Origin of the sequence: Coleofasciculus sp. FACHB-542 (assembly GCF_014695825.1) — a bacterium.
Taxonomy (GTDB): domain Bacteria; phylum Cyanobacteriota; class Cyanobacteriia; order Cyanobacteriales; family FACHB-T130; genus FACHB-T130.
This window is the reverse complement of sequence record NZ_JACJPB010000042.1, coordinates 1-57,671: the sequence shown is the minus strand read 5'-3', so window position 1 is coordinate 57,671 and position 57,671 is coordinate 1. Positions and strand designations below refer to the sequence as shown.

The following is a 57,671-nucleotide window of genomic DNA, read 5'->3' as shown; positions in this document are numbered from 1 at the left end:
GCAACGCGGAACAGATTTTCGGCTATACGGCGTCCGAAGCGATCGCTAAACCCCTGAATTTCTTACATCACCCTGACATTGCAGCAACGATGACCGCCCAAATGATCCAGTCTATTCAGGAAACAGGAGGATTTTGTGGTGAAGTTCCCTGTGTGAGAAAAGATGGGTCGAAAGTGTTGATTGAAACAACATCAAAGCTTGTTTACGACAAGGCTGGCAAGCCGCTCTTTTTTGTGGGCATCAACAAAGATATTAGCGATCGCAAACAGGCTGAAGCGGAACGTGCCCAACTGTACGCAGAGCAAACCGCCCGCCAGGAAGCAGAAGCTGACCGACAGCGAGCCGCGTTTTTGGCTCAAGTCAGTGCCACCCTCGCCTCTTCCCTCGATTACGAAAGCACGCTCTCCAGCGTGGCAAACCTAGTTGTGCCCTACTTCGCAGACTGGTGCGGCGTTGACCTCCTGCAAGACAACCAATCGATTCATCGGGTCGCCGTTGCCCACCGAGATCCGGAGAAAGTGAAACTCGCCTGGGAACTCCATCAGCGTTATCCTAGACCGTTGAATGCACTGGAAGGTGTACCAAAGGTGCTGCGTACTGGGCAAACAGAAATGGTGGCGGAAATTTCAGATGCAGTCCTGGCAGAAGCAGTTAAAGATCCAGAACATCTGCGAATTCTGCGGGAACTGGGTTTAAAGTCCTATATTATCTCACCGTTGATGGCACGGGGGCGGATTCTCGGTGCCATTTCGTTTGTCACGGCTGAATCTGCTCATCGTTTCAACACCGGCGACCTCTCGCTGGCGGAAGATATTGCTCATCGGGCAGCGATCGCTATCGATAATGCCCGCCTCTATCGGGAAGCGCAGCAGGCGCAACAGACGGCGGAGCGGGCAGCAGAGCGAATTGCCCGTCTCCAGTCCATTACCGCTGCCCTTTCAGAATCGCTCACACCCACCCAAGTGTCTGAAGTCATCGTCGAACAGGGCATGGCTGCCTTGGGTGCCAACTATGCTCTAGTGGCATTGCTCAATGAAAGCAGTACTGAACTGGAAATTGTGCGGGCGGTTGGCTATGAAGTGAATCAAATCGATGGCTGGCAACGTTTTTCCATCGACACAGCAGTCCCTCTAGCAGAGGCGGTACGGACTGGACAACCTATTTGGGGTGAAACGTCACAAAAACGAGCTGCTCGTTACCCTCACCTGGCTGAAGCCTATAGTCAATTTAACTTTGGGACGTGGGTTTCGATTCCGCTGATGGTAGAGGGTCGGGCAGTTGGAGGCTTGTCTCTGGGCTTTACTGAGCCACAAGAACTTAACGAGGATGACCAAGCTTTTATCTTGGCACTTGCCCAACAATGCGCCCAAGCGATCGCTCGTTCCCATCTCTACGAAGCAGAACGAACCGCGCGAAGTGCGGCGGAAGCGGCAAACCGCGTCAAAGATGAATTCTTAGCCGTTCTCTCTCACGAACTGAGAACGCCGCTTAACCCGATTCTGGGTTGGGCAAAGCTTCTGCGGAGCCGCAAGTTCGATCCGGCAACCAGCGATCGCGCCTTAGAAACTATTGAGCGCAACGCTAAGTTACAAACCCAATTAATTGAAGATTTGCTTGATGTCTCCCGCATCCTGCAAGGGAAGCTGAGCCTCAACGTCTACCCGGTTGACTTGGTATCGACGATTGAAGCCGCAATCGAGACGGTGCGTTTAGCAGCCGAAGCCAAATCTATCCAGATTCAGACTATCCTCGAACCGGGCGTAGGACAGGTTTCCGGTGATGCCAATCGATTGCAGCAAGTCGTTTGGAATCTCCTTGCCAATGCGGTTAAGTTTACTCCGGCTGGGGGACAGGTCGCGATCGCATTAGAGCAGGTCGAAGCGCAGGCTCAAATCCGCGTAACTGACACAGGCAAGGGGATTGCACCTGAGTTCTTACCCTATGTCTTTGATTATTTCCGTCAGGAAGATGGTACCACCACCCGAACCTTTGGGGGATTGGGTCTAGGGCTGGCAATCGTCCGCCATCTCGTAGAACTTCACGGCGGCACCGTAAGTGTATCAAGTCCGGGTGAAGGACAAGGTGCAACTTTCCTAATTAAGCTTCCCTGTTTGCAGAATGATAGAGAAAGGCAGTCGGATGAAAAAGACAACCTCTCAGTTCTGGCTTTTGACTCCTTACCTTTGTCTGGCTTACAAATTCTCGTGGTGGATGATGATGCAGATATGCGAGAGTTTTTGTGCTTCCTGTTGGAGCAATATGGTGCAACTGTGACCTCCGTAGCCTCAGCCGTTGCAGCGCTGACAACACTAAGCCAATCCCAGCCAAATGTCATCATCAGCGATATTGGAATGCCAGAAATCAATGGCTATATGTTGATGCGACAGGTGAGGAGTCTGAAACCAGACCAAGGAGGAAACATTCCAGCGATCGCGCTGACTGCCTATGCTGCCGAGATGGATTACCAACAAGCGATCGCCGCAGGATTTCAACAGCACATTCCTAAGCCTGTGGAGCCAGAGGCATTGGTGAGGGCGATCGCATCATTACTGTTTCTTCAACCTGAAAGTGAGACTACAAAGGTTTTTTGATTAAGAGCAATTAGACAGGGTTGATACATTTGATCCAACAGATGGTTCCAAAATATCAACTGTCCAGATCCGGGCGAAGGGTAAGCCAGCTTTCCGAAAAGACTTCCGCACAGTCTCAGCATCAGGTGCCTCAAATTCGCAAATTACTTTAGCGCGATCGCGTGCCATCATTGAGCGAATCCAATGAACATTGTGTGCCCTGTGACAAGGTATTCCGATCTCAAGATCGTGGTTCCACTTCTGTTCGGTGATCGGTGGCTCAAATATCTTTTCTACAAGAACACGAACCATATTTTCCTCCTGATTGATTGAGCAATTTAGGTTTTTAAATACAGGACTTACGCACTGAAAACTTGAAGCCTAGATTCCCCTAACCCCCCGATAAATTGGGAGGAACTGGAAAAGTCTCCTTTTTTAAGGGGGACGCAAGGGGGATCTCTGCGTTAGTCCTCAGCTCCTGCGGTAAGCGATTGATGGCAGTTTGGGCACGAACGCTCAAGACGCGAGGGTCAATTTGGTACTGTAAGCTTTGAAATAGCTCTGCTGCACGCTTTTGTTCGCCTAAAGCTAACTTTCCCCGAATGAGTGCAGCCCCAGCTAGGGCAATTTCACTGGGATGATCTACAATTTGCGCGGCATGAAGTGCTTGTTGAGCGCGGGCGATCGCTAATTCAACGCGACCCCTTTCCAAATCCCTTGCCGCTGCAAAGCTCAGGATATAAGCTAGCATTCGGTTCGCATCGATCCGACGCAGGGTGGATAATGCTGGCTCAAGTGCATCTTCAGCGCCCATTTCTCCGATAACATAACGGGCGAGCGAACTCAGGGCAACGGCGAATGGGCCTTCGCTTCCTTCACCACTAATTTTTGTGGCAACTGCTGCCAGTTCTTCGGAGTAAGCGATCGCCTCTGTCGGATTGCCCGCTTCTAACTCGGTCATTGCCAGATAAGTCAAACAAGCAGACTCTCGCCAGCGATCTTGTTCCGCCTGCGCCATTCGCCATGCTTGTTCCAAAAGAGAACGCGCCGCCGGGAAATCCGCTGCATGACGGCGCACGCATCCCAGACCACAGGGAATATCGATAATTTCTAGCCCCACTCTCGCGGCAAGCGGCTGTGCTTCTAGCAACAGCGCCTCAGCACGGGGCATCTCGCGTTCGGTTTCGGCGAGGCACCAACCGCTGTGAGCTAGCATTCGGGCGGTGGTCGCCGGACTTGCCAATCGTCCTCGTTTCACTGCTTGGAGGGAGTGTTCGCGGACGCCCATGAGATTTCCGCGATCGTAGTTCAGCACGATTAAGGCTTCTAGAGCGATCGCTTCTTCATCCTTCAAGCCAAGGGCGCTGGCTTCGGCAATCAGTTGATGCAGGTTATTTTCGAGTTGGGGGATTTGATTTCTGGTAACTCCTGCTAGAACGTAGACTTTTAGCAGCCCGATGTGAAGTCGAACCCGTAAAGTCTTCTCAAGGTTCCGGCAATGCTGAATTCCCCGTTGAGCCAGTTCCGATGCTTCTGAGTAAGCGAACTGGCGCAAGCAACGTTCAGCAGCTGCCTGGAAAGCTGAGGCGGCTAAGGAATCATGACCGCCCAATGATGCATGATGCGCGACATCGCTGGCTAAGGCGTTGTCAGGAACCGAGAGACGATTCAAAGCCTGGGCAATCTGCAAATGCACTAATTTACGGCGGGGTTCTGACAACTGGTGATAAGCGACTTTCCGCACAACATCATGAGCAAAGTCATAGCCAGTTTCGTTATTTAATAAAGCTCCTGGACGGATAATCCCCTGCCGCTCCAGTTCTTCCACGGCTAAAAGTAATTTAGAGAGCGGATAGTCGGCAACCCGTGCCACGATTGTCGGATTGAAACTTCGTCCCAATGCAGCTGCCCAAGGTAAAAGTTCTCGCGCCGGTTCGTCGAGTTGCCGCAATCGGTCTTGAATCAAGGCTTCCAGATTGTCGGAGTAAGCCGTGTCATGTTGGGCTAGGGCACGAGCCACTTCTAGAGCGAATAGGGGATTCCCGCCACTATCCACAAAGACGCGGTTGCCATCAACATCGATATTCACCGAGCGAGTCAGCTGAACCACTTGCGCTTGATTTAATAGTGGCAGTGAGATGGTTTGCACCCGCTCCTCCCGCCGCAGCGCTTGCACCAGCTTACACACCGGCACATTATCTGATAACTCGCGTTGACGAGCCGAGAGGGCAAACCGAACGGATGAATGACCTAGCAGGCGGATTGCATAATGCAGGAGTGCCGTAGATGCCTCGTCTAGCCACTGAATGTCATCTAGGATAATGACGGTTCGTTTGCCATTGCTCGAAAGTTGCGAGAGTAGGTTAACCACCGCATCGAATAGCTGAGAGCGATCGCCCGGATCTCTTCTTCCCTCCACTTCTGGAAACAGGGAACTCAGTTCTGCTGGCAATTGCGATCCTGAATCACGAGCGATCGCCCGCAGTGCATCAATCCAAACTCCATAAGGTCGCAGCATTTCCGCCTCAAACCCGCGTCCCCAGAGTACGCGACCGTTGCTCGTGACAACGGAAGCAAGTTCTTCCAGCAGGCGCGTCTTCCCAATTCCCGATTCGCCAACCAGTAAGAGGATTTCTGAAACGACCATCCGGGTATCGGATGCCATCCAATTACAGATTGTCGCCCATTCCCGCTCTCGCCCGATTAGGGGAGCCAAGAATCGGGGCTGATTCTCTCCCCGGCTCCCAGTTTCCACTGCCCCCAGCGCCTTCAATGCAGCCTTTTGGGCGTCTGTTAATCCGGTGACTCCGGTGATATTCATTCCCTCATAGGGGCGATCGGCCCTCAAGGTTTTTACACACTCACCCGTCTGCACATCCCAAAGCTTAATTGTTTCATCCTGGCTGCCACTCGCGACCCTGCGGCTATCAAGGCTGAAGATTACTGACCAGACTAAATTGGTGTGTCCCTGCAAGGTATGAAGACAAGAAACGTTTTGGACATCCCAAAGCTTTACCGTCTGGTCGCTACTGGCACTGGCAAGGATTTGACCATCTGGACTAAAGGCAACTGACCAAACTCGGCTGGTATGTCCTGCCAAGGTGCGTCGGCACTCTCCTGTCCGCACGTCCCATAACTTAATACTGTGGTCGCCACTTCCACTCGCCAAGGTTTGACCATCTGGGCTAAAGACAACTGACCAAACCCAATTGGTATGTCCCTGGAATGTCTGAGAGCATTGTCCTGTTTGGACATCCCAAAGTTTCACCGTTTGGTCGTAACTGCCACTCGCCAGAGTCTGACCATCCGGACTGAAAGCGATCGCGCAAACCCAACTGGCGTGTCCCTGCAAGGTACGTTGGCATTGTCCCGTCTGCACGTCCCAAAGCTTCACCGTCTGGTCATCGCTGCCACTGGCAAGGGTTCGACCATCGGGGCTGAAGGCAACTGACCAAATCCCGCAAGTATGCTCTTGCAAGGTTTGGCGACAACGTCCGGTGTCAAGATCCCAAAGCTTCACCATTTGGTCGCCGCTCCCACTAGCGAGAGTCTGACCATCTGGGCTAAAAGCAACAGCCGAAACTGAGCTAGTGTGACCTTGCAAGGTTTGAACGCATTTCCCGGTGCCCAGATCCCACAATTTAACGGTGCGATCGTCGTTCCCACTTGCCAAAATGCGACCATCCGGACTTAATGCCAGCGATCGCACTCGGTTCGCATAACCCTGTAGCGTTCTGCGACATTTACCTGTAGGGGCGTGCCACAACTTAACGGTATGATCGCCGCTACCGCTTGCGAGGATTTCTCCATTCGGGCTGAACGCCACCGACCGCACCCAATTTTGGTGCCCCCATAATGTTTGGTAGCATTCCCCAGTCCGAACTCGCCACAGCTTCACACTGCGGTCTTCGCTGCCACTGGCTACCGTTTGACCATCCGGACTGAAAGAAAGCGATCGCACCCAGTTTCCATGCCCTTTGAGAGTTCGGCTGCATTCACCCGTCTTAAAATTCCAAAGTTTAATGGTGCGATCGCTACTACTGCTGGCTAAGGTTTGACCATCCGGGCTAAAGGCGACCGACCAAACTCGCTCGGCGTGTCCTTGCAGGGTTTGGTAGCATTGACTGGTTTTGAGATCCCACAGTTTAATCGTCCGATCGTCGCTGCCAGTCGCTAAGGTTTTTCCGTCAGGACTGAACGCTACCGATCGCACCCAATTTTCGTGACCCTGAAGCGTTTTACAGCACTGTCCTGACTTGACATCCCACAACTTGACCGTTCGATCCTCACTCCCACTGGCTAAGGTTTGACCGTCCGGACTAAAGGCGACCGACCAGACTTGGTGGGCGTGTTCTTGCAAAGTCTGGAGACATTTCCCTGTCTTGAGATCCCACAATTTAATAGTCTTATCATCGCTGCCACTCGCCAGGATATTACCTTGAGGACTAAAAGCAACCGACCAAACCCAATTGGTATGTCCCTGGCAGGTCAGTAAATTTTTCCCATCTGCTACTCTCCACACCCGCACCTCGCGGTTAGTATCCCCAGTCGCTAGAAGTTGTCCGTCGGGGCTAAAAGCAACGGCAAGGGCAAAGCTCAAGGGTTCTGTAAACACCGTTTTTGACAGGTCGGCATCAGCAAGATTGACCTGATGTAAATTCACTTCTCGTAAATCAGCCTGCCAGAGGGTGAGATGGGAGAAGTCATAACCTGTTAAGTCTTTTTGCAATTGAACCAGCAGATTGAGGATATTGCCACCTGCATATCCGGGTTTTCGCGACCTTTCATTTCGCAGTTTTGAAAGCAGTTGAGTCAGCTGCCGCTCAACGTTGTACTGCCCATACAATCGGGTAATTAAAGTGTTTAAAACGGGTTTAACAATTTGTTGACTCTGAATCTCTCTGATGTAATCTTTGCCCTGAGGCTTGAGCAAGGCGTGGCTGTGCAAAATGGAAATTAGGGGTGTCTGGTTTTCGGCTAGCAATTCCCCATTTCCGACTTCTAAATGTTGAATTTCTTCACAGACTTGGGCAATCAATCGCTCAGTGATGTACTCCATCACCACAGGTTGCTGGGTATAGCTGCCTGACTGCTTTTCGATCAGCGATCGCCAACTGAGAGAACCCAATGCTTCTAGTAGGTCTGCACGAGAAACGGTGGGAACGATATCCTCTGCCAATTCCGAGAAGGTTGTCCATTCTCGATTAATGGCAAGCCAAAACATAATTGTTTTTTCTAGGGGAGAGCAACGCTGACACTGCTGGTCTAGTAGTCTGTGAATCCCATTAAAAATCGTGGTATTTTGAGCGAGAAAATCTTGGATCTTGCCATCAAAAACATCTTGAATGGAAGTGGCAACAATCTTCAATGCCAAAGGATTACAGCCGTAGAACTGACACAAATGCTGTTGCTGTGCTTCAGTTCCTATCAATCCTTTTGCTTGAATGAGTGCTTGCGCTGCCTCTGGCGAGCCGCTCAGTTGCAAGGTTCGCACAGGTAAAGCTGAATTCCCATCAACTACACCTTCTAAGATGCCCACCTCAGCAGGCTTCTCCCGACTGGTCAGCACTAGGCAACTTTGATGGGCGGTTTCTGCGATCGCTCGCAGCAGTTCCCCGTAGCCTTCATATCCCGGACGATACTGCCCCGGACAACTGACCTGAAAAAGGGTTTCTGCATTGTCTAGAACGATTAGGCAGCGAGAATTTCGCAGCCAATATATCAGTCGTTCAAGCTCACTGCCTGTCTCTTGTTGTTCCGACAGAAAAGAGATCGAGTCGTGCAAAAGAGTTTCTAGGGTGGGAGCATTTCGTAGCGATCTCCAAATTACAAAATCAAATTCTCCCTGGATTTCCTGCGATAGTTTGGCGGACAAGGCAGTTTTTCCAATTCCACCCATGCCTAATAAGACAACTAGCCGACAGCGATACTGTAAAATGCACTGCTTGAGCGTGTTTAGCTCTTCTGTCCGTCCGTAAAATAGGCTTACATCGATGATTTCGCCCCAATCGCAACGAGGTTGCCTGTCGTTTTGAGGGGGTGTATTTAATTCAGAATTTGTATTGAGTAATTCAAAGCTTTTTTCTCGACTGCTTATCCCTTCAGAATCTTCATTCAGCAGGCGATCGTAGAGGTCGCGGGTAATCGGGCTGGGATCGATACCCAATTCTTCCCGTAAAAGAGTCATGCAACGGTGGTAGATTCGCAAGGCACTCGCGCGATCGCCATTAAGCGCGTGCAGTTGCATCAAGTCACCATAAGTTGCTTCGTTGAGCGAGTCAACTTCTAACAACTGCTGGGCATAGCGCATCGCCGTCCGGATATCCCGTTGCTCCTTTAACAGGCGAACCAACCATTCCAATCCTTGGATAAAAATTTGTCGCAGTCGTTCCTGTTCTGGAAAAATCCATTCGTCGTAACAGTTGGGCAGTAAATCCCCCTGATAGAGGGCTACCGCCTGCTCTAACAGGGTTCGGACGGTTTTCCGGTCAGCCGCTCGTTCTGCCTCCTCCGCTTGAGCCACTGTCCGCTCAAACTCTGCAACATCTAACGTAAAAGGTGCATCTGAGCGCCACTGTAGCGTTTTTGTATCTACTTCAATGAATCGATCCGCGTCCGGCAAAACCCGCCGTAAGTGGTGCAGTTCTCTTCTTAGGTTCGTTCGGGCTTGCTCGTCTGTTGAGTCAGCCCAAAACAGGGAAGCCAGCCGCTGACGAGGCTGAGGCGTGCCTCTGTGCAGCACCAGATATGCCAGCAACGATTGCGATCTCTCCCCGCTCACGTCTGTCACCGGCTTTTCGTCATAAGTTAGGCGAAAGCCACCTAGCAATACGATCTCTAAAGTAGGCAGCATCATATTTTTACTCTGCCCGTCCATTTGGTACTCAGTCTATAACTTTTCGCAGTTTACTGACAGCTGCTTGCGATCGCGGTTAATACTCATCAACTTATAACTGCTATTTGTCAGTGTTGTTAGAAATAAATTATTAAATTCCGAGAAAAAGCCGTTTGGGGCATTCTTGCCTTAAACCTCAACTTTCCAGTAAGTAAGGGTTGCTATTTTTATAAAAATATTTTCCCGCCCCCTTCATTGATTATTGTTGCCATATCCTCTTCTGATAGTTTTTTGTTTATACATAATATAATACTTAAAAAAATAACTTATATTTTAGCTAGGTTTATTTTTTCTGCATTAAAATAGTTAGCTTACGCTGATTATCTATAGAATGTTTATCGGTAAATATTTTTAGATATTGAAATTAAAATAATTAACGAATAACTTTATTTTCACTTTACAGATTCGGAGATTTTAGTAACTAACTCCGAGGCTCGATCTATTAAAGATTCTTCAACATCAACGCTATAATTTGGATGATTGATAATTGCCTTTATGACTTCTCCCAAGTCAGCATTCCCTTTCCTTGCTCCCAGTCCGTTAATCGAGCATTCAATTTGCCTGACACCCCAACTGAGAGCTGCGATTGAGTTTTCTACTGCTAATCCCATATCATCATGACAGTGGACAGAAATCGTAGCCCGATCGATATTTGACACCCGATTAAAGAGCATATTCAGCAACCCTGAGAATTCTATTGGCGATGATAAACCAAGGCTGTCAGGGATACTGATTGTTCTGGCACCGCTTTTGATGGCTGTTTCAATTGCTTTGCAAAGAAAATCCGGCTGGCTTCGAGGAGCGTCAAAGGCACTCCACTCTACATCCGCGCAGTAATTTCTGGCAAGTCCAATAGAATCGTGTATCGCTTCTAAAGTTTGTTCTTCAGCCCAAGTTGATTGATGCTTCAAATTAACTTGGGTGTAAATGTGAATTCTGCCTCGTACCGCTAGTTTAATTGCTAAGGCAACGTCCATCACTTCATTCGGTTTAGAGTTTGCTAATCCGCAAATTGTAGACTGTTTAATTTGCTGGGAAACCAGAAAAATTTCATCAAAGTCTTTCTGGATAGCCCCTGGATATCCCACTTCAATTACATCAACCCGCATCTCCTCTAGAAGCTTGGCAAGCTGGACTTTTTGATGAATATCCATTTTGATACCGGGCGCAAGTTCTCCATCCCGCATGGTGGTGTCGAAGATGATAATTTTTGGTAAAGATGGTTGTGCCATAGCCGGTTTTTTTCTGCATTTTTAGGTAAGCAGTTAGTAATTTTGACCAATCATTTGCTGCCAATCACTTTTCAAGATGCCGTATTGTTCGATATCTTCAAAGGTTTCTCCTTTTCGTAAATGTTGACGGCGACATCCCTCATACTGCATCCCAAGTTTTTGCATGACTCGTCCCGAACCTGGATTTCGCGAAAAGTGAGACGCATGAATGCGGTGCAATTTAAGCTCCTCGAAGCCGTATTGCAGTAGAGCTTTTGCTGCTTCAGTACAGTAGCCTTGTCCCCAGTAGGGCTTGCCAATCCAGTAACCGATCTCCGCATTGTTCTGTTTGGCATCAATCATCAGATTAACCGTCCCACAGAGTTCTCCAGTTTCCCGCAACGCGATCGCTTGCGTGATGGCTTTCTTTTCCTTAAATGCTGCCGAATGAGCCTTAATCCACGCTTGAGCCATCCCATCTTCGTAAGGATGAGGAATTAGTGTTGTATCAGCAATTTCGCGGGCGCTGGCGAAGCGTTGCACATCAGGAGCATCTGGCAAGGTGAAAGGACGGAGGGTTAACCGTTGTGTTTGAATGGTGGGTGGTTGTATCTCTGGCTCCGACTCAGCAGAACGAGATCCACCAAACACGGCAAAGCTGTAATGCTTATACCAGCAGTCTACGTTCTGAAAACCGGCTGCTTCCAACCATTGGATTTGAGCGTCGAGAGGTGCTAGACGATCGTAGGTCATCCGATGTTGAGCGGCTCGGAGATGCTCCTCGGAGATCCCGCGATCGCGCACGGTATTCAGCCATTGTTGTTGATAAAATTGCTCCAGTTGGGGTGTTCTGCCTAAAACTTGATCGGCGTTGACAAACATCCCTCCAGGTTTGAGCGCATCGTAAATTCGTTGATAAAGATGCTGCTTCTCTGAATCAGACAGATGATGAATCGATAAGCCGGAGATAATCAGGTCATAGGAATCGCTCAAATCTGTCTTAACGTAGTCTCCAATCCATATTTTGGGAGATTTGCCCATCTGCTGGAATCGAGCCTTTGCTTGCTCTAACATCTCAGTCGCGAGATCCAGCAGTGTAAATTCAGCATTCGGAAACACTGCCTGAACCATGCCTGAGTAAAGTCCGGTCCCTGCACCTAAATCGAGAACGTTTAGGGCTGCTGTGCGGTCAAATGGGATAACCTGAATGGCTGTTTGGTAAAAGTCATCAAAACAGGGAATCAGGGTGCGTCGGAGCTTGTCGTACTCAGTTGCTGCTGTGTTAAATGCCTGTTGAATACTCATATCCTTGACGTTTACTTGGTTGTTACTGATACCATTTCACTTGATATCTGCAATAGATCCGTCTGTTGCCCGCCTCAAAAGCCAGTCCTAGCCAAGGATACAAGCCAATGAGCCAAGCACAATGGTAGCCAGCCGATTAAGCTAATTTTATGGGTCTTAAAACATTTGCAATTTTGATTGTGGCAACGCTGGGAATCTGGGAAACAAAAGGAGCGATCGCATCCTCCCCACCCCCTGCCCAGACGACTTCGGGCGATATGGCGACATCGGCACCCATTGAGGATGCTGCGACTCCAGCCGTAACCCAGGTGACGCCAGGATTGGCTCAGACAGCAAATCCCATTCCTGTTGTTGAATATGATGCCAAATACGGTGATTATCTGCCACAAACGATACCGCCAGTGTCCAGTGGGGAGGGCGTCCAGACTGCTGAGGTTGCCTCCAGAATTGTCAAAGATGTGCAGATCCGCTTTGTTAATAACAAAGGGGAGTCAGTCGATAACCAGAATCGACCGATACCCAGTCGCACCAAAAAAGATTTTATTATTGGCGAACTGAAACTCAAGCCGGGTGAGGTATTTCGTGAGGATTTGCTTCAGGAAGACTTGCAGCGATTGAGGCGATTAGAGTCTTTTGAGGATGTCAATGTTGTTGTGGAGGAAGCCACCGACGGGGTTAACATCATCTATGACATCCAGGAGAATCGCTTTCCTTCTATCACATTAGGGGGTGGCAATAGCGGCGACATCGGGCTTTACGGTTCGGTAAGCTATCGAGACGCCAATATCAACGGTGTCAACGATCGCTTAGCTGCCAAACTTCAGGTGAGTGGTAAGGATGTCCAGTTTAATACCCAGTTTACCAGCCCTTATCGGGCTGGGGAGCCAAACCGCTTGGGATATAGCGTTAGAGCGTTTCGCAATCGGGATTATTCCCGCACCTTCACCGATGAAATCGAGTTGCCCAATGGCGATAGTACACGGGAAGGACGATTTGGCGGCGGTGTGGCGGTGTTGCGTTCTTTCAATGGCTGGGATGGATCGTTGGGTTTGAACTACACCCGGATTAGTACCCGCGATGCTGATTTCAATATTGCACGGGTGGATGAATTGGGAACTCCCTTATCTGTCAGCAAAACTGGCATTGATGACTTGGTAACGGTGTCGTTCGGCGTGGCGAGAGATCGGCGCGATCGCCGTTCCAATCCGACTCAGGGTTCGCTGCTAACCCTGACCACGGAACAGTCGATTCCGATTGGGTTGGGCAGTATTTTGAGTAACCGAGTGCGAGCGAATTATATTCAATATGTCCCAGTCAGCTGGATTGGCAAGGGTAGGGAAACCGAAAATCCAGAAATGGTGGCTTTAAATTTGCAAACTGGGACGATACTTGGCGAATTTCCTCCGACTGAGGCGTTTAATCTTGGCGGATTCAATTCTGTGCGCGGCTATGGTTCTGGTAAAGTCGCTAGCGGTCGCAGTTATGCCTTAGCTTCAATAGAATATCGCTTCCCGATTTTGCAGTGGCTGGGAGGGGTTGTCTTTGCTGACTACGGCTCAGATTTGGGGTCTGGTGACACGGTGCTTGGGCAACCGGGTTTGCTGCGCGGCAAACCGGGGAGTGGTTTTGGTTACGGGTTAGGATTGCGGATCAAGTCCCCGTTTGGTTTAATTCGCAGCGATTTAGGCATTAGCGACCAGGGAGAAGTCCGACTTGAAGTAACCACGGGTCAGCGCTTTTGATGGAAAGGGGATATTTGGGCGATCGCGTTTTAGTCACCCTAAAAGAGCGATCGCTTTGTACGCTGCTACCAAAGGCTTGCGATCATCATTCAGAGGATTTTGCCAAGGGTTTTCTAGCGACAAACAAGTAGTTTTGACAGACTACAGAGAAAGGATATGCCAAAATGTCATCTAAAAAATCCCAGCTCCATGCCAGCAGTGGGAAATTTCCGATTGCTTTGGGAAATACGCCCCACATATTTCTGGGTAGAAAACCATAACGCTGGACTTCTAGAACCTCAAATCCGGTTTCTTGGCAAAGCGTTTTGATTGACTGGCGAGTATGACGATATTGATGATGATATTTGTTAGGCAACCGGGAAGCGATCGCTTCAATCAGACTAAACTGATTCGGAAAATGGTAACAGATAAAAACGCCACCTGGTTGGAGCAAACGGAAGATTTCCCGTAAGCTGGTAATTTCATTTCCTCCAGTCTCTCTGACATGCTCTAAAACCCCTACAGATACGATTGCATTGAATTTATTATCTGGATAGGGAATGGCTGTTGGATCTTCAGCACTCCCTTTTCTAAATTCATAAGTTGAGCTGTTTGGAGTTTCCCGAACACAAAAGTCCTCAAAAGCAAATCCAGAGGTTTTATAGCCAGCCTTTACTAAGAAATAAGAAAAATGACCGTTCCCACAACCCCAATCTAATACTTCACTTTCTTTAGGAACATATTTTAAAAAAATTTTATATAGCCGAAGATATTGATTAGCGCTGACTAAGCTTCTAAATTGCCATAAACTACAATTACTATTTTGCTCTTGAATCTTTATTAGCTCATGGGTGATGCCATTAATGTTTAAGTTACTCACAGTTGCTATTTTATTAGACATTTTATATAAAATACTTCGCCATTTTAAGCTACATTTTCCTTGAGAGTTTTAGCCAAAACAACCTTATAAAAAAATCCCCTACCAGAAGGCAGGGGATTTTGTTTTAATTACCTAAAATGCATTGATCCAGCGAACTACAGGAGATCAACCAAATTTACCAGCAGTAGAGGCAATCAGGAACGCGGCGTAGGTCAAGACATAGCCAACTGCAAAGTGAGCTAGACCAACCACGCGACCTTGGACGATGGACATAGCAACCGGCTTGTCCTTCCAACGAACTAAGTTCGCCAGAGGAGTGCGCTCGTGTGCCCAGACAAGGGTTTCGATCAACTCTTGCCAGTAACCACGCCAAGAGATCAGGAACATGAAACCAGTAGCCCAAACTAGGTGTCCGAACAGGAACATCCAGTCCCAAACCGCCAGGTTATTCATGCCGTAGGGGTTATACCCGTTGATCAACTGAGCGGAGTACAGCCAGAGGTAGTCGCGCAGCCAGCCCATGAGGTAAGTAGAAGACTCATTGAACTGAGCCACGTTGCCTTGCCAGATGCCCAGATGCTTCCAGTGCCAGTAGAAGGTTACCCAACCAATGGTGTTCAGCATCCAGAACGCAGCGAGGTAGAAGGAATCCCACGCGGAGAGTTCGCAAGTACCGCCACGACCGGGGCCGTCGCAAGGGAAGGCGTAGCCGAAGTCCTTTTTATCGGGCATCAGCTTGGAGCCACGAGCATCCAACGCACCCTTGACCAAAACCAGGGTGGTGGTGTGGATGGCGAGGGCGAATGCGTGGTGAACCAAGAAATCGCCAGGGCCAATTGTCAAGAACAGAGAGTTCGTACCGTTGTTGATAGCATCGAGCCAACCGGGAAGCCAAGGCCCACCAGCCATTGAGGCAACGCTATCAGGATTAGACAGGAGAGTATCCAAGCCGTAGAGGACTTTTCCGTGAGAAGCCTGAATGAACTGGGCAAATACCGGCTCAATCAGAATCTGCTTTTCGGGAGTCCCGAAGGCAACCACAACATCGTTGTGGACGTACAGACCTAGGGTGTGGAAGCCTAGGAATAGGGAGACCCAGCTCAGGTGCGAGATGATCGCTTCTTTGTGCTGGAGTACTCGATCGAGGACGTTACCTCTATTTTGTTCTGGGTCGTAGTCACGTACCCAGAAGATACCTGCGTGGGCAAATGCTCCCAGCATCAGGAAACCAGCAATGTACTGGTGGTGTGTGTAGAGCGCTGCTTGAGTTGTGAAGTCTTTCCCGATGAATGCATAGGGAGGCATCGCATACATGTGCTGCGCTACCAGGGAAGTAGCAGTTCCCAGCGCTGCCAGGTGTATAGACAACTGGAAGTGCAAAGAGTTGTTGTAGGTGTCGTACAACCCTTGGTGAGGTAGGTTGAATTGACCTTCAGTCTTGGTGCCAAAGAAGTTTTTGGCGTTCAGCATATCTCTGATGCTGTGACCAATCCCAAAGTTAGTCCGGTACATATGACCGGCGATGATGAAGATGACTGCGATCGCCAAGTGGTGATGAGCCATATCCGTCAGCCACAGCGATTGTGTCTGGGGATGGAAGCCACCCAAGAACGTCAGAATCGCTGTTCCTGCACCTTGAGAGGTACCGAACACATGACCAGCAGCCTCTGGGTTCTCAGCGTAGACGCCCCAGTTGCCGGTGAAGAACGGTCCCAAGCCTGCGGGGTGAGGCAGCGTTGTCAGGAAGTTATCCCAACCTACGTGCTGACCGCGAGATTCGGGAATCGCAACGTGAATCAAGTGACCTGCCCAAGCCAAGGAGCTAACGCCAAACAGACCTGCCAGGTGGTGGTTCAGCCGAGGCTCGGCACTCTTGAACCAAGAAAGGCTAGGACTGAACTTGGGCTGTAGGTGCAGCCAGCCTGCAAACAAGAAGACTGCAGACAGGACAATTAGGAACACTGCACCTTGGTACAGATCATTATTTGACCGCATACCGATGGTGTACCACCAGTGGTAAACACCTGAGTAGGCAATATTCACTGGAAAAGTCGCACCACCTTGAGTAAAGGCATCTACTGCCGGTTGACCAAAGTGGGGGTCCCAAATCGCGTGAGCGATAGGACGCACATTCAACGGATCTTTAATCCACTGTTCAAAATTACCTTGCCAGGCGACGTGGAACAGGAGGCTAGAGGCCCACAGGAAGATAATTGCCACATGACCGAAGTGAGTAGCGAAAATCTTTTGATAAAGATTTTCTTCCGTCATGCCATCATGGCTTTCAAAGTCGTGAGCCGTTGCAATCCCGTACCAGATCCGACGTGTAGTCGGGTCCTGAGCGAGGTCTTGGCTAAATTTGGGGAATTTTGTCGCCATAGTCTCCTCAATTATCAGTGCTGAGTGCTGAGGACTCAGAGCATCATACTCTTTACTCAGCACTCGTTACTCAGGCTTAAATCATCCTATTGAAAGGATTCGCGCCTCGAAGAACGCCCATATCGTGACGATCGCGCCCAGGAGGAAGTGAGCTACCCCAACGGCCCGACCCTGAATGATGCTCAGAGCGCGAGGCTGAATAGAAGGGGCAACCTTCAACTTATTGTGAGCCCAAACAATCGACTCAATCAACTCCTGCCAGTAGCCACGACCGCTGAATAGGAACATCAGGCTGAATGCCCACACAAAGTGAGCGCCCAGGAACAGCAGACCGTAGGCTGAGAGGGCTGTACCGTAAGACTGAATTACTTGAGCAGCTTGTGCCCATTGAAAATCACGCAACCAGCCATTGATAGTGATGGCACTCATCGCAAAGTTGCCTGCGGTGATATGATCCACCGTTCCATCAGCATTGACTGTGCCCCACACATCGGATTGCATTTTCCAGCTGAAGTGGTAAACCGCGATCGCAATGGTGTTGAACATCCAGAACAGACCCAGGAATACATGGTCCCAACCAGAGACCTGGCAGGTACCACCACGACCGGGACCGTCGCAAGGGAAGCGGAAGCCCAAATTCATCTTGTCTGGAATCAGACGAGAGCTACGGGCAAACAAGAAGCCTTTCAGCAGAATTAGAACAGTGACGTGAATTTGGAAAGCGTGAATATGGTGGATCATGAAGTCCGCCGTACCCAGCGCGATTGGCATCATCGCCACCTTACCGCCTACAGCAACGATCCCGCCGCCGAAGGCATAACTTACTGGTTCTAGCTGGTTAGGAGCTGTGCCACCAGGAGCCAGAGTGTGCAGGTTTTGCACCCACTGAGCAAACACCGGCTGCAACTGAATCGCCGTATCCGAGAACATATCTTGGGGGCGACCCAAAGCACTCATCGTGTCGTTGTGGATGTACAAGCCAAAGCTGTGGAAGCCTAGGAAGATACAAACCCAGTTGAGGTGGGAAATAATTGCATCCCGGTGACGAATCACCCGATCCAGCACGTTGTTCTGGTTCACTACCGGATCGTAATCCCGCACCATAAAGATGGTAGCGTGAGCCGCTCCGCCAACGATCAAGAATGCCCCAATCCACATGTGGTGAGTGAATATGGACAACTGAGTAGCGTAGTCAGTGGCAAGGTACGGATACGGAGGCATCGCGTACATATGGTGAGCCACGATGATGGTCACAGAACCCAGCATGGCAAGGTTGGTTCCCAACTGCGCGTGCCAGGATGTGGTCATGTTTTCATAGAGACCCTTATGACCGTCGCCTGTGAAGGGACCTTTGTGGTTCTCTAGAATTTCCTTAATGCTGTGACCAATCCCCCAGTTCGTCCGATACATATGACCGGCGATCAGGAAGAGTACTGCCAAGGCTAGGTGATGGTGTGCCGTATCTGACAGCCACAATCCACCTGTCTGGGGATTTAAACCGCCTTTGAACGTCAGGAAGTCAGCATACTGGCCCCAATTCAAAGTCCAGAATGGCGTCAACCCTTGGTTAAAGCTGGGATACAGTTGGGCCATCAAGTCACGGTTCAAGATGAACTCATGAGGCAGCGGAATATCTTTGATGGCAACTCCTGCATCCAGGAGCTTGTTGGTGGGCAGCGCCACGTGAATTTGGTGAGCGGCCCAAGACAAGCACCCCAGACCCAGCAACCCAGCTAGGTGGTGGTTTAGCATTGACTCTACATTCTGGAACCATTCCAGTTTGGGAGCCCGCTTGTGATAGTGGAACCAGCCAGCAAACAGCATCAGAGCTGCTGCTACCAAGCCACCGATGGCAGTGCAGTACAGCTGGAATGTGTTTGTGAAGCCAGCTGCCCGCCAAACCTGGAACAAGCCGGAGGTGATTTGAATCCCGTGGAAGCCACCGCCCACATCGGCATTCAAAATATCTTGACCAACGATAGGCCAAACGACTTGAGCGCTAGGCTTGACGCCTAAAGGATTAGCTAGCCAAGCTTCGTAGTTTGAAAACTTAGCGCCATGAAAATACATACCGCTTAGCCAGATGAAGATCACGGCTAAGTGACCAAAGTGCGCGGCAAAAATTTTCCGAGATACGTCTTCTAAGTCACTGGTATGACTATCGAAATCATGCGAGAGGGCGTGAAGGTTCCAAATCCACGTGGTGGTTTTTGGACCTCTAGCAAGGGTGCGGTCAAAATGACCCGGCTGCGACCACTTCTCAAAGGAAGTAGGCACTGGATCTTTATCGACAACAACCCTTACTTTTTTCTCCTCTCGCTCCGGAGGACTGATTGTCATGAGGACTCTCCTCTCTCTAGACAAGGAACGAGTTCTGTCCCATTAGAAAATTAGATTTTAATGGGTAGGAAAGCAGGCTCTTTGAAGAACTACTTTCCCCAATTTATGGAATACCCGTTTTAAAGGGTTCGCTGAGAGGGAAGGGTTGTAAAACCACACCCTCTATCTTTGTAGATGATAGGACTAGGTTTACTGGGTATTTCGAGCCACTTAACAATAATTCAAATTTGGTCAAGTATTGATGCAACTTAGCTTGCACCTCCATATTTAGTGTTAAAAAGTCAAGAGGGATTAAATTTAGTTAACAAAACGCAACGATTAGCTCATTTAAAATCCGTGTCTTCTGGGTTGCCAGAGCCTGAAATTCACGGCATTGCGAGGGTGTAGTTGATGCTTTTGGGCTATAGTTCCCTATGGACAGGTCTTGATTTTTGATGTTGGTCGCGGAAGGAGTAGGAGTGCGTGTTGGGCATGAATCGCCGGTGGAACCCTCTAAGAACGATAGTTTCGTTACTGATGGCAACTGTTTTGGTAGGAAGTTTAGTCAGTTGTGGCGATCGCGCCCTGACGACCCCATCAGGTACCTCCAAACCCTCATCTTCTCTAACCTCTGGGCAAATCTCAGAGGTATCTCCCCCCGAGGTCATTCAACAGCTGCGCCCAGCGTTGGAGAGTTATCAGCCTCAAGTCACCATCCTCAGTCCCCAAGCTGATGAAGTTCTTCAAGACACAACAGTGGCAGTGCGGCTCCAAGTTCGGGATCTACCCATCTTCAAAGACCCCCAACTCGGTCTCGGCCCCCATTTACATGTCATCCTGGACAACCAGCCCTACAAAGCCGTTTATGACTTAGAACAGCCTCTAGTCTTTGAAGATTTAGCTCCCGGAACTCACACCCTGCGAGTTTTTGCCTCCCGCCCCTGGCATGAGAGCTTCAAAAACGAAGGTGCTTACGCCCAAACAACCTTTCACCTTTTCACCAAGACAACGGACAACAACCCCGATCCAGGGCAGCCTCTGTTGACCTATAGCCGCCCCACGGGCAGTTATGGAGCCGAGCCAATTATGCTTGACTTCTACCTGACTAACGCCCCCCTGCACTTGGTCGCCCAGTCCAATCCCGACGACGAAATTGCCGACTGGCGAGTTCGCGTTACCGTAAACGGTCAAAGCTTTGTCATGGACAGATGGCAACCCCTTTATCTCAAAGGCTTTAACTCAGGGAAGAACTGGGTACAACTGGAATTTTTAGATGAACAGGGAAATCCAGTCACAAACGTCTTCAACAACACCGTGCGGCTGATTACCTACGAACCGAAAGGCAAAGATACCCTTGCCAAATTGGTACGCGGGGAACTCTCGGCGACTGCTGCTCGCGGGATTGTAAACCCCAACTACAGTGGTAAGACGCCAGTGCCGACAGCAACCCCTGAGCCATCTTTCACGCCGACGCCGACGCCGACACCGGAACCGTTAGCGCCTCCTGCCGTTGAAGAAACACCAGCGCCGCAGCTGAGTAAAGAAGAACCGACGTCCTCTGAAGTTGAGCCAGCCAAGCCAGCCGAGGCACCCCCAGCGACAAAACAGTTAGAAAAACCCCAAGGCGGATTCTTTAATCGTTTTCGGCGTTCAGAGGCTCCAGTTAGCCCACCACCTGCACTGCCAGTGCCTGAGGCAATTGAGGAGCCTTCTTCCTTAGCCATACCCCCAGAAAAGATTCCTCAACCAGGGACTTTACCAGAGATAACGCCAAGTCCAGAAGCAAGTCCTGAAGTAGAAACGGTTCCATCTACGCCCCCAGCGTCCCCAGCGCCAAAGCAGGTAGAGAAACCCAAAGGCGGATTCTTCAATCGCTTCCGGCGTCCAGATGCAGGTGTTGATACTCCTACGCGCAATTTACCGCCAGCCTTACCGGAAATAGTCCCATCGCCAGCGCCAGAAGAGCCGCTTCAGGTAGTACCTGCTCAACCAGATTTGCTACAACCACCGTCCTCGCCTCAGCCAACAGATTCTGTACAGCAGAAGACTGAAGAGACAACCCAATCAGCTCAATCATCCCCAACCTTCGCTCAAGCAAAACCAAAAGCCGATATCAAGGACGTATTGATTCCTAAACCTGCTGCGGCTCCACCGTTGCGGATTATCCAAGCTCCATCTGAGCCAGATATCCCCAGCCGTTTCTTCCAAAAATCAAAACCGGCAACACCGGAACTAGAAGTCCCAACAGCGGAAAATCCAGAGGATGCTCAGCTAGGGGAAGCTGCAACGCCTTAGAGATTGCTCAGGAATCCATAAATCGGTCTCAACAACAGATGTAGGGGCACGGGCTTTGTCCTTGCCCCTAGTAGCATAGATGGATATTGATTCTCTGAAAGCCCCAGGCTTACCGTGCTGCTTCGCGAATGCGTCTCTAAATATCTAAAATTCCCACCGATTCATCTTTAACCGAACAGTATCGGCTTTACAACATCCTTCTTGAGGAGCGCTCTGTTCCCATCGCGGTTAGTGAAAAAGGAGACATGATGACGCCCCGTGTTAGAGCGCCAGAATTTCCCCAAAACCAAACCTGGTTCAATACAGATCGTCCCCTTTCCTTACGTGAATTAAAAGGGAGAGTGGTAATTCTTGACTTTTGGACGTATTGCTGCATCAACTGTCTGCACGTCCTGCCAAAGTTGAAGTACCTGGAGCAGAAATACAAAGACAGCCTCACGGTGATTGGCGTCCACTCCGCCAAATTTGACAACGAAAAAGAAGTTGAAAACATTCGTCAGGCAGTTCTGCGCTACGACATTGAGCATCCAGTCGTCGTCGATAGCAATTTTGCTATTTGGAGTCAGTATGCTGTCCGTGCATGGCCCACTTTGACGATGATTGACCCCCAAGGTTACGTCATCGGCTATGTATCTGGGGAAGGAAATCGGGATGTCGTAGAGAAGCTGATTTTGCAGCTGATTCAACAACACAAAGAGAGAGGAACGATTAATTTTCAAGAACTCAGCCTTACTTTAGAAAAACAGCGGCAACCGTTGGTAACACCCCTGGCTTTTCCCGGTAAAGTGTTAGCGGATGAAACACGCGATCGCCTGTTCATCGCCGACTCCGGACATCACCGGATTGCGATCGCTACCCTTGCCGGTCAAGTGCTACAGATCGTTGGTACTGGCAAACAAGGCTTAACCGATGGTTCCTTTACAGATGCCCAATTTTTCGCTCCCCAAGGTATGGCACTCGACGCAGAAAATGACATTCTCTATGTTGCCGATACCGAAAATCATGCCCTGCGACAGATCGATCTAAAGAATCAAAAGGTTGACACAATTGCCGGTACTGGCGAACAAAGCCATCACCTTCGCTCCTACAGGGGTACGGCACGAGAAACTCCTCTTAATTCTCCTTGGGATTTAGAAAAAGTAGGAAATCGCTTGTTTATTGCGATGGCAGGAGTCCACCAAATCTGGGAAATGCAGCTGGAAAACGGCATCATTGGTACCTACGCAGGGATTGGAGCAGAATCATGCGTTGATGGGAATCTAGACGAATCTGCCTTTTCTCAACCCAGCGGCATTACCACCGACGGACAAGAGTTATACGTTGCCGACAGCGAAATTAGCTCAATCCGTGGCATTGGATTGGGTGAAAAGGCTCAGGTGCGAACAATTTGTGGCAGTGGTGAGCTATTTGGGTTTGGGGATATTGATGGTAAAGGCTTTGAGGTTCGACTCCAGCATTGTTTAGGCGTTGAATACGCTCAGAATTACCTCTGGGTCGCTGATAGCTACAACCACAAAATTAAGCGAGTTGACCCGAAGACCGGCATTTGTAACACGGTTTTGGGGGATGGGACGGCAGGAAACCAAGATGGTCAAGGCACCAGCACCCAATTTTTTGAGCCTTCAGGAGTGAGTGCGATTGGCTCTCATTTATACATTGCCGATACTAATAACCATGCTATCCGTCGTGTCGATGTCGCCACGATGGAAGTGACAACCTTGAAGTTTCCGGGGTTGTGTGCGCCAGAGGTCTGTATTCCTACGGCTGATTAAAATAAGAGGCGAGACATGGAGAGTTTAGATTTTGGATTGTAGAAGACTTATAGCGATCGCATTTTGTCAGCAGCCACTTCCAGCAATATATTTGTAGCGACCTTCAGGTGAAATAGTATTACACGACACTCGTGTGCCTCTACTCAGTAATCTACAGCCCCAAGTACCTGCAAGACTCTCTCAATATTGTCTAAATCTCCCACAATCCGTCGCACAGGTTCAGGCCAAACTCTAACAAGGGTGGGTGTAGCAGAGATATGATTTGACTCCGCCTGTTCTGGATGTTTGAAGATGTCAATCACTTTCAAAGTGTAAGGATGACCCAGAGATTGCTCTAACAACTGATGCAGGCTTTGGAGTGTGTGTTCGGTAGAGCCATTATGACCGGAAACAAACAGGCGCAGAACATACCCAGGCGTCGAAACTGGGCGGAATGAAGGCTGGAAACCCGTGCGTTCTAAGCGCACAATCAAATCGTGATTTTCCCAAAGTTGGGGAAATTGGTGACGATAAGTTTCTAATACGATAGGATCGCCTAATTCTGAAGGCCAAGGAGCAACCTGCCAATTTTGCAAGTTGCTATTCTGGAAAATCCCATTCAGCAATGCCTGATGCCGTCGTACCGGCAAATAAACCTCAGCGGCAATTCGTAACTGCTGGGTGTAAGGATCGAGCCACCGATCGATCGTCGCGGTATAAGCTGGCACTAAAAAATGGGGAGGTTCGGGTAATCCCAGCATTTCTTGAAGTCCAGCACACAGATGTAGGTGCCAGTGGCTCTGCTTATGGGGATCGATGCAATAAATTAAGTCTCCCCCTGGCGTAAACAGGGCAATACCTTTAAAGAGCTGGGGAAGAGAGAGTGGATCTTGAGTCAAGAAAAAGCGCCAAAATAATAAAAATGAAAGAAGAAACCCTTCTTCCATTTTTAATTTTTAATTTTACATTTTTAATTGTTACACCCGACCTCGGAGGAACTGAGCCATCTCATTCGGAGTGGGCGACATTTCCAGAGCAGTCTCTTCGGTGATTCGACCCTCATGGTAGAGGTCGAGGAGGGCTTTGTTCATTGTCATCATGCCGTCAAAGCTGGAGCCTAGCATGATTCCCGTAATTTCTTCGTACTTACCCTCCTTAATGTAGTCCTTGATTGCTTCGGTATTAATCAGGATGTCGTGGAAAGCCGCACGCTTGCCATCGGTCGTTTTGCACAATCCTTGGGAAATGATCGCCACCAGAGATTCAGCGATCGCTATTTTCATCGAATGCTGCTCTTCTGCTGAATACAGATTGAGAATCCGCTCAATCGTTTTCACAGCGCTATTGGTGTGCAGCGTCCCCATCACCAAGTGACCCGTTTGCGCCGCTTTGAGAGCAGTGTTAACCGTTTCTTTATCTCGCATTTCCCCGACCAGAATCAGATCGGGATCTTCCCGCAAAGCGGCTTTCAGCGCATTGTCGAACTTTAAGGTGTTCAACCCTACTTCCCGGTGCTTAATCAGCGACTTGCGACTCGTATGAACAAACTCAATCGGGTCTTCAATCGTGATGATGTGCTTTGCCATCTCCTTATTGATGTAGTCAATCATGGCAGCCATCGTGGTGGATTTACCCGAACCCGTTGGGCCTGTGACCAAAATCAATCCCTTATGGTAATGGGAAATATCCTTAAACACCTCTGGCAACCGCAGTTGCTCCAAAGTCAGAATATTGTTTGGAATCAATCGCATCACCATCGCTGGACCGCGCATCGAACCAAACACATTAATCCGGGCGCGAGAGAATTCATACTGGGTAACGCCGTCAAAGTCTAAGCGCTCTTCAAATTCCCGAATCTGAGCGTCAGTCATCACCTCTCGCAACCAGCTCATGAATGTCGCTTCATCCGTCTGCGGATAATCGGTCATCTCCATGTCGCCCCGTTTGCGGTAGCGAGGAATTTCACCGACACCTGCATGAATGTCGGAAATTCCGTTTTCATGAGCTTTAACGACGATTTCCTTTAAGGTGGGCTGTCCGGGACTAGGACCTGGACCCCTTGCAGCCGTTCGAGCCACCACCGTTGCTGCTGTTGCTGATGCTGCCGAAGCAGCTGTAGCAGGGGATCGAACTCCTGTCCCCGCTGCTGGAGGAGCCGCTTTCGGTGGAGCAGATACAGAAGCTGCCCCTGCACTTGCCGCTGCATGGGGAGAAGGCGGCGCAGTCATCTGCATCGTTTGCATGGGCTGCTGCTGAGTGGAAACGGTGGCAGCTGTATCCCTAGCCGGAGGTCGCATTCCTGGCGGGGGTGGTGGGGGAACGCGGGGTGGAGGCGGTGGTGACATGGGCGGACGCTGCGGTTCTGTCATCTTTCAACTACCACTGATTGAAAATTTGTAGGAATCGTTACAAAAAAAGCTAAGGATAGCCCGCGAATACGTTCTTTTAAGACGTAAAGCGATTCGGTGGAACACGCCACAGCTTTTATTTGAGGAGCCTTAAAAACTCCTATTCCTAGTTTTCCCAAAACTTTTGGTTCGCTAACATTCAACGCCAAAAATTCTCTTACCAGCTCAAAACAGCAGCAGTGGCAACTTAGCCGTCTAGCGGCGGTTTACCCGTTAGCCCTAGATGAGCTGGTTTATGAGAATACCCGTTAAAAGTCATAAGATATGTTAAGCATAGTGAAAGCGGCTTTGGTCGTTTCCCTATGCCACTGCTTGGGCTAAAAAATTGCTCGATTGCTGGAAAAGACTGAAACCTAGAACCTCCTCAAATTTCTATCTTTTGGATGATGGTCGTTTTATAAGGCAGTCTAATATAGAGCATTTGGAAAAGTTTCGCATCCATAAATCTTCTGGATTGACTGTAAATTTTGGTTAAGAACGGCTCATCTAAAGAAAAGGATTAACTATACTGATTTTCACTTAGTCGATACTAGGGGATCGATTAAAAGTCATTTTCCGCATATAAATTTGTTCTTTGACTATCAGGAGAAAAAATCGTGCAATTAAGTCACAATCAAGGTTTGGCAAAAGTGTATTCATTGTCTATGGTCAAGAGCTTTTTGATCTGGACTTTTACTTTAGGGGTTTGCTTGCTGGTGGTGGGTTTCCCCTTAGTTGTTTTGATGGTTACGGTCGGCGCTTTGTTAGCGATCGCTTTACAATCTGTACTGCCGGTTAGCGCAGTTTTGTTGGTCGCTGGAGCTTTAATTGGCGGGAATATTTTGGCAGTTGTCGCTGGTGCGGCATTGCTAACGCTGAAGGGTGTTAATCCTCAAGAAGTTCGTTGGTTGCACTGGCTGCATGGTGAAGCCAATCCGCTACATACTTCTGTCTATGCAGCTTGCCCACTAACCTGCAATCTAGATTCTTGAATGGCCTGTGAACGCTTTTAATAAGTTAGTCTATTGTCTGCAAGAGTTCTGCGACCCGGCACCTGCCGGGTCTTTTCGTAGGAAAATGGCAAGCGTAGGATGGGAAGAGAAGTGCGATCGCGCTTCTCTCCCGATTATTCCCAATTAAGCTAAATTTCCATGCCGCCATCTCCTATCAAAGTTTGCATCACACTGGGAACCCGTCCGGAAGCTATTAAGCTAGCACCTGTTATCCAACAGTTTCAGGAATCGCTAACTTTTCAAACTCACGTAATATTGACGGGTCAACATCGAGAGATGGTCGAGCAAGTCATGCAGCTATTTGGGCTGAATGCCGACCAAAATTTAGAAATTATGCAACATCAACAAACTCTGACAGATATTACTTGTCGTAGTTTGCGAGGATTGGAAACTGTATTTAAACAGTTACAGCCTCATTTGGTAGTAGTTCAAGGAGATACAACCACAGCCTTTGCAGCAGCTTTAGCAGCGTTTTATCAAAAAATTCCGGTCGGTCATGTAGAAGCAGGATTACGCACCGACGAGCTTTTTAATCCTTACCCAGAAGAAGCCAATCGGCGATTAATTTCTCAGCTAACTCAGCTGCATTTTGCCCCCACAACCCTAGCGGTAGAAAATCTGCAACGTTCTGGCGTCACTGGCGAAGTTCACCACACTGGGAATACAGTCATCGATGCTTTATTAACCGTGGCAAAAAGTCAGCCGGATTGCCCGATTCCCGGTTTGGACTGGAGTGGATATCGCACGCTACTGGCAACAGTCCACCGACGCGAGAACTGGGGAGAACCCCTGCGGGGAATTGCGGAGGGATTTCTCCAAATATTAGATAAATTTTCGGATACTGCATTACTGTTGCCGCTCCATCGCAACCCGACTGTGAGAGAACCGCTACAAGAACTTCTCGGTAATCATCCCAGAATCTTCTTAACAGAACCGTTAGATTACGCCGAACTGGTGGGGGCGATTCAACGCTGTTATTTGGTATTGACTGATTCTGGAGGATTGCAGGAGGAAGCACCGAGTTTGGGGAAGCCGGTACTGGTATTGAGGGAAACCACCGAACGACCAGAGGCGGTAGCCGCGGGAACTGCAAAATTAGTAGGAACAGAACCCAATCAAATTCTTGCAGCGGCAACAGAACTCCTCAGCGATCGCAGTGCTTATCAAGCAATGGCAACGGCAATTAATCCCTTTGGCGATGGTCGTTCTGCTGAGAGAATATTGCAAGTTGTTGAGAAACATTTCCAAAGCTGTTAACAAGTCGCGAATTCTTAAGGAAACAGAGCATCGCCCGTGGTGGGGTCAAAGACAAATAACTGGTTGAGGTCGAGCTGTACAGAAATGCGATCGCCGGAATGACCCCGCCAATCTGAAGCTGCCTGGATATTGATCGGTACCCCAGACGCCGGTAAATTCGCCCGAATCAGTGTCTCCCGTCCCAGCGGTTCTACAACCTTCACCTCAACCATCAGCAGTGAGTGCTGTAGAGGCAAGACCCCGTCCCGACCAAAGGCTTCGGGTTCTTGTTCGTTTTTAATCTTTAATTTTTCATTTTTAGTTGTTATATGCTCTGGGCGAATCCCTAACTCTATACCCTGTCCCTGTCTGAGTTGCAACTTGTCCTGAAGCGCTGGAGGACAAGATAAAGCCTGATCCCCCACCTGAAAAACTTCACCCGTATAAGTCGCGTGGAGAATATTCATCGGTGGATTGCCTAAGAATGTAGCAACCATCAAATTTGCCGGTCGCGCATAAATTGTTTGCGGGTCGCCAATTTGTTGAATCCGACCGCGATTGAGTACCACAATTCGATCTGCTAGGGTCATCGCCTCTACCTGATCGTGGGTGACGTAGATCGTGGTAATTCCCACTTGTTGGTGTAATTGCTTAAGTTCTGCTCTGGTATCGTCTCGCAGCTGGGCATCCAGGTTAGAGAGGGGTTCATCTAGTAAGAATACTTGGGGTTGACGAGCGATCGCTCTCCCTAATGCCACCCGTTGCTGTTGTCCCCCCGATAGCTGCTTGGGTTTGCGGTCGAGGAGATGGGCGATATCGAGCGATCGCGCGACCGTCTCTACTCGTTCCTGCATCGTTTTCGCGTCAGTTCCACGCATCCGTAGACCAAAAGCTAAATTTTTAGCAACGGTCATGTGCGGGTAGAGGGCGTAATTTTGGAACACCATCGCCACATCTCTTGCCCTAGCAGGAATCTCATTCATCAGGACATTCCCAATGTAGAGATTGCCGCTACTTTGCGTGTCCAAACCCGCAATTGTCCGCAAAATCGTGGATTTGCCACAACCGGAAGGTCCCACCATCACCCAGAACTGCCCATCCGGCACCTCGAAGGAAATATCCTCAATCGCAGTAGCATTATTAAATTTTCGGGTAATTCCTTCTAAGCGAACGTTTGCCATTGTTGTTAGAGATGAGTCAATTAGTCATTAGTTTATAGTTCAAAGCCCTAGTTTCTACTGCCCACGTTCCTCTAGCAATCTTCGTTCGCGTGGGGTACACCAAAACTCTTACTCATTAAGCATTTCAGCTTGTTATTTAGCAATTCTCATTTATTTATAAACTTCTTTCATTTTTCTTCCTTGGCGCTCTCTTCGCCAACGCGGTTCATCATAGAATGACCCAAAACCACTAATTATCACAAAGTAGGCGATCGCTTTCTCGGACTTTGGGATTGTTTTCTAAATAGTCCTGCACCCAACTACAACTGCGTGCCAGCAGATTATCGAGATCCAGATTCCACAACATCACGGTTTTGTCCTTACTGGCAGAAGCAAGAATCTTGCCATCTGGACTGAAACTCACACTGGTAACGCGATCGCTATGACCTGGGAGCGTTTTAATTAACGTGTCATCCAGTCGCCACAATTGCACCGTGTTTTCCCAGGTCGTCGTGGCTAGAATTTGACCATCCGGGCTAAAACTAACGTGAGCAACGCTATCCGTATGCCCTTTCAAAGTTCGATATAAAGAACCATCGCGCCGCCAAAGTTTAACCGTATTGTCATAACTCGCGGATGCGATTAGCTGACTATCCGGGCTAAAAGCGACATCCAAAACCCAACCACTATGTCCCGGTAAGGTTTGCAGATATTTTCCCTCGGCAGTCCAGAGTTTGACCGTATGATCGTCGCTAGCAGTCGCCAGTAATTCCCCGTCGGGGCTAAAAGCCACTGCATTAACGCGATCGCGATGCCCAGTTAAAGTTTTAATCAAATTGCCCGAAGTATCCCAAAGTTTTACCGTCTTATCACGAGAAGCAGAAGCAATCATTTTGGCATTGGGACTAAACGCCACATCCAAAACCCAATCGCTGTGCTTATTTGGCTCATTCAGGGGGTTGAGAAGCGTACCCGAGCGATTCCAGAGTTTCAACGTCTTGTCACGAGAAGCAGAAGCAATCAACTGAGAGTCAGGGCTAAAACTCACGCTATTGACCCGATCTTTATGTCCATTCAACGTAGCGATCAAAGAACCGCTTCTGTCCCACAACTTCACTGAATTATCTTGACTGGCAGAGGCAGCCATCTGACCATCGGGACTGAAACTCACATCATATATCTGATCCGTATGTCCTCTTAAAACAGTGCGCGACATATCATTAAGCCGCCAGAATTTGACAGTTTTATCGTAACTACTAGAAGCAATCGTCTGACCATCGGAGCTAAAACTAACACTTGTCACCCCATCACTATGTCCCCGCAGAATTTTCAGCAGCTTCCCGTTGCGATGCCAGAGTCTCATTGTATTGTCATTACTGGCAGAGGCAATCATCTGGCTATTCGGACTAAAACTCGCTCCAAACACCCAGTCACTGTGTCCCTGAAGAACCCGGATCGTTTGTCCAGTTTGGTAGTTCCAGAGCCTGACTGTTTTGTCATCGCTTGCTGAAGCTAACAACTGCTTATCGGGACTGAAATTGAGGTTGGTTACTTTGCCAGTGTGTCCCTTGAGGATTTTGTAGGGTTGCTCGACTGTCATGGAAGCCATGTTCCAGATTGTCACTGTTTTGTCGTCACTCGCCGATGCTAAAAATCGACCATCCGGGCTAAAAGTGGCGCTGGTAACTTTTCCGTTGTGTTTCAATGTTTTCAGCAACTTGCCGGTGCGATAGTTCCAAAGCTTTACCGTTTTGTCATCGCTTGCCGAAACTAATATTTGACCGTTTGGGCTAAAGCTGACGTGATTAACCAAACTACCGTGTGCTTTTTCAATCGTTCTTAGTAAAGTACCGTCTGTTTGCCAAAGTTTTATTGTCTTGTCAGAACCAGTCGAAGCTAAGAGGCGACCGTTAGGGCTAAAACTGACGCTGGTGACGCTCTCACGATGACCTGACAAGGTTTTCAGGATCTTGCCATCGCGCCGCCAAAGTTTTACCGTTTTATCGACGCTGGCAGAGGCAATTGTCTGACCATCGGGGCTAAAGCTGACGCTCCAAACGACATCACGATGTCCTTCCAAGCGATTGCGTTCTTGTACTCCGTAGATTGCCTGCTGCATCGCCGTAACGACGCGCATTTGGGTATCGGGTTCTACTCCAACTGCACTTTCGAGGCTTTTCCCTGCCCTCAAGGCTTCAATTAAGGCATCAAATTCTTTGTAGGAGACAAAGAGCGTTTCGGAAGAAGCACTTAGGGCGGTGAGTTGAGCATTGGTTTGCGCGATCGCTGCCAGCTTTCTTTGAGCTTCGGCTCGCAGCGCAAATCCTCCGGCAGAAACTGCCAGGATTGTCATCATAATGCCGACGCCGATCGTTCGCAATTGTTGTTTCCGTGCCTGATACAGCTTTTCCTCACTTTGTGCTAATTGGGCTTTCAAGTTCAGATCGGATTTTTGACGAATCCGATCGACTAGATAATCATGAACCAATTGGTAACGGGCTTCTGACCCTTCCCAAATCACGAAAACCAAACCAGATCCTACAAGAATTTCTAAAATTAAGTCTAGTAGAGGCATTTCGCCGCCCACTGCTCTTTCCGCCTCAAGCTGCAATACGGTTGCCAGCTCTTGCTTCGTCTTCAGGGGTCGCGTTCCTTTCTCGTTCGTCAATAAAAATAAAACGTTCCAAGCCAAAGCTTCATTTTCGATACCACAATCAGCAATGACTTTTTTCAGAAATCGCTCAACCAGTTCGGCTTTCGGATTCGCTCCCAATTGCTGATACTGTTGCATCGTGGTGATTTTGTCTTCTTCTTCCTGCAATTGGGCACCCACTAATTGCAATTCAATGGGGCGCACCTCTCCCAGTTCTTCAGCCAAATCTTCCACTAACCGATTAATTAACTGCGGCTCTAAATAAAAAAATGGAGAGCGTTCGGTTAAGCTTTTAACAATCTGCCGCGCATCCGGCTTAGAAAAATTCCCCAAATAGTAGCGAATATCTTGGTTTAAAATGTCGTTATTTATGACATCTAAATACTGGAGTCGTTCGCACTCTAGTAAATAATGCAGATAGTCTTCTCGCAGAGACAAAATAACTTTTACAAAGGGAATGTTGAGGCAGTCGCGCAAAAATTCATAAAACTGCCGCCGCATCGCTGGATTAGTACAGACGAAAAAGAATTCTTCAAACTGGTCAAAAATCAGAACGGTTAACAGATTGCGATCGCTATTGTGTCGCAACTGTTCTAGGAGGTTGGCAGCAAGTAGTGTCGGCGGAACCGCAGACATTAGCATTTCTTCAGCGCGATCGCTTTCTTCTAAGATTTCCTGTAAAGATAAAGTTTCTCCGCCCGTTCTCACTTCGCTGCTATCTTCTGACTCCTGTCCGGACGCGATCGGGACGGGAAGGTGTTGGGCGTCTTCCTCCTCTAAAGGGAGTTCTGATTCCTGGTTTCTGACTCTGAGTTCCTTCGATAATTGTCTTGCCAGCGTCCCTACCCAATCTTTATAAACTTCGATAACGACAGGTAAAACATCGCGTGCGCCGATGCTTTTGAGCTGGAGTGCTGGAACTAACCCAGCAGTGATAATTGAGCTTTTACCAACTCCAGAAGGACCGTGAATCACAATCAATTTGTAGTCATTGCGGCCGATCCGGTCAATGAGGCGAGTGACATCCTGCTGCCGACCAGAAGCAGCAATTTCCTGGGGAATCGACCCTCCCAGGCGCATATCTCCTCCAGATGTGACGCCTGGGTTCAGAGCCTGCCGGTAAGGCTGTAGGCGTCCGGCACCTGTAAAAGAACGGAACCCGTATTGATGCTCCAGGGAACGCTGCTCTTGCTTCAGTTGAAAGGCTTGCAGATAATCACCCTGCTGAAAGTAGAGCGATCGCAGTGCCTTGAGAATCCGCAAACATAAATGGGGATCGTACTGATGGTTACACTTGTTGAGCGCCTGTTCCAAGTTTTGAATCGCGGCGGCAGCTTGCCGCTGTCCCAAATGTTTCTGAGACTGTGCCAGCAGCAACAAATATAAACTTTCATACTGAGATTGCGGGATTGAGGCAGAAGTTGTCTGGAACGTTTCTTCCGCCAGCGTTGAAAGTGCCAGAGTCGCTTGCTGATACGCTTCTATCCAATTGGACTGGTTAAGCGCCACCTCCGCCAGAAAGCCAAAATCTTGAGCCTGCTGGAGGTTTGCATCATAAGTTTGATGCAGGATCAAAGCTTTTTCTGCCAGCTCCTGCAAATCCGCCCACGCTTCCAAACGCCGCAGCACTTCACAAAGGAATGAAATAAACTTAGCAACCAGTTCTGGACGTTGAGCTTCCTCAAAAACTTCAATGCACTGCTGAAAATAATCTCTCGCTTGCTTCCAGTGCTGGCGGCTCATTTCCGGTCGCAAGTTAGCCAAACGGGTATAGCATTGCCCCAAATGAAACAGCAGCAAACCCACTTTTAGGACTGAGTGCTGAGGACTAACGACACACAAAGAATCGGAAATCGTGGTGCTTGCCTCTTGACCCTCATTTCTGATGTTTTCCCCAGTCCGTACTTCGTGGCGCTTTGCTAACAGTTCTGAGTCTTCAGTCCTGAAATAAGCCAGACTTCGTTGATAATGGGCGATGCTTGACTGGATTTGATCGGTGGCGTAGTCATTGCGCCCCCGCACAAATTCGAGACTTGCCTGTAGTTGAGGCTCCAATTGTTGCCCGCGACGCCGCAAATCTGTTAAGGCCGACTCCAGTTCTAGGCGATGCTGGGAACCAACAACTAAATCGAGAGCGGAATGGTGCAACAACTCAAAATTGCTAGAATCTAGCTCTCTGGCAAATAGAGAGTCCGCTTTCTGCCGCAATAATTCGATTAACTCATCCCCTGACATCACAAATCGGATCGAAGAAGCTGCCCAGCTTTTGAAATCTGGCGCAAACCGAATCAGCTTTTGTAGCACCGCATCGGAGAGCCACAACACGAGGGGGAAAGGAAACTGAGCGCGAAACTCATCGCGTACTTGATTGGTTGAGGTTAGCAGCTGATCGAGAGCAACTACCGACTCCAGCCCTAAGATCATCGCGGCGGACAATATTTCTGTTTGTCGAGACGTATTCCCTGGCTCTTCCAGCGCTTCCAAGATGGGGTTGTAAAGCGTCTTGACCGAATCTGCTAATATCACCTCGCGCACGGGAAACGGATTTTGTTCCCGTACCTGCTGCACCATCCGCTGTTGCAACAAGCTATAGTTGCAGCGCACCAAAATTAGCGAGAATTGCCCCTGAGAAAGGGCGATCGCTCTCAAGAGCGTCTTTAATGAGCGTTGGTTGTATGCATCTGCCTCTTCTGGTCGGCTCAGATCGGTCATTGCTTCTACGTTTGGCCTGCGCGTTCGATAGACAATATTCCTCTGCCAATGCTTTAGCAGTAGCGGTATTTTAAAAACGAATAGGCACAAATACTATTTTTAATCAGATGAACCGGCTTCGGAGCTGCTTAGGTTTTGCATTTGCAATTGACTGATAATTCGCCAGAATTATCGTCAGGCAGCTTTGTTATACGTGAGTTTTATAATTCCCAGAAATCGTTGATTAAAATGAGTTCCTCCACTCATTTCTGCCAAGATGTCTCTTTTCGTAGTGGCTTAAGCCAAGAGTCTTATAAAGAATCCAGATAGGGAACCATCTGGAACTGCGTACCCAGCAGGAATTTTCGGTATTGCTCCCAGCACTGGCATCCAGGAATGGTTTGCAAACCTGGTTGGTTCGCAACTCCCCCTTTAGCAGAGGTTCTTGACGGCTGTTTCGGCAACTCACATCTTATTATGTAGTTATCAGAGAATAAACGATTTTTCTGATAAAAGAAAATAGTATCTGTCCTGAGCAAGAACTGAACTCTAATCGCTCCTGATACAATCGAGTTCCTCTAATCCGAGGTAGGCATCAGCTCATCCGGAAACTTTTGCGAATGTTAGGACAAAGTTGTACTCAAGGGGATTTCTTGCCTACTCCGGGAAGGGAACCTCTAATCTCACGCTTCTATAGCTATGCCAGTCTTTGGCTACACAGGGCAAGTAGGAAGCCAGGGAATAACAGCGATTGGGTAGATTTCCTGGAAAGTCGTTTGGAGTACCTTACTAAAAAAAGCTCCGAGCCAGACTCAATAGACTGGAGACTCGGAGAAAATAAGCGCGAATAGAAGAGAAGAACAGATGATAAAAAGCGCGATCGCCGAGCCAGGAAAATTGATGCTTCTCTCTACTTCCCGCAGCAGCAAGCTGAAAAATTCCCTTAACTCGATTAAAGCTTAGCTTCCAGAGACTTGAGAAACTCTGTGTTAACACCCGACTCGCGGGTAAGGGCGATTTTGCCGGTACGAGCAATTTCACGCAAACCAAATTTATTCAGTACTTGAACAATCGCCACCAATTTGCCTGGATCTCCCACCACTTCTAAAGTGAGCGCATCCTCCGCAATGTCTACTACCCTAGCGCGGAAAACCTGAGCCAGTTCAATCACTTCCGAGCGATTGGAGCTGGTAGCATTCACCTTCAGCAACATCAGCTCTCGTTCTACACACGGAGTATCCGTTATATCCTGGACTTTTAGTACATTCACCAGCTTGTAGAGCTGCTTGGTGAGTTGCTCGATCACCCGGTCATCTCCCGGCACGACCATCGTAATCCGGGAGATTCCGAGCTGTTCAGCTGGTCCAACAGCAAGGCTTTCAATATTAAATCCCCGACGGGCAAACAAACCGGCAATCCGAGTCAGGACTCCAGCTTCATCTTCAACCAAAACTGAAAGGGTATGTTTCATTTTATACAAAACAGGCGGAGGCGCGATGTTGCTTTCAACACGCTAAGCAATATTTTGCTTCCCTACAAGAAGCTACGTGGGTTGTAAGCAGTACGTTAGCAAAGACTTACTACCTACACGGTATGCGAAGGCAATGTTAACAGAAATTACGTCAACGAAGCTACATCTTAATGTTACTGTATAGCACCCCCTGGCTACAAAAAACGGCGATCTCTGTATATTTAGGGATTTTTAGCCCCCCGGAAAACCTTAAATCTTTTCATTGATAGATGTCTTGATTTAGCAATTTCATAATAATGGTGTAGTTCAGCTTAATTCGGAGCAAAAATACCTATGGGTTGGTTAAAAAGACTTTTTGGCATGGAAAAGCCGCAAAATGCACAAACTAATGCGGTACCAGCACCGACAGCTCAAGCTCCTGCCTCAACCGGCACTGCAAGTAGCAGCGAGACGATTCCCCCAGAGCGAGTGGGATTGACTGGAGAATATGACCAAAGCGGACTTGCCAAGCGGGTTGCTCTAGCTTTCGATCAAGATCCGGATCTGGATGATATTAATACGCTCTATGTAGCCCAAACCGGCGGCACAGTTGTGCTAAAAGGACAAGTTCCCAGCCAGCAAATTCTCAACCAAATGGTCTCTGTCGCCCGGAGTGTGGAGGGTGCCACGGGTGTCCAAACCGATCAAGTCACCATTGGCTAGAAGTTAGAGGCCTAGAAATTCGAGGCTAGAAGAAAAAATCGATAGGGTGGGAAGTGCCCACCCTACTTGGCGAAAAGCTAATCACTCACTGCTAACTGTTTTTGGGGTGTAGCAGAGCTATCTACCTGGTCTTCAGGCATCGTTTCAAGCCAGTTGAGGATAATCTGGTTAACTTCATCTGGACATTCGTCATGGGGACAGTGACCTGCATCCAGCTCAACCAACTGAAGCTTAGGGTTGATATCCCTAAATCGAGCCAGTACGCTAAAAGGAATCATTTTATCTTGCCGACCCCAAATCAAGAGCATGGGCGTGTTCAAGGTTGGCAGTAATGTTTTGACACTGGGGCTAAATTTAGCACTGGTCATCGCTTTGAGGATGGCACCGAATGCTGCTGCCGAGCCCCGATCTTGAGCGGGGCCTGCCAGAATATCTACCAGTTCGTCGGTGACAGCATTTGGGTTAGCGTAAGCGATCGCAGCCCACTTGCGGACGAAGGACGGACGCCTGACTAGATAAAAAACATTCTGGAGAATCACGGGTGAAGCCACAACACCTTTGACCCCTGTCACAACGGGTCGCAACCAGGCGGGAATTGCCTCTTCCTCCACGGAGGGATCGGGCAAACTCATCATCACAAAACCTTTCACCATCTCTGGATGCGCGGCTGCCACTGCCAGACACACCAGCGATCCTATCGAATTTCCGACTAATACCACTGGCTGCTGAATAAAAGTCCGCCAGAAATCATAAACTTGCTCTACCCAAAGATCGACTTTGTAATCTGCCTGCGCCTTCCGGGATGCCCCAAATCCCAGCATATCTAGCGCATAAACCGTATGAGACTGACCAAGTACCGCTAGATTGTGTCGCCAGTGTCCAATGGAAGTCCCAAATCCATGCAGCAGCAACAAGGGGGTCGTCTTTTGTGTCGGTTGAGACGTCCGGATGTACGTATAGCGAGTCTGCCAACCCCGCCAAACCCAGTCTCTTTGACTGCCAATTCGATGCTGCCAATGCTGGGTCACGATCGCTTTTGCCTCAAATTAATAAGTTTTATAAACTTTATCTTTGTCTGTTGACTTCTATTTTAGTGGTTTGCTGCTAGAGCGTGTCTCATCAGGGTTTCTGAGAAGTTAAGTTAACAAACCTAGACAAAACCGATACTGTATGGCTGCACAGAAAAAGTCCCTACCCCGAACACCAGACTTGCATCGTCTGCGTAAATTGCCAATCAGCAGTCGTTGAGGGGGAGATGGGAGCGATCGCTTTTTGGAAGTTACGTGAACAACTATAGACAGAAACTCTCCCATACTCAGTAGAATGGCAGATACAAGGAAAGAAAAACTTGGTTTCTTTGGGAATGAAATTGAGAACGCCAGGAAGCAGCCTGTAGCCCTAGTGCGATCGCTCAAACATTCAACAACCCACTGCTATCAAAATTAACCTCATCAACTAACCGAGCAAACATAACCCTAATGCCTGTGATTGAGAAAAGACGCACTCGCGATCTACCCCAAATTAACGAACGTATTCGTTTTCCCCAAATTCGCGTCATTGACACCGATGGCACGCAGCTGGGAATTATGACGCCAAACGAGGCTATCCGCATCGCTGAAGAAAAAGAGCTGGATCTTGTCCTGCTCAGCGATAAGGCAGAACCCCCCGTTTGCCGGATTATGAACTATGGCAAATATAAATTTGAACAAGAGAAAAAAGCGCGGGAAGCTCGGAAAAATCAGCATACGGCTGATGTCAAGGAAGTGAAGATGCGCTACAAGATTGAAGAGCATGACTATCAGGTGCGAGTTAATCAAGCCGAGCGCTTTCTGAAAGCGGGAGATAAGGTTAAAGCCACGATTACGTTCCGAGGTCGCGAAATTCAACACAGCGATTTAGCCGAGGACTTGCTCAAGCGGATGGCGACGGATTTACAGGAACTAGCGGAAGTGCAGCAAGCTCCCAAAAAAGAAGGTCGCAACATGATGATGCTGCTGTCTCCGAAAAAATAGCTCAGTAGTCGGCGGTCAGTAGTCAGTGGTCAGTGGTGTGGGGAAGACCAGGCGTCGCCCGAACAGTGGTCAGTGGCAAAAAAGAAACACTGACCACTGACTACTGACAACGGACAAAATACCAATGAAACTGAACAATCGCGCTTGGTCTTGGTCCGATTGGGGTCGGGGATTACTCCAGTGGGTCAATCTTCGTCCAGAAGAAGGAGAGCGAACACTATTCATGTTCGCTTTCTATACCACAACTTCCATCGGCATCATCTGGGCAGAAGCTAGTACTGTAGCCCTTTTTCTGAAAGAGTATGGCGCAGAGCAATTGCCCCTGTTCTATATCCTCTCAGCGGGTATCGGTTCGAGCCTGGGCTTTGTCTACTCTTGGATGCAAAAGATTTTGCCTTTGCGCTGGGTAGTTGTCCTAGTAGCCTCCCTTGCAGTCATCCCCCTTGTCCTATTCCGCCTGGGATTAGATATTGTCTATTTGGCTGGCGTCACAGTCTTTCTGATGCGGCTGTGGGTGGAAGCGATTAACGTCCTTAATGACCTCAACACTTCCATTACTGCAAATCAACTCTTCAATATCCGGGAAATTAAGCGCACCTACCCCCTCATTAGTAGTGGCATCCTCGTTGCAGATGTTGTCAGTGGTTTTTCCCTCCCCCTAATCCTCGCCACCGTTGGACTGAATAACGTTTCCCTAGTTGCTGTCGTGATGATGGGGTTGGGAGCTTGTAGCCTTTTTTATCTCACCCAGCAGTACAAGCAAGCCTTTCCGGATTCTCCCGTCAGAGCCAACTTAAATCAAGAAAGCGACTTCACATCCAGGCGTCTGAGAGGCCCCTTACAGCGCTACGTCATCCCCTTATTTGGCTTCTTCATCGTTGGGCAGATTCTGTTTTTGTTAATTGATTTTCAGTATCTGAGTCAATTAGAGCTGAACTTTGACAGCAAGGAAATTGCCAGTTTCCTCGGTTTGTTTAGCGGCATCGTGGGTTTATGCGAACTAGCAACCCAGTGGTTTATCTCCAGTCGAGCCATCGAACGGCTGGGAGTATTTGTTGCCGCTATGTTGTTGCCTGTGGCAATTATTATTCTTAGCTTGGTTGCTCTCACCGGGGTTACAGGCTTTTTTCTAGGTCTGATCTTCCTCAAATTTATAGACGAACTGCTGCGCTATACCCTCATGGCTGCCCTTGGGCCGGTTCTATTCCAACCGCTCCCCGATAACATTCGCAGCTCAATCATGGCTCAGGTGCGGGGCATTGCCGAATCCCTCTCCACAGGATTTACTGGAGCGGGGATCTTAGGCATCATCAGCTTGTTAGCCTTTACCTTTCACAACCTGTCGGAGAACTCGCTGCGATCGCTCCAAAGTTGGGTGTTTGTCGCCGTTATTATTATTTTTGCCCTCCTCTGGCTGTTAATTGTTTTCCTGCTCCGATCGAGCTATGTCGGCTTGCTGGTTCAGAGCGCTCAAGGAGAACGGCTGAGCGTTTCAGATGTCGATTTGCGAGTCCTCAAGCGTGCTGTCGTCGAAACACTGGAGAAACCAGGTACGGAAGCAGATAAACGCTCTTGCATCGAACTCCTGTGCCAAATCGACTTGGAGGATGTGGGTGAAATCCTTGCTCCGCTGCTCACTCACCTCACTCCAGCCTTGCAGCGCCAGAGCCTAGAAGCAATGCTGCTGACGCCGAATCCCACTTATTTAGACCAAGTTCAGGGGCTGATTGCTCAAAAACTCAATCCAGAAGTTCTTGCTGTCGCTCTACGCTATATCTGGCTAACTCAGGAAACCCCTGATATTAGCCAGTTACAGCCCTACCTCCGCCCAAACGTAGACCCGGTGGTACGGGGAACCGCCGCCGCCTTAATATTGCGCCGGGGCACCCCGACGGAGAAAGCCGAAGCGACCAATACCTTGCGCCGGATGCTGACTCATCAACGGGAACGGGAACGAGTCATGGGTTGTCGAGCGCTGGGAGAGGCAGATTATTTGCAGGCACTGCGACTTTATATTCCTAGTTTGTTACAAGATGAGTCTTTGCGCGTGCGCTGCGCCTTGCTAGAGGTAATTTCCTCAACCCGTTTACACGAATACTATCCGGCTCTGGTGCGAGGGCTTTACTACAAATCTACCCGCGAAGCCGCTCTAGGTGCGATTGTGCGTTTAGGAGATGAAGCGATTCCGATGCTGGTCGAGTTAGCACAAGATATCCACAAACCAGATTTGGTAAGGCTACAGGCTTGGAGTGCGATGGGTCAAATTGGCACGCCGGAAGCCCTCAATCAGTTGGTGGCTCATCTAAAAACCGGCTGGGGGACTACGCGACGCAACATCCTGCGGATTCTGCTCAAAATGCCCCACGAAACCGGAATCGAGGGGGTTCTCGACCGCTTAGGTCGCAGCGGTGTTGAAATGTTAATTGAGCAGGAAATGCTGTTTGTCGGACACTTGTATGCTGCTTTAGTAGATTTGTCAGCGGATGAACCAATTGAATCTTTTTTCGCCTCAACACGAGAAGCAAACCAGTCAGCGCTCTCATTGCTACAACGGGCACTTCTGGAAGAGCAGTCGGATGTGATTGAGCGGTGTTTTTTGCTGATGAAGTTTCTTTATCCGGCTAGCTCGATTCAAGCAGCAGCGTTTAATCTCCAATCTGATTCGCCGTCGAATATCGCGCTGGGGTTGGAAATTTTGGATAATACTCTAGATATCGCTAAGAAGCGATCGCTTGTGGGAATTCTCGATCGGCGACCAGAGAAAGAAAAACTGCAAAACTTGGCAGAGATGTTTCCTTATCAACCGATGATTCAGAGCGATCGCCTGCGTCGGTTGCTGGATTTACGTCATTTTCTGTCAGACTGGCCTTTAGCGTGTTGTTTTCATGCAGCACGTCAGGCGAAATGGAGTCTGACGCCGGAACAGACGCTGGTGTGTCTGCGCCATCCCACCGGCTTTGTGCGGGAAGCGGTTTTGGCTTATTTGAGAGCCGCTGCACCCCGCGCTTTGCAGGAAATGTTGCCCGTCCTGAAAAATGACCGCGATCGCCTTGTCGCCGCCCAAGTTCAGCAGATGATGGCAGAACTGGGACAATAGAGGGACTAGAGACTCTGGACTCTGGATGATTACCCTAATGACGATGGGCTGTTCTCAAGTCTAAAGTCTAAAGTCCAAGGTCTAAAAGTCTAAAGTCTAAAAGTCCAAAGTCTAGAGTCTAGATTCCGATGTTAACCAGCGTTGAGCGCCTATTATTTGTCAGAGGCGTCCCGATTTTTCAGGAACTGCGGGATGATTTTCTGGTGCGGCTGGCTTCTGTGATGGATGAGCTATCCTTTCCAGCGCATCATACGATTTTTACCGAAGGACAAGAGGGGCGATCGCTCTATATTGTCGTTTCTGGTAGGGTACGGGTTCATTTTGGCGGGCGGGATTTGGCTCACTTGGAGCAGGGAGCCACCTTTGGGGAGATGTCGTTGTTTGATGCTGAGCCGCGTTCGGCTTCGATTACGACTTTGGAATCCTGCGAGTGTCTGATGCTGACGCAGTTGCAACTGTATGATGCGATTGACGAGACGCCAGGAATTGCAGTGAATATCATTCGTCTGCTGTCCCGTCGCATCCGCGAACTGAACAACAAGATCAACGTTTATAAGGCGGAAAGTCAGGAAGCAGATTTAAGTAAGGCGGGGAATTTGGGAGGATGAACTGCGAAGCAAGGAGAAAAAGCCAGGAAGAGACGCGATCTCATCCATTAGCCAAATTCTTTAACAGCTTAGTTCATTCTCTGTACTGGCTTCCAACTATCCAACGATTTCCGAATTGAAGTTAATTCATCCATATATTCATTCAGTTGAGCTTTCCGCTCCTTTAAACTTGTTACAATTCGAGGGGGATTTACTTCCGGTTTTTGGGGTTCAGTTGCCAAATGCTCTAGCTCATTCCCTAATGCTTGAATTGGCTCATTAGTTAACGTCTCTGTACTTTGGGAAGCTGCCTTTCCTGGAATATTTTCAGTTTCTACTTCCTCGCTTACAAGACGGGTATTCAGAGAATCTTCTATTGCTTTTGCAGCTTTATTGAGTTCTGCCAAAACTCCATTCAGAAGATTCCAACCTGAGTTTTCAATAATTGTTTGAAGCACGATTTCTTGAATAACAAGAATTCCGCTATCTTTGAGAACTTTAGGCGCAATCTCTATAGGTTGGGGAACTCTAAATTCACCTTCCTCAGTTTCTTCGATATAGTTTCCTAAAAATACTTGGACAAACTCTTTGGTATGATTGCTAGTTGCTGTGCTGTTTTGAATCAGTTTTGCTAAAAGTCCTTTTCTAGAATTTGCCGAATAGATAATCGGACTTGGAAAACCTAAGCCGATTAACGTTTGTTTGCAGATTTCAATAACTTCAGAAACGTCTATATGTGTGTTTTTCGGCTCAACCTCATTAATAATAAAGAAAACCTTACCTTGATTGACTGCTAAAATTTGGCGATAGTTCTCTATTATTTTTTTTAAAAAACCGGATACAGAATCATTTTTAAAATTATTCTCATTTAAAATAAATAAGATTACATCGGTATTTTCTAAGGTTTCTAAGATTATCTGTTCTTGCTCTGTTGTCGGGGTGAATTTTATAGATGCTTGCTCATTTTCAACAGACAGATCGCTTAGAGTAAAGCCAGCTAGAGATGAAAGCGTGCTAATTGCTTCAATCGGATGTTCTATTTCAAAGCGGATAGTCCGAGCGGGATTATGTTGATTCCGAATAGATTGAGTATGCTCTAGGAATTTTTGGGCAATTTCGACCGCATCACCAGAAGCGATCGCAACAGGTTGCCAATGTCCTTCTCGATACTCCAGAAATCTATGCACTTGTCCAGAATCAATATGTCGGATATCGGTACGGCAGGCAGTAATCGCTTCAGCTTCACTTGGCAAAATATCTGCACCTATTAAGGCATTTAGGAAAGTGTTTTTGCCTGCATTCAGAGGAGCAATAACCGCAACTTGATACTTCTGCTCTTTTAAAGCATATAGCGCTTTAGTAATGTCATTTTCGATGCGTTGTAACGCCTTGGTATCGTCTTCCTCCCCTTCGCGTGTTGCTCGAATTTCTTGAAGGGACTGTAAGAGTAGCCTACCTGTGATGTAAATGCTGTCGTGTGCTGCTTGAAACTGTTCAGAAGACATAGCAATCGTCCGCCGAAAGGGGCTAGCGTAAGTTAGCTAAAGCTTACATCAGCTGAACGCAGAAGAAACAAACAAGAGTGACAGTTGCGATCGCAGGCTACTACACGCTCAAGCATTGCAGACACAAGTCGCGATCGCGTACAGCCCTTTGGGCATGAAAAGAGCGAAGTGAGGCGTCAGCCTAGCGCCAACCTGTCGGTTCCATCCGTCAATTTACGTTTCGCTTGACTCCTTCCCCGCTAGGGAAAAACGAAGACAATGCTTTAGAAATCGAGCCGGAATCTCCGGACAGCCGCCAAAATGAAGATGGACGTAGGAAGCATGAACGTGATGCATTGCCCATCCCTCACTGGTAACAGGACTCTTGGGATCGCACCCCCGAATTTGAAATAGCGGCGCTTCCGGTTGCTCAGTTAAGTGAGAACGGTGAAACTCATGCCCCCAAACGCTTCCCCCAGCCGGGAGGAGGGGACTTTCTTGCAGCGCGATCGCTTGCCGATACCCTAAACTCAGGCGCGAACTCATGGCGGCTATGGTTGGTAAAACTCCTACCATTGGGTAAGAATTTTCCTCAAAATCTACAATTTTTTCAGACAAATACATTAAACCGCCACACTCGGCATAAGTGGGCATTCCCGCCAAAATAGCCTTCCGCACTGCATCACGAGTCGCGGTATTTTCAGCCAAGTTTTGGGCAAAAACTTCCGGGAAACCACCCCCAAAATATAATCCTTGGATGCCTTCTGGTAAGCTTTTGTCCGTCAGCGGACTCCAAAACACCAATTCTGCTCCCAGGGATGCAAGTATATCTAGATTGTCTTGGTAATAGAAGCTAAAAGCGCGATCGCGGGCAACAGCAATTCTTAAGGGATCGAGGATATCCCGTGAAGGCTGGGATGAAGGATGAATTAATTCTATTTGTTGCCTTTGTTCTACCTTGAGAAGCGGCAAGAGGTGTTCCCACTCAAAGCAACTGTCTCCCAAATCGGCAAGCCGATCGATTAAAGCGTCCATCTGAGACAGCTCTGCGGTGGGCACCAAGCCCAGATGCCGGTCGGGAATGCTGATATTCTCTTGCCGCCGCAAAATTCCTAGAATGGGCAACTGCAAAGGTTCTAGAGCTTCTTTGAGAAGTTGCAGGTGGCGATCGCTTCCCACCCGATTTAACACTACTCCAGCAATCTTGATTCTAAAGTCAAAAGAACGATAGCCATGAGCGATCGCTGCCACCGAACCAGATAACCGGCTGCAATCTAACACCAACAGCACGGGTAAATCCAAAAGCCGCGCAATATGAGCCGTACTTCCAAAGTCAGTGCTGAGTGCAAAATTTTCCGTTTCTCGCTCAAGATTTAACTTTTCATTCTGAATTCTCTTGACTCCGTCAAATAGCCCCATGACCCCTTCCACGAGGGCATAGTCGCTTCCGTAACGATGAGCAAGAAAAGACTGCTGCACGTAAGTTTCAGAGGTCAGTACCGGGTCTAAATTCCGGCAAGCACGACCAGTCACGTACGTGTGAAACATCGGGTCGATGTAATCTGGCCCTACTTTAAAAGATTGAATCTGGTAACTCCGACGACATAAAGACGACAGCAGGGCGAGCGTAACTGTCGTTTTGCCCACCCCGCTGCGTTCTCCGGCGATCGCTAAAGCCATATTTACTCATTGCTTGTTGTTCATCGTTCATCTATCTTGCGATGAACAGTTGCGATGAACAATGAACAATTCGCGATTAGCCATTTGCGATCGCTAATTTGAGAATTGCCGCCGTGATCGCCATACTTTCTACGTAAAGCATATCTCGACTCCAACGCCGCAACTGCTGACTTAACAAGAACTCAGCTTTTTGGTCAGACATCGGCGTTACCTGTTGAATCCGGCAAGCTTGGGCACCACCACCTGCCTCCATCCGCATACAACCCGTCGTTTCGGAACACAAAACCGTACAACAGTCTGCATCCAGGTTCGTCGAACTCAGACGTAGCGCAATCAAGTCACCCGGTATATCGCCCCAGTCAGCAGTAGGAATCCCTGCCAACTCCGCTTCTATTGTCCGCTGATCGGGAGCAACAAATTCAATCCGCTTGATGTCATAATCACCGCCTTCTTTGGTATATGAAACGGGGTGCCACTGCAACCGGCTCGCCAGCCAACCAATAAACATCAATGCTTGGTCAGGATTGCCCTTTTCATAATTAATCGTCACCTTATCCACTTCCTTAAGAGCCTCGCGGCGCTCTGGTGGATCGAAAGCTTCAGCGGTTAATTCTTGCCACGGAGCCAGCCGACGCCAATTGAGGTCGGCAACCGGAATGCCTTGTTCCAGAAGGGTTTGTACCCGCAGTAAATCATCCTGTGGTTCGTTGAAAACACAGGAGTCAACGATCACAGAATTGCAGACTGCTGCCAGCCGCTTAAACAGAGCATCATTGGGATCGGGCGTACCCTTCCACCAGAGAAACTTAGGTAGACCGCCGATTAGCAGCCCACTCACAATCCCACCGATGCGTTCCAAAGCTTCGGCAGTGCCTTGCAGAGTAATGTATTCGCAGCAGATTAGCGTATTATGACTTTGCTTTTGAATCGGGCAATAGGCTGAGACTTGGGCAGTCACGCCTTCATCTTCCCCAGAGACGGGGCATAAAGCAATGATGCGACAGGGGTTAGCGGCAGCGATCGCATCCGCAATTCTAAAGCTATCTGAGGAAGACTGCTGACCATTACTGGCATCTGCCTCTTTTGTATTCCCATCGGAGCGCTTCTTTGCTTGCTCTACTCGCAGTCGGTCGAGGATTCCGGCATCCGTCTTGCCCGTTACTGGCAGTCCATAAGCTTTCTGAGCCGTCTTGATCGCCGCCTCTGTCAGCGGGCCATCAATTCCATCGATCGGGCCTTTGTAAAATCCTAAAGCTGCCAACAGCTGCTGAGTTTCCTCCGGTTCGTAAACCACAAAAGTAAATGTGGTTGCCCGCGTAGCCATCGGAGACTCGCCATTATCATTGTCGCTATTGTAGCTTTGCCAAATTTGATGCAGTTCCGCCTCAATTTCTGTCATTGAGACATCTTTAGGCGGTTGTATTGAAACAATCGGAAGAGATTGTGTTGCCATATTCAGTGATTGAGGAAAAGGTAATTGGTAAAAAGGTAATTGGTAATTGGTAAAAAGGTAATTGGTAAAAAGTTTTAAGTTGTAGAGGCGCGATTGATTGCGTCTGAGTTTTGAATGGAAGAGTTTCTTCTAACTTCAAACTCAATACTTACAACTCTGATTACCCATTACCGATTACCCATAACCCAACTACAATCTGCGCCAGCGGCGTCCATCTTGATTAATCAAGAATTCTGCTTCCTCTGGCTCCCAGGTTCCCGCTTCATACTGGGGAACCGATGCTGGGTCAGTGCTTGCTTCCCAAGCGTTTAATGCCGGTGTTACAACACGCCACGCTTCTTCCACTTCATCAGCTCTCGTGAACAAAGTTTGGTCGCCTAACATACAGTCGATTAACAGCCGGTCATAAGCATCGGACGTTGCCATCCCAAACGAGGAACCATAGCTAAAGTCCATATCTACCGAGCGCGTCCGCAGTTCTGTTCCCGGCATTTTGGCTTCAAAACGCAGAGAAATTCCTTCATTCGGCTGAATCCGCATCGTCAGCACATTCGGACTTGCTTGCTGGGCGGCAGATTGAAAGATTAAGAAAGGAACTTCGCGGAAGTGGATGGAAATCTCGCTGACCTTCTTGGGTAGACGCTTGCCGGTTCGCATATAGAAAGGAACTCCTTGCCAGCGCCAGTTATCAATTAGCAGCTTCATCGCTACATAAGTTGGCGTCGTGGAGTTGGGGTTGACCCCCGGTTCTTCTCGATATCCAGGCACCGGCTTACCCTTCATCCATCCAGCAGAGTATTGACCCCTAACCGCTGATAACTCCAGGTTATGCACGTCTGCCAGGTGAGTTGCTTGCAGAACCTTCATTTTTTCGGTGCGGATACTATCGGCATCCAGGGAATTGGGCGGTTCCATTGCCGTGAGACAGAAAGTCTGCATCAGGTGGTTCTGCATCATATCCCGCAAGGCTCCGGAGCTTTCGTAGTACCCGGCACGGTCTTCGACGCCTACGGTTTCTGCCACCGTAATTTGAACGTGATCGACAAACTGTCGGTTCCAAATCGGCTCAAAAATTGCGTTAGCGAAACGGAAAACCAGGAGATTCTGAACCGTTTCTTTACCCAGATAGTGGTCGATGCGGTAAACCTGTTTTTCTTGGCAAACCTGCTGCACTACGCGGTTTAGGGCTTGGGCGGAGTTGAGATCCCGTCCAAAAGGTTTTTCAATCACCAGACGGGTTTTCAGTGGGTCATCGAGCATGCCCGCCGTACCCAATTGGCGAAGCGCTTCTGGGAAGAAATTTGGAGAAACGGAGAGGTAAAATACGCGGTTTCCTCGCGTTCCGCGCTGACCATCCAATTCTGCTAAGAAGGCTTTCAGTTTCTGGTAACTTTCGGGCTTGTCAATATCACCAGGGCAGTAGTATAGACCTTGGGCGAAGTCGTGCCAGAGTTCTTCTGAGCCAATCCCATCGCTAAATTCTTCGATCCCCTCGCGCATCTGCTCCCGGAAGTAGTCGTGGCTCCACTCCCGACGCGCCACGCCGACAATGGTCATTTCCGCTGGCAGGCGTCGTTGCAGCTTCATCTGATAGAGAGCTGGCACGAGCTTCCGTTGCGTCAAGTCTCCGGATGCCCCGAAGATTACCAATATCTGCGGCTCTGGTATCCGTTCCTGCCGCAACCCAACACGTAAAGGATTTTCTAGCAGTGTGACCATAGAAGGATAGTTTTGAATTTTGAATCTTGAATTTTGAATTTTGAGTTTTGAGCTTTGAGTTTTAAATTCCTAGCTGAATTGATAACTTTGAATTATCAGACCCCTTTCTTAACTTAAAACTCAGCACTCAAAACTCAAAACTTTCTTACACAGGTTGCAGATGTTTGATTTTCTCTTCCAAGGATGCGGTTAGAGATTCAAAGGGCTTCACAAATTTCTCAATTCCTTCGACTAGCAATTCGTCCATCACTTCGTCTAGATTGATGTCGATGTCGGGGTCTTTGAGACTTTCAATCAGCTGATAGGCTTCTTCCACCCCAGTTTCAATGCGAGAAGCAACGTCGCAGTGGTCGGCGCAGGCTTCGATGGTATTCGGTGGCAAGGTGTTTACTGTGTCTGGGCCAACCAGCTCATCCACATACATGACATCGCTGTAGCTGGGGTCTTTGGTGCTGGTACTTGCCCACAACAACCGCTGGACATTTGCACCTTTTGCTGATAGGGCTTTCCAGCGATCGCTCTTAACGATCTCTTTGTACTTCTGGTAGGCAATTTTGGCGTTAGCGATCGCGATTTTGCCCTTAATTGCCGTCAGTTCTGCCTTTTTCTCGATTCTATCCACGCCTGCTTTCAGCATGGCATCAATACGAGCATCAATATTAATATCGATGCGGCTAAGGAAGAAACTCGCTACCGAGGAGATTCTGCTGATGTCTTTGCCTTCCGCTGCCCGCTTTTCTAAGCCGCGAATGTAAGCCCAAGCGGTCTCAACATAGCTCTCAACGGAGAATAGCAGCGTCACGTTGACGTTGATCCCCTCTGAGATGACTTGCTCGACGGCTGGCAAACCTGCCGTAGTGCCGGGAATCTTGATCATGACGTTATCTTTACCGATTTCTTGGTAATAACGCCGAGCTTCCTCAATCGTGCCTTGGGTGTCGTGGGCGATGTTTGGCGGTACTTCAATACTGACGTACCCATCCAGACCTTCAGAGGAGTCATAGACAGGGCGGAGGATGTCGCAGGCATTGCGGATATCCTCAAACACCAAGGATTCGTAAATCTTTTCAACGGGCAATCCAGCTTTGATCCCGGCTTCAATATCGGCGTCGTAGATGGCATTTCCAGCGATCGCTTTTTCAAAGATGGCTGGATTAGAGGTGATCCCGCAGATCCCTTTATTCTCAACCATATCTTTGAGTTCGCCGCTTTGAATCAAATCACGGGTCAAGTTATCCATCCAGATACTCTGACCGTATTGTTTGATCTCTAATAGATGATTGTTTGGCATATCTGTCATTTTTTGGCTCCTAACAATTGTCTTTGTAACGCTAGATCGAGAATGTTCCCGTTGAGCAGCTTGAAAGGTCAATGCGGGAATTTTTCAAGAAAGCAAAACCTTATTGAGGCACGCGCGAGCGCGCGATCGCGTTTTTATCCTCATCCCATGCCCGTTTCTGAATAAAAGATTCCACCAAGGTGACATCTTCTTTGCTACCGATCAGCAATGGCGATCGCGCATGAAGGGCATTTGGCACTACGTCCAAAATCTCTTGCGTACCCGTACTTGCTCGACCCCCGGCTTGCTCTATTAAAAAGGCTAAGGGAGCCGATTCATACAGCAACCGCAATTTTCCTTCTGGTTTTTTCACAGTACCGGGGTAAAGGAAAACACCTCCTTGGAAGAGAATCCGGTGAATATCGCCCACCAGCGCCCCGCCGTATCGAGCCGTATAGCCTTCCTGTCGATGAACATAGCGGATATAGTCTCGCAAGGGTTCTTCCCACTGCCAGAAATTTCCCTCATTGACACTATAAATAGAGCCGTGATTGGGAATCTGAATGTTTTCACTTGAAAGGATAAACTCGCCTAAGCTGGGATCGAGGGTGAAAGCATGAACCCCAGTACCAATCGAATAAACCAGCATCGTGCTAGGCCCGTATAGCACATAACCTGCGGCGATTTGTTTGCGCCCGTTTTGCAATAAATCACCGCCGGTTTGATTTTCATCTGTTCCTTCTTGTTGGCGAATTGCGAAGATGGAACCCACGTTGATATTGATATCTACATTCGAGGAGCCATCAATCGGGTCATAGAGCAGGGTATAGCGCCCGATTGGGCAATTTTCGGGAATATAGTAAGGCTTCTCCATTTCCTCGGATGCCAAACGGCAGACTAAACCGCTTTGCTTAAATACCGAGATAAATACGTCATTGGCATAGACATCCATCTTTTTGACGGATTCCCCTTGCACATTCACATCACCCGTAAATCCCAGCACGCCTTCGAGTAATCCTGCCCTGCTGAGTCGTCGCGCAATCAACTTTGCCGCGAGGGCAATGCGATTCATAATCGCGCTCAAGTCCTGGGCATCTGCCGAAAAGCTGTGGAGTTGCTGCAAAACGTGACGAGATAGCGTTGTGCAGTCGCGATCTAGGGCTTGTTCCTGAACGACGAAAGGCTGTTCCACGTTGGACATAGTTTTCGTCCTCCCTTTCAATAAATGCTTTGTTAACAGGGCAGCTCTCATTGAGCTACTGCCCCAACATATCAAGACCTGGTCGCTCTACCTTCTATCTTAGGGAGCCATTTCTCAGGATGGTGTTTAACTTTATATCAACTAAAGAAATAAAATCTTTAGACGCGCTTTATTGTCTAAAAGGCAACAAGGCTGAAATTAGATAATTACCGCTCGCAATCCAAAAAAACAAGATGGGAGAATACAAACGGATCGGAATCCTGACCAGTGGGGGTGACTGTGCGGGGCTAAATGCTGTGATTCGGGCAGTTGTCCGCTGTGCAAATGGTAAGTACGGCTGGGAAGTGTGGGGGATTTGCCGGTCTACGCTGGGCTTAATGAGCAGTCCGCCAGAAGCAATCAAGCTGGAGTTTGATAAGGTAGACCACTTGCTAACGATGGGCGGTACAGTGCTGGGGACGACGAATAAAGGAAATCCATTTGCGTTTCCAATGACGGATGGAAGCTTGCGCGATCGCTCCGAAGATATTATTGAGGGCTACCATCAACTAGGCTTGTCAGCTTTAATTGGAGTTGGTGGGGACGGCAGTTTAGCGATTCTCCGAAAACTCGCGCAACAAGGCGGGATCAACTTAGTCGGGATTCCTAAAACCATTGATAACGATGTCGGTAGCACTGAGCGTTCTATCGGATTTGATACCGCCGTCAACATCGCCACTGAAGCCCTCGACCGATTGCACTTTACTGCGGCGAGCCACAATCGAGTCATGATCCTAGAAGTGATGGGGCGCGATGCCGGTCATATTGCCCTGAATGCGGGGATCGCCGGGGGAGCCAATGTGATCTTGATCCCAGAAATTCCTTACACCATTGAAAATGTCTGTCGCAAAATTCGGAATCGTCAAGCGATGGGAAAGAATTTCTCGATCGTCATTGTCTCAGAGGCGGTTTGCACGGCTGAAGGCAATCCAGTTAAGAGTATGGATCGATTCGGGGAATGTCGATTAGGCGGAATCGGGCAGTATTTGGCAGAGGAAATTTCAATTGCTAGTGGTGCAGAAACCCGCGTGACTGTTTTAGGTCACGTTCAGCGAGGGGGACTGCCTTCGCCCCTGGATCGGTTACTGGCAACTGCCTTTGGGGTGGCGGCTGTCGATCTGATTGCTGAGGAAAAGTACGATCGCGTTGTTACCTGGCAAAACCGCGAGATTGTCAGCGTGCCAATTGCTGAAGCGATTGGACAATACAGAGCCGTCGATCCCGACGATACTTTGGTCAAAACTGCTAGAGGTTTGGGGATTTGCCTTGGAGATTAAAAGACTAAAGTTCTGCGATCGCGGTGTAGAAATATTTAACAGAGCAATCTGCGATCGCGAAGCTTTTTGTTTCGCTCTACCAGCTTAGAGATTTAACTTAGAAACTTAACGAGCCGCCGGATTCTCCACCGCCACGACTCGTCTCTTGTGTGAGCCATCAGCATCAATTCTGCTCGGTGTTGAGAACCGGTGGCAATGCGCGACAAAACCAGCACAGTTGTCCTTTTTTAGGAGTGTTTTTCAAACAACCGTGCTGATTTCGCCCTATCTTTCCTTAAAATCTGCTTCGCCTCGCGCCGCCGCGATCGTCCTCCTTGGGTCGTGCTTTATTCACTCTAAGCTGACGGCCCATCCATTCAGCCCCATCTAATTCGGTGATGGCTGCGTCTTCTTGGGCATCATCTGTCATTTCAACAAAAGCAAATCCGCGCATACGTCCCGTTTCGCGGTCTGTCGGTAAGACAACTCGCTTCACCGCGCCGTACTCTGCAAAGACTGCTGTCAAATCTTCTTCGGTCGCTTGGTAAGACAGGTTTCCAACGTAAATGGTCATGTGGATCGATAAAGCTGAACGAGGAACTAAAGTTCAGAACCCCTAGATGGCTAGATGTGACCCCTAATGCCAGGTCAAGACTTATTTACCAATGGTGAATTTTCATCAACCCAGCCCACAAATGTGGCTGCACGAGTCCCAAATCCGACCATTAATAGGACTGAACTTTTAGGTTTCGTCCTATCATAGCCTACTAATTTCATTGTGGGAGAGGATCTAGGGTACACGCTGAGCGGTTCTCTAATTATTAAAATTCCCTGACTTTTAGCAGTGGCTCAGAAGACATTGCCCAAGGGAGAATTTCAAAGATTAGGGAGGCTAAATTTCTCAGAAAAATCGACCGAGCCGCTGCCAACTTTCCAGCCGTCTTTATCTTTAGCCTCATTCAGCTTTCGATGCCAAGTTAGTCAATAGAAATTGACTGTGGGCCACTACCTTTGCCGTTACCACTGCCGTTGGAAGAAGCTGTAGGGGAAGGAGCTACACCTGCCTGTCCGTCAAGCCAGGTTTTCACGGGGTCGTCATTCAGGTTGATGCGGAGTAAACCAGAAACCAATCCGCCTAAGAAAGCGCCTGGGTGCTGAGTGAATTCTTTAAAGAGCGGGGTTAGTTCATCGAGAAACATTGAGAGTCTCCTGTTGCTGCCTGATAGTAACTGATGTCTATCCGTCGATCGTAGCGTGTCCGATTGCGGGTAGTGGTATGGGAAGATGCGATCGCATCTTCCCAAAAACAAGGTTTACGCCTCTAGCCAGACTTTTGGTCGGAGAATAAGCACTTATCCGAGTCGCACCCAGCGGGACCGACTTCCATCAAATAGCCTGAATCGTAGCGACTTAAGGCAGCATGAAAATTTTCGGTCTGGCGTCGCTTTTCGACTTCCTGGACTATCTGCTCATACTGCTCTTTGGCGATTGGCTCAAACGGCAAGCGCGGAAACGTCTGATGATCGTCGAAGCGAGCTAGAAGCGCTGCTGAGATGTAACCCTGATCGTCTCGGATTGCTTCGTAAATCCGAGTGCCTAACGCTTCGATCTCGCTCTCGCGCAACTCGATGGTCGCGGAGGTGTTGTGACGCACAAAGAATTTTTGAACTTGCATATAAAAATCCATTTGCGCGATCGCGTTAAACTTGCCAATCTCGATTTGATCGGCTCCCGGTAAATCCGCCCAAGCGACAGCAACGGGGATTTCTACCAGCCATTCCGAGCATCTGGGATCGAAGGGATCGTTCAGGAGATTGCCGTTTTCATCTTTATCAGACTGAGACGGAATCACGTTGTACCCGTAGTCAATACACGCCAGAGCAACTGGGTCATTCTTTCTGAAGGTGATCCGGCGCAGAAAACGTTGAGCTTTTGGCGGATGCCAGCCCGGTGAAGCGCCTGTCAGCAAGGATTTTGTCCCGGAAGGCTGAACCGTGGTGCAGCGGTTGGGGCGTTTGATGCCGTGGCGATCGCAATAATCCCATACCACTTGATGCACCGTTTCCCGCCAGCGCGTCAGATATTCCTGCTCCTGTTTCTTAAAGCTTAGTCCTGCCTCTGTTTCCGGTCTCCCTGCTTCCCACCAGCGCAACCAATCTACACCAAAGGCATTCACAAAGAAATCAAATAATCCTGTGAAAGAAACTCCCACAATTGGATCGAGTTCCCGTGACTTTCGATAGCGTTCTTCGACAAATTCGTGATTGAGCAGCGAGGCGACTGATAATGCTCCAGCCGTGAAAGCTTCCTCTTGTTCTTTATAGTTATGTGGGTCAATTTGATTGAGATGAACCTCCGAAAGGTTGCAGTGGAAGTTTGAGCCGATGATTTCCAGTTTTGTTATCCACTATTTCTAGTGGTCTCGGACTATATCTTCACCTGGTCTAGGTGGAGGGCGCTATCTGACCATTATTGGTTTCCCGCAGGTCTAGTCTCTGAACCTTCTCCAGCTCTGGGGCTACCTGCCTTACATCTGGAGCTTGGCTGCTGATTACCTTGCACCTTTTTGGGTGTTTAGGCTTCCAGCAATTCACCCTCTGACTATCTAACCTGTTCCCAGGTTAGGCGGCAAAATCTAAGCTACCGCAAGGATTCAAACCAACACGAGCTAATCGATGCTCTATCTCATCAGGAGATAGGTCGGGGTAGTGTTCTCCTAACCACTGTTCAGCCTTACCTTGACTATAAGCTTGCAGAAAATCAGTTTTCTGCTCAGGGGTTTCTAATAGATCGCAGTTGGCTCTTGCTACTGCTTCTCCTGCCCATTGAATTGCACCTTCCCCGGAATAATGCTGCTGACGAACAGAGGCAAGGCATTCTTCTAGAGTGGGTTTGTGGTGGAAAACTCTAGTGTGATTTGCCATGCGAAGCGCATCCCGTTCTGGATCGATGCGCCAGTTACCATTTTCATCCTGCTGCCAAAGATTGCCTTTCGCGTCGGCAAATTTTTCATCATCGCTAGAACCTTGCCTCATTCCAGCTGAGCGCCTGACGTTGCCAGCAACCACGACAACGGCGGCTTCATCTATTAATAAACAGCATTCAACCGAATTCAGACGCCTTCCTAGAGCTTTATTTAAAATTGACGCGCAACGTTCGTAAAGACCTGACAACTTCACGGGATTGGCAACGCCACCAAAGCCTTTGAGGGGTTCTCCAGCTGCTCGGACATCGCTGAGGTCGATGGATACCTGTACTTCTGCTGTGAAGCGCTCATCGCTCGATAATTCCAGCAAAGTTTGATAAGACTTAACCCAGCCTTGGCGACTGTCTCCGACGTAAATTTTGACTTTTTCGCCCTCTACTTTCACTTCTGTCAGTTCGCGGCGCTGCAACGCAGGAGTAGAGCCAATCTCACCTTGTACCGTCACCACAAGGCGATTGCGAATTTGTGGCAGTTGCTTAATGTATTTTGGTTCGAGAACGGCTCCAGTGCCACACCCCATCATTGCCAAATCCATCATCAGACCGAAGGCACGCCAGTCTACTACATTGGTGCTGGTGCAGTTGTAGGCTCCTGAGAAGTTTTCGGGTCTTTCAATCCACTCGCTGCCGCCCACCCACAGCCAACGTCCAGAGGCAAGAGCTTTCATCTGGCGCTGCATGCGATCGATCGTGTCAGCTTCTTTAGGGGTGAGCTTGCCAAGCTTCGTCAACGCCCTAATCGTGCGATCGCACACTTCATCCCAAGTCTCGCGCCCCGATTGGGTGCGACGGCTGTACGTCCTAAAAAATACAGGATTCGCAGCCGGTGCCGTTTCAGGAAACCGGCTCGTCTGGATTACTCGCTCAAGCTCTCGAACCATAGGTCAAGTCTGATTGGTTTTGGGAAAATTCACAGATCACTTACTATACGCGATCGCAGATATGGGGTCAAAGCTTGAAAAATCGAGGAAATTGCGCTATCCGTGTGGCTTTTTAAATAAAATTGGTACGGTAAAATACCCCATTGAGCGGCTTAATTGGTCACAGTCGTAATAGTTAAAAGCTGGTCAAAAGGCAAAAATTAAGGGCGATTGTCAGCCGCCCTTTTCCGTCGTTTGAGATTACTGTCTGGGTTTCTAATTACCTTTTTGAGAGGCGGTGCAAAAGTTCACCAGCAAACTTAATTCACGAGCGCAATGGACAGGAGCTTCCCAGTTACAAATACTCCCTGGCGCAGCCATTTCGCTCATCAAATCGGAGGGTAGCAAGCTGCAAAGTTACCAGATTGCGATCGCGTTAATTTTTCCAAATCCGTTAAAGGAGCGCTAGGAAACGGCAATTAAACAACTCAAGATACTAAACTGATATTTTGGAAAATGGGTAATTGGTAATGGGGATGAACTCTTGACGATGATGCTTGCTCCCTGGCGATCGCTTCTTTCGGGTGCCCTACACCGTAACCGTAGCGAACCCCATTCTCGCTACTTACAGCTAGCCACCATCCAGGCTGATGGGCGTCCTGCTAACCGCACGCTCGTCTTTCGGGGATTTTTAGACAATACCAACCAATTAAAATTTGTCACCGATTCTCGCAGCCAGAAAGCCGATCAAATCGAGCATCACCCTTGGGCAGAAGCTTGCTGGTACTTTACCACCACTCGCGAACAATTTCGCCTCGCTGGGACGCTGACGCTGGTAGGAGCCAATTATCCTGATTCTCTGCTCCAGCAAGCGCGTCAGGTGTCTTGGCAAGACCTTTCCGACGCCGCTCGCCTGCAATTTGGTTGGCCCCATCCCAGAGAAAGGAGAGCCGATGTCAGCACTTTTTCTCCGCCGCCACCCGACCCCCAAAAGCCGCTAGAGAGTTTTTGTCTCCTACTACTAGAACCCGTACAGGTCGATCATTTGGAGTTGCGAGGCGATCCCCAAAACCGAAGTCTTTATCGCCTCGAAAGTTCTCAAGCTTGGTCTATTCAAGCCGTAAATCCGTAAGAATTAAAAACGCAAAATTAAAAATTGAGAAATTCCATTTTTAATTTCTAATTTTTAATTACTAGACCTCCTGCATGAATGGTCAAGTAGTGTGCCAGTTCATAATCGAGATTGCACAATAAGGGAGTAGATCAGCAAGACACTGGGGAGTTGGTATGCCGTATACGGAGCTACAATCGCTTTCAGAAGGTGAGTTCAAGCGCTTATGCGGCGTTAGTCGTGAAACCTTTGCTGAAATAGTTGAAGTA

The 57,671-nt window shown here is 48.7% G+C and carries 34 protein-coding genes and 2 pseudogenes (1 of these 36 running past the window's edge); 13 read left to right on the top strand and 23 right to left on the bottom strand.

Going from position 1 to position 57,671, the window contains the following annotated elements; all coding sequences use genetic code 11:
* A protein-coding gene (locus tag H6F52_RS15985) for an AAA family ATPase (RefSeq protein ID WP_190536043.1) crosses the window boundary here: on the top strand, positions 1 to 2,591 show its 3' end. It extends 4,894 nt beyond the left edge of the window; only the last 2,591 of its 7,485 coding nucleotides appear in the window; the start codon falls outside the window, past its left edge; its stop codon occupies positions 2,589 to 2,591.
* On the opposite strand, the gene H6F52_RS15980 is transcribed toward H6F52_RS15985, so the two are convergent.
* The 4 genes from H6F52_RS15980 to H6F52_RS25280 form a co-directional block, all read right to left on the bottom strand.
* Positions 2,592 to 2,882, bottom strand: coding sequence for a DUF4242 domain-containing protein (locus H6F52_RS15980; RefSeq protein WP_190410329.1), 291 nt, complete (start codon positions 2,880 to 2,882; stop codon positions 2,592 to 2,594).
* 79 nt (positions 2,883 to 2,961) lie between these two features.
* Positions 2,962 to 9,426 carry an AAA family ATPase gene (locus H6F52_RS15975; protein WP_190536042.1) on the bottom strand — a complete coding sequence of 2,155 codons (6,465 nt, stop codon included), beginning with the start codon at positions 9,424 to 9,426 and terminating at the stop codon, positions 2,962 to 2,964.
* A 431-nt stretch (positions 9,427 to 9,857) separates the two neighbouring features.
* Positions 9,858 to 10,697, bottom strand: coding sequence for a 2-isopropylmalate synthase (locus H6F52_RS15970; protein WP_190536041.1), 840 nt, complete (start codon positions 10,695 to 10,697; stop codon positions 9,858 to 9,860).
* A 33-nt stretch (positions 10,698 to 10,730) separates the two neighbouring features.
* Entirely contained in the window at positions 10,731 to 11,981 is a 1,251-nt protein-coding gene (locus H6F52_RS25280) for a GNAT family N-acetyltransferase (RefSeq protein WP_199300585.1), read from the bottom strand.
* Between the two features lie 149 nt (positions 11,982 to 12,130).
* On the opposite strand from H6F52_RS25280, the gene H6F52_RS15960 reads away from it, so the two are divergent.
* Positions 12,131 to 13,723: a BamA/TamA family outer membrane protein gene (locus H6F52_RS15960; RefSeq protein WP_199300584.1), complete on the top strand. Its 1,593-nt coding sequence runs from the start codon at positions 12,131 to 12,133 to the stop codon at positions 13,721 to 13,723.
* An 85-nt stretch (positions 13,724 to 13,808) separates the two neighbouring features.
* Here the strand turns inward: H6F52_RS15960 and H6F52_RS15955 are convergent, their stop codons facing one another.
* The 3 genes from H6F52_RS15955 to psaA form a co-directional block, all read right to left on the bottom strand.
* Complete coding sequence (locus H6F52_RS15955) at positions 13,809 to 14,603, bottom strand: class I SAM-dependent methyltransferase (protein ID WP_190536040.1); 795 nt, start codon at positions 14,601 to 14,603, stop codon at positions 13,809 to 13,811.
* A gap of 144 nt (positions 14,604 to 14,747) precedes the next feature.
* Positions 14,748 to 16,961 carry a photosystem I core protein PsaB gene (gene psaB, locus H6F52_RS15950; RefSeq protein WP_190410332.1) on the bottom strand — a complete coding sequence of 738 codons (2,214 nt, stop codon included), beginning with the start codon at positions 16,959 to 16,961 and terminating at the stop codon, positions 14,748 to 14,750.
* Between the two features lie 81 nt (positions 16,962 to 17,042).
* On the bottom strand, positions 17,043 to 19,301 hold the full coding sequence (gene psaA, locus H6F52_RS15945) for a photosystem I core protein PsaA (RefSeq protein WP_190410333.1): 2,259 nt from the start codon (positions 19,299 to 19,301) through the stop codon (positions 17,043 to 17,045).
* A gap of 471 nt (positions 19,302 to 19,772) precedes the next feature.
* On the opposite strand from psaA, the gene H6F52_RS15940 reads away from it, so the two are divergent.
* Together H6F52_RS15940 and H6F52_RS15935 are read left to right on the top strand one after the other, a co-directional pair.
* Positions 19,773 to 21,575 carry a hypothetical protein gene (locus H6F52_RS15940; RefSeq protein WP_190410334.1) on the top strand — a complete coding sequence of 601 codons (1,803 nt, stop codon included), beginning with the start codon at positions 19,773 to 19,775 and terminating at the stop codon, positions 21,573 to 21,575.
* 248 nt (positions 21,576 to 21,823) lie between these two features.
* Positions 21,824 to 23,347 (top strand): thioredoxin-like domain-containing protein, encoded by a 1,524-nt coding sequence (locus H6F52_RS15935; protein WP_190536109.1) that lies wholly within the window; start codon positions 21,824 to 21,826, stop codon positions 23,345 to 23,347.
* Positions 23,348 to 23,490: 143 nt separating this feature from the next.
* Here the strand turns inward: H6F52_RS15935 and H6F52_RS15930 are convergent, their stop codons facing one another.
* Positions 23,491 to 24,273, bottom strand: coding sequence for a circadian clock KaiB family protein (locus H6F52_RS15930; protein WP_190536039.1), 783 nt, complete (start codon positions 24,271 to 24,273; stop codon positions 23,491 to 23,493).
* A gap of 30 nt (positions 24,274 to 24,303) precedes the next feature.
* Positions 24,304 to 25,695, bottom strand: a complete 1,392-nt coding sequence (locus H6F52_RS15925) for a type IV pilus twitching motility protein PilT (protein ID WP_190410336.1) — start codon at positions 25,693 to 25,695, stop codon at positions 24,304 to 24,306.
* A 635-nt stretch (positions 25,696 to 26,330) separates the two neighbouring features.
* Here H6F52_RS15925 and H6F52_RS15920 point away from each other — a divergent pair.
* From H6F52_RS15920 to wecB, 3 genes are read left to right on the top strand one after another with little or no spacing between them, the layout of a single operon-like run.
* On the top strand, positions 26,331 to 26,705 hold the full coding sequence (locus H6F52_RS15920; protein ID WP_190536038.1) for a hypothetical protein: 375 nt from the start codon (positions 26,331 to 26,333) through the stop codon (positions 26,703 to 26,705).
* Between the two features lie 7 nt (positions 26,706 to 26,712).
* Positions 26,713 to 26,853 (top strand): hypothetical protein, encoded by a 141-nt coding sequence (locus H6F52_RS25485; protein ID WP_190429288.1) that lies wholly within the window; start codon positions 26,713 to 26,715, stop codon positions 26,851 to 26,853.
* Positions 26,854 to 26,864: 11 nt separating this feature from the next.
* Positions 26,865 to 27,983: a UDP-N-acetylglucosamine 2-epimerase (non-hydrolyzing) gene (wecB, locus tag H6F52_RS15915; protein WP_190410339.1), complete on the top strand. Its 1,119-nt coding sequence runs from the start codon at positions 26,865 to 26,867 to the stop codon at positions 27,981 to 27,983.
* Between the two features lie 14 nt (positions 27,984 to 27,997).
* Here wecB and H6F52_RS15910 read toward each other — a convergent pair whose 3' ends face one another.
* The 3 genes from H6F52_RS15910 to ilvN all read right to left on the bottom strand — a co-directional run bounded on the left by H6F52_RS15910 (position 27,998) and on the right by ilvN (position 35,937).
* Entirely contained in the window at positions 27,998 to 29,143 is a 1,146-nt protein-coding gene (locus H6F52_RS15910) for an ABC transporter ATP-binding protein (RefSeq protein ID WP_190410340.1), read from the bottom strand.
* Between the two features lie 229 nt (positions 29,144 to 29,372).
* Positions 29,373 to 34,487, bottom strand: a complete 5,115-nt coding sequence (locus H6F52_RS15905) for a hypothetical protein (RefSeq protein ID WP_190536037.1) — start codon at positions 34,485 to 34,487, stop codon at positions 29,373 to 29,375.
* A gap of 931 nt (positions 34,488 to 35,418) precedes the next feature.
* On the bottom strand, positions 35,419 to 35,937 hold the full coding sequence (ilvN, locus tag H6F52_RS15900) for an acetolactate synthase small subunit (RefSeq protein ID WP_190410342.1): 519 nt from the start codon (positions 35,935 to 35,937) through the stop codon (positions 35,419 to 35,421).
* A gap of 333 nt (positions 35,938 to 36,270) precedes the next feature.
* On the opposite strand from ilvN, the gene H6F52_RS15895 reads away from it, so the two are divergent.
* Positions 36,271 to 36,639 (top strand): BON domain-containing protein, encoded by a 369-nt coding sequence (locus H6F52_RS15895; protein ID WP_190410343.1) that lies wholly within the window; start codon positions 36,271 to 36,273, stop codon positions 36,637 to 36,639.
* A 77-nt stretch (positions 36,640 to 36,716) separates the two neighbouring features.
* Here the strand turns inward: H6F52_RS15895 and H6F52_RS15890 are convergent, their stop codons facing one another.
* Positions 36,717 to 37,667 (bottom strand): alpha/beta fold hydrolase, encoded by a 951-nt coding sequence (locus H6F52_RS15890; protein WP_190536036.1) that lies wholly within the window; start codon positions 37,665 to 37,667, stop codon positions 36,717 to 36,719.
* A gap of 450 nt (positions 37,668 to 38,117) precedes the next feature.
* On the opposite strand from H6F52_RS15890, the gene infC reads away from it, so the two are divergent.
* The 3 genes from infC (at position 38,118) to H6F52_RS15875 (ending at position 42,356) form a co-directional block, all read left to right on the top strand.
* Complete coding sequence (infC, locus tag H6F52_RS15885; protein ID WP_190410345.1) at positions 38,118 to 38,651, top strand: translation initiation factor IF-3; 534 nt, start codon at positions 38,118 to 38,120, stop codon at positions 38,649 to 38,651.
* Positions 38,652 to 38,775: 124 nt separating this feature from the next.
* On the top strand, positions 38,776 to 41,748 hold the full coding sequence (locus H6F52_RS15880; protein ID WP_190410346.1) for a HEAT repeat domain-containing protein: 2,973 nt from the start codon (positions 38,776 to 38,778) through the stop codon (positions 41,746 to 41,748).
* Positions 41,749 to 41,876: 128 nt separating this feature from the next.
* Entirely contained in the window at positions 41,877 to 42,356 is a 480-nt protein-coding gene (locus H6F52_RS15875) for a Crp/Fnr family transcriptional regulator (RefSeq protein WP_190429295.1), read from the top strand.
* 68 nt (positions 42,357 to 42,424) lie between these two features.
* On the opposite strand, the gene H6F52_RS15870 is transcribed toward H6F52_RS15875, so the two are convergent.
* From H6F52_RS15870 to fbp, 6 genes are all read right to left on the bottom strand, one after another.
* On the bottom strand, positions 42,425 to 43,840 hold the full coding sequence (locus H6F52_RS15870; RefSeq protein ID WP_190536035.1) for a dynamin family protein: 1,416 nt from the start codon (positions 43,838 to 43,840) through the stop codon (positions 42,425 to 42,427).
* A 213-nt stretch (positions 43,841 to 44,053) separates the two neighbouring features.
* Positions 44,054 to 45,499, bottom strand: coding sequence for a cobyrinate a,c-diamide synthase (locus tag H6F52_RS15865; RefSeq protein WP_190536034.1), 1,446 nt, complete (start codon positions 45,497 to 45,499; stop codon positions 44,054 to 44,056).
* Between the two features lie 76 nt (positions 45,500 to 45,575).
* A complete protein-coding gene (gene opcA / locus H6F52_RS15860; RefSeq protein ID WP_190536033.1) occupies positions 45,576 to 46,952 on the bottom strand; it encodes a glucose-6-phosphate dehydrogenase assembly protein OpcA in 1,377 nt (458 codons plus the stop codon).
* A 189-nt stretch (positions 46,953 to 47,141) separates the two neighbouring features.
* Positions 47,142 to 48,671 carry a glucose-6-phosphate dehydrogenase gene (zwf, locus tag H6F52_RS15855; RefSeq protein WP_190526116.1) on the bottom strand — a complete coding sequence of 510 codons (1,530 nt, stop codon included), beginning with the start codon at positions 48,669 to 48,671 and terminating at the stop codon, positions 47,142 to 47,144.
* A gap of 145 nt (positions 48,672 to 48,816) precedes the next feature.
* Positions 48,817 to 49,962, bottom strand: coding sequence for a transaldolase (gene tal, locus H6F52_RS15850; protein ID WP_190410432.1), 1,146 nt, complete (start codon positions 49,960 to 49,962; stop codon positions 48,817 to 48,819).
* Positions 49,963 to 50,071: 109 nt separating this feature from the next.
* Positions 50,072 to 51,151 (bottom strand): class 1 fructose-bisphosphatase, encoded by a 1,080-nt coding sequence (fbp, locus tag H6F52_RS15845; protein WP_190410352.1) that lies wholly within the window; start codon positions 51,149 to 51,151, stop codon positions 50,072 to 50,074.
* Between the two features lie 233 nt (positions 51,152 to 51,384).
* Here fbp and H6F52_RS15840 point away from each other — a divergent pair, with 233 nt between their 5' ends.
* Positions 51,385 to 52,467: an ATP-dependent 6-phosphofructokinase gene (locus H6F52_RS15840; RefSeq protein WP_190536032.1), complete on the top strand. Its 1,083-nt coding sequence runs from the start codon at positions 51,385 to 51,387 to the stop codon at positions 52,465 to 52,467.
* Between the two features lie 274 nt (positions 52,468 to 52,741).
* On the opposite strand, the gene H6F52_RS15835 is transcribed toward H6F52_RS15840, so the two are convergent.
* The 4 genes and pseudogenes from H6F52_RS15835 to nrdJ (H6F52_RS15820) all read right to left on the bottom strand — a co-directional run.
* A complete protein-coding gene (locus H6F52_RS15835) occupies positions 52,742 to 53,020 on the bottom strand; it encodes an RNA-binding protein (protein ID WP_190410354.1) in 279 nt (92 codons plus the stop codon).
* A 403-nt stretch (positions 53,021 to 53,423) separates the two neighbouring features.
* Positions 53,424 to 53,645, bottom strand: a complete 222-nt coding sequence (locus H6F52_RS15830) for a hypothetical protein (protein ID WP_190410355.1) — start codon at positions 53,643 to 53,645, stop codon at positions 53,424 to 53,426.
* Between the two features lie 122 nt (positions 53,646 to 53,767).
* Positions 53,768 to 54,838: pseudogene (nrdJ, locus tag H6F52_RS15825) on the bottom strand (ribonucleoside-triphosphate reductase, adenosylcobalamin-dependent); the annotation flags it as partial.
* A gap of 244 nt (positions 54,839 to 55,082) precedes the next feature.
* Positions 55,083 to 56,312: pseudogene (gene nrdJ / locus H6F52_RS15820) on the bottom strand (ribonucleoside-triphosphate reductase, adenosylcobalamin-dependent); the annotation flags it as partial.
* A 529-nt stretch (positions 56,313 to 56,841) separates the two neighbouring features.
* On the opposite strand from nrdJ (H6F52_RS15820), the gene H6F52_RS15815 reads away from it, so the two are divergent.
* On the top strand, positions 56,842 to 57,423 hold the full coding sequence (locus H6F52_RS15815) for an Npun_F5749 family FMN-dependent PPOX-type flavoprotein (protein WP_190429301.1): 582 nt from the start codon (positions 56,842 to 56,844) through the stop codon (positions 57,421 to 57,423).
* Positions 57,424 to 57,671: the final 248 nt, after the last annotated feature.

Excerpts from the sequence above, each read along its gene's own strand:
- H6F52_RS15940 (WP_190410334.1), top strand. The coding sequence starts at position 19,773 with ATGAATCGCCGGTGGAACCCTCTAAGAACGATAGTTTCGTTACTGATG.
- H6F52_RS25280 (WP_199300585.1), bottom strand. The coding sequence starts at position 11,981 with ATGAGTATTCAACAGGCATTTAACACAGCAGCAACTGAGTACGACAAG.
- H6F52_RS15970 (WP_190536041.1), bottom strand. The coding sequence starts at position 10,697 with ATGGCACAACCATCTTTACCAAAAATTATCATCTTCGACACCACCATG.
- H6F52_RS15870 (WP_190536035.1), bottom strand. The coding sequence starts at position 43,840 with ATGTCTTCTGAACAGTTTCAAGCAGCACACGACAGCATTTACATCACA.
- psaB (WP_190410332.1), bottom strand. The coding sequence starts at position 16,961 with ATGGCGACAAAATTCCCCAAATTTAGCCAAGACCTCGCTCAGGACCCG.
- fbp (WP_190410352.1), bottom strand. The coding sequence starts at position 51,151 with ATGTCCAACGTGGAACAGCCTTTCGTCGTTCAGGAACAAGCCCTAGAT.
- H6F52_RS15840 (WP_190536032.1), top strand. The coding sequence starts at position 51,385 with ATGGGAGAATACAAACGGATCGGAATCCTGACCAGTGGGGGTGACTGT.
- H6F52_RS15880 (WP_190410346.1), top strand. The coding sequence starts at position 38,776 with ATGAAACTGAACAATCGCGCTTGGTCTTGGTCCGATTGGGGTCGGGGA.
- H6F52_RS15975 (WP_190536042.1), bottom strand. The coding sequence starts at position 9,426 with ATGATGCTGCCTACTTTAGAGATCGTATTGCTAGGTGGCTTTCGCCTA.
- H6F52_RS15955 (WP_190536040.1), bottom strand. The coding sequence starts at position 14,603 with ATGTCTAATAAAATAGCAACTGTGAGTAACTTAAACATTAATGGCATC.
- H6F52_RS15935 (WP_190536109.1), top strand. The coding sequence starts at position 21,824 with ATGACGCCCCGTGTTAGAGCGCCAGAATTTCCCCAAAACCAAACCTGG.
- H6F52_RS15830 (WP_190410355.1), bottom strand. The coding sequence starts at position 53,645 with ATGTTTCTCGATGAACTAACCCCGCTCTTTAAAGAATTCACTCAGCAC.
- H6F52_RS15980 (WP_190410329.1), bottom strand. The coding sequence starts at position 2,882 with ATGGTTCGTGTTCTTGTAGAAAAGATATTTGAGCCACCGATCACCGAA.
- opcA (WP_190536033.1), bottom strand. The coding sequence starts at position 46,952 with ATGGCAACACAATCTCTTCCGATTGTTTCAATACAACCGCCTAAAGAT.
- psaA (WP_190410333.1), bottom strand. The coding sequence starts at position 19,301 with ATGACAATCAGTCCTCCGGAGCGAGAGGAGAAAAAAGTAAGGGTTGTT.
- ilvN (WP_190410342.1), bottom strand. The coding sequence starts at position 35,937 with ATGAAACATACCCTTTCAGTTTTGGTTGAAGATGAAGCTGGAGTCCTG.
- wecB (WP_190410339.1), top strand. The coding sequence starts at position 26,865 with ATGCCGCCATCTCCTATCAAAGTTTGCATCACACTGGGAACCCGTCCG.
- H6F52_RS15865 (WP_190536034.1), bottom strand. The coding sequence starts at position 45,499 with ATGGCTTTAGCGATCGCCGGAGAACGCAGCGGGGTGGGCAAAACGACA.
- H6F52_RS15895 (WP_190410343.1), top strand. The coding sequence starts at position 36,271 with ATGGGTTGGTTAAAAAGACTTTTTGGCATGGAAAAGCCGCAAAATGCA.
- H6F52_RS15815 (WP_190429301.1), top strand. The coding sequence starts at position 56,842 with ATGATGCTTGCTCCCTGGCGATCGCTTCTTTCGGGTGCCCTACACCGT.
- tal (WP_190410432.1), bottom strand. The coding sequence starts at position 49,962 with ATGCCAAACAATCATCTATTAGAGATCAAACAATACGGTCAGAGTATC.
- H6F52_RS15905 (WP_190536037.1), bottom strand. The coding sequence starts at position 34,487 with ATGACCGATCTGAGCCGACCAGAAGAGGCAGATGCATACAACCAACGC.
- H6F52_RS15910 (WP_190410340.1), bottom strand. The coding sequence starts at position 29,143 with ATGGCAAACGTTCGCTTAGAAGGAATTACCCGAAAATTTAATAATGCT.
- H6F52_RS15875 (WP_190429295.1), top strand. The coding sequence starts at position 41,877 with ATGTTAACCAGCGTTGAGCGCCTATTATTTGTCAGAGGCGTCCCGATT.
- H6F52_RS15960 (WP_199300584.1), top strand. The coding sequence starts at position 12,131 with ATGGGTCTTAAAACATTTGCAATTTTGATTGTGGCAACGCTGGGAATC.
- zwf (WP_190526116.1), bottom strand. The coding sequence starts at position 48,671 with ATGGTCACACTGCTAGAAAATCCTTTACGTGTTGGGTTGCGGCAGGAA.
- infC (WP_190410345.1), top strand. The coding sequence starts at position 38,118 with ATGCCTGTGATTGAGAAAAGACGCACTCGCGATCTACCCCAAATTAAC.
- H6F52_RS15925 (WP_190410336.1), bottom strand. The coding sequence starts at position 25,695 with ATGACAGAACCGCAGCGTCCGCCCATGTCACCACCGCCTCCACCCCGC.
- H6F52_RS15930 (WP_190536039.1), bottom strand. The coding sequence starts at position 24,273 with ATGGAAGAAGGGTTTCTTCTTTCATTTTTATTATTTTGGCGCTTTTTC.
- H6F52_RS15835 (WP_190410354.1), bottom strand. The coding sequence starts at position 53,020 with ATGACCATTTACGTTGGAAACCTGTCTTACCAAGCGACCGAAGAAGAT.